The sequence below is a fragment of the Bifidobacterium callimiconis genome (assembly GCF_003952005.1).
GTDB classification, from domain to species: domain Bacteria; phylum Actinomycetota; class Actinomycetes; order Actinomycetales; family Bifidobacteriaceae; genus Galliscardovia; species Galliscardovia callimiconis.
Genome location: NZ_QXGJ01000005.1, coordinates 1 through 57,671, shown reverse-complemented (window position 1 = coordinate 57,671; position 57,671 = coordinate 1). Strand labels below are relative to the sequence as shown.

At 62.0% G+C, this 57,671-nt stretch carries 38 protein-coding genes and 2 tRNA genes (1 of these 40 running past the window's edge); 17 read left to right on the top strand and 23 right to left on the bottom strand.

Features of this window, described 5'->3' with window-relative positions; all coding sequences use genetic code 11:
- From D2E23_RS05890 to D2E23_RS05880, 3 genes are all read right to left on the bottom strand, one after another.
- Positions 1–1,041, bottom strand: the 5' portion of a protein-coding gene (locus tag D2E23_RS05890) for an MFS transporter (protein ID WP_164520709.1). It extends 378 nt beyond the left edge of the window; 1,041 of the gene's 1,419 nt are visible here — the first part of the coding sequence; the start codon lies at positions 1,039–1,041; the stop codon falls past the left edge of the window.
- Between the two features lie 137 nt (positions 1,042–1,178).
- Complete coding sequence (locus D2E23_RS05885) at positions 1,179–2,753, bottom strand: alpha/beta hydrolase domain-containing protein (RefSeq protein ID WP_126030052.1); 1,575 nt, start codon at positions 2,751–2,753, stop codon at positions 1,179–1,181.
- A 156-nt stretch (positions 2,754–2,909) separates the two neighbouring features.
- Complete coding sequence (locus D2E23_RS05880) at positions 2,910–3,878, bottom strand: helix-turn-helix transcriptional regulator (protein ID WP_126030051.1); 969 nt, start codon at positions 3,876–3,878, stop codon at positions 2,910–2,912.
- A 144-nt stretch (positions 3,879–4,022) separates the two neighbouring features.
- Here D2E23_RS05880 and D2E23_RS11695 point away from each other — a divergent pair, with 144 nt between their 5' ends.
- Positions 4,023–4,994, top strand: coding sequence for a hypothetical protein (locus D2E23_RS11695; RefSeq protein ID WP_206432008.1), 972 nt, complete (start codon positions 4,023–4,025; stop codon positions 4,992–4,994).
- A 537-nt stretch (positions 4,995–5,531) separates the two neighbouring features.
- On the opposite strand, the gene D2E23_RS11925 is transcribed toward D2E23_RS11695, so the two are convergent.
- Positions 5,532–5,657, bottom strand: a complete 126-nt coding sequence (locus D2E23_RS11925; protein WP_269843602.1) for a hypothetical protein — start codon at positions 5,655–5,657, stop codon at positions 5,532–5,534.
- A gap of 1,144 nt (positions 5,658–6,801) precedes the next feature.
- Between D2E23_RS11925 and D2E23_RS05870 the strand changes: the two genes are divergently transcribed.
- Both D2E23_RS05870 and D2E23_RS05865 read left to right on the top strand, forming a co-directional pair.
- Positions 6,802–7,956 (top strand): PfkB family carbohydrate kinase, encoded by a 1,155-nt coding sequence (locus D2E23_RS05870; protein WP_164520708.1) that lies wholly within the window; start codon positions 6,802–6,804, stop codon positions 7,954–7,956.
- Between the two features lie 209 nt (positions 7,957–8,165).
- Positions 8,166–8,254 (top strand) — tRNA-Ser (locus D2E23_RS05865).
- Between the two features lie 433 nt (positions 8,255–8,687).
- On the opposite strand, the gene D2E23_RS05860 is transcribed toward D2E23_RS05865, so the two are convergent.
- Complete coding sequence (locus tag D2E23_RS05860) at positions 8,688–10,580, bottom strand: polysaccharide deacetylase family protein (protein ID WP_126030049.1); 1,893 nt, start codon at positions 10,578–10,580, stop codon at positions 8,688–8,690.
- A gap of 901 nt (positions 10,581–11,481) precedes the next feature.
- On the opposite strand from D2E23_RS05860, the gene D2E23_RS11605 reads away from it, so the two are divergent.
- Positions 11,482–13,695 (top strand): DUF6541 family protein, encoded by a 2,214-nt coding sequence (locus tag D2E23_RS11605; RefSeq protein ID WP_164520707.1) that lies wholly within the window; start codon positions 11,482–11,484, stop codon positions 13,693–13,695.
- A gap of 378 nt (positions 13,696–14,073) precedes the next feature.
- Here D2E23_RS11605 and D2E23_RS05850 read toward each other — a convergent pair whose 3' ends face one another.
- Complete coding sequence (locus tag D2E23_RS05850) at positions 14,074–15,594, bottom strand: amino acid permease (protein ID WP_126030048.1); 1,521 nt, start codon at positions 15,592–15,594, stop codon at positions 14,074–14,076.
- Between the two features lie 285 nt (positions 15,595–15,879).
- Positions 15,880–16,581: an HD domain-containing protein gene (locus tag D2E23_RS05845; RefSeq protein ID WP_093960243.1), complete on the bottom strand. Its 702-nt coding sequence runs from the start codon at positions 16,579–16,581 to the stop codon at positions 15,880–15,882.
- A 321-nt stretch (positions 16,582–16,902) separates the two neighbouring features.
- Here D2E23_RS05845 and D2E23_RS05840 point away from each other — a divergent pair, with 321 nt between their 5' ends.
- Complete coding sequence (locus D2E23_RS05840) at positions 16,903–18,201, top strand: FtsX-like permease family protein (RefSeq protein ID WP_126030047.1); 1,299 nt, start codon at positions 16,903–16,905, stop codon at positions 18,199–18,201.
- Positions 18,198–19,271 carry an ATP-binding cassette domain-containing protein gene (locus D2E23_RS05835; RefSeq protein ID WP_126030046.1) on the top strand — a complete coding sequence of 358 codons (1,074 nt, stop codon included), beginning with the start codon at positions 18,198–18,200 and terminating at the stop codon, positions 19,269–19,271. The genes D2E23_RS05840 and D2E23_RS05835 overlap by 4 nt, the downstream gene beginning before the upstream one ends.
- A gap of 259 nt (positions 19,272–19,530) precedes the next feature.
- Here the strand turns inward: D2E23_RS05835 and D2E23_RS05830 are convergent, their stop codons facing one another.
- The 4 genes from D2E23_RS05830 to D2E23_RS05815 all read right to left on the bottom strand — a co-directional run bounded on the left by D2E23_RS05830 (position 19,531) and on the right by D2E23_RS05815 (position 25,462).
- On the bottom strand, positions 19,531–20,568 hold the full coding sequence (locus D2E23_RS05830; RefSeq protein ID WP_241227238.1) for a cation diffusion facilitator family transporter: 1,038 nt from the start codon (positions 20,566–20,568) through the stop codon (positions 19,531–19,533).
- Between the two features lie 126 nt (positions 20,569–20,694).
- Entirely contained in the window at positions 20,695–21,957 is a 1,263-nt protein-coding gene (locus D2E23_RS05825; RefSeq protein ID WP_126030045.1) for a glutamate-cysteine ligase family protein, read from the bottom strand.
- Between the two features lie 67 nt (positions 21,958–22,024).
- On the bottom strand, positions 22,025–22,879 hold the full coding sequence (locus tag D2E23_RS05820; RefSeq protein WP_126030044.1) for a class II glutamine amidotransferase: 855 nt from the start codon (positions 22,877–22,879) through the stop codon (positions 22,025–22,027).
- A gap of 102 nt (positions 22,880–22,981) precedes the next feature.
- On the bottom strand, positions 22,982–25,462 hold the full coding sequence (locus D2E23_RS05815; protein WP_241227237.1) for a KUP/HAK/KT family potassium transporter: 2,481 nt from the start codon (positions 25,460–25,462) through the stop codon (positions 22,982–22,984).
- Here D2E23_RS05815 and D2E23_RS11810 point away from each other — a divergent pair.
- Positions 25,416–26,051 carry a hypothetical protein gene (locus D2E23_RS11810; protein ID WP_241227236.1) on the top strand — a complete coding sequence of 212 codons (636 nt, stop codon included), beginning with the start codon at positions 25,416–25,418 and terminating at the stop codon, positions 26,049–26,051. The genes D2E23_RS05815 and D2E23_RS11810 overlap by 47 nt on opposite strands.
- A 217-nt stretch (positions 26,052–26,268) precedes the next feature.
- Here D2E23_RS11810 and D2E23_RS05810 read toward each other — a convergent pair whose 3' ends face one another.
- Positions 26,269–27,219, bottom strand: coding sequence for a TatD family hydrolase (locus D2E23_RS05810; protein WP_126030042.1), 951 nt, complete (start codon positions 27,217–27,219; stop codon positions 26,269–26,271).
- Between the two features lie 1,734 nt (positions 27,220–28,953).
- The gene (metG, locus tag D2E23_RS05805; RefSeq protein WP_093960250.1) at positions 28,954–30,813 is read right to left on the bottom strand and encodes a methionine--tRNA ligase; all 1,860 of its coding nucleotides are present in this window, start codon (positions 30,811–30,813) and stop codon (positions 28,954–28,956) included.
- A gap of 164 nt (positions 30,814–30,977) precedes the next feature.
- Between metG and D2E23_RS05800 the strand changes: the two genes are divergently transcribed.
- Complete coding sequence (locus tag D2E23_RS05800) at positions 30,978–31,940, top strand: hypothetical protein (RefSeq protein ID WP_126030041.1); 963 nt, start codon at positions 30,978–30,980, stop codon at positions 31,938–31,940.
- Positions 31,937–32,203, top strand: a complete 267-nt coding sequence (locus D2E23_RS05795) for a variant leucine-rich repeat-containing protein (protein ID WP_241227235.1) — start codon at positions 31,937–31,939, stop codon at positions 32,201–32,203. Before D2E23_RS05800 ends, D2E23_RS05795 begins: the two co-directional genes overlap by 4 nt.
- 103 nt (positions 32,204–32,306) lie before the next feature.
- Here the strand turns inward: D2E23_RS05795 and rsmI are convergent, their stop codons facing one another.
- Positions 32,307–33,326, bottom strand: coding sequence for a 16S rRNA (cytidine(1402)-2'-O)-methyltransferase (gene rsmI, locus D2E23_RS05790; RefSeq protein WP_240541599.1), 1,020 nt, complete (start codon positions 33,324–33,326; stop codon positions 32,307–32,309).
- Between the two features lie 478 nt (positions 33,327–33,804).
- On the opposite strand from rsmI, the gene D2E23_RS05785 reads away from it, so the two are divergent.
- The 3 genes from D2E23_RS05785 (at position 33,805) to D2E23_RS05775 (ending at position 38,079) form a co-directional block, all read left to right on the top strand.
- A complete protein-coding gene (locus D2E23_RS05785; RefSeq protein WP_126030040.1) occupies positions 33,805–36,042 on the top strand; it encodes an RNA degradosome polyphosphate kinase in 2,238 nt (745 codons plus the stop codon).
- 266 nt (positions 36,043–36,308) lie between these two features.
- A complete protein-coding gene (locus tag D2E23_RS05780) occupies positions 36,309–37,370 on the top strand; it encodes an NUDIX hydrolase (RefSeq protein ID WP_126030039.1) in 1,062 nt (353 codons plus the stop codon).
- Positions 37,360–38,079 (top strand): thymidine phosphorylase, encoded by a 720-nt coding sequence (locus D2E23_RS05775; RefSeq protein ID WP_126030038.1) that lies wholly within the window; start codon positions 37,360–37,362, stop codon positions 38,077–38,079. The genes D2E23_RS05780 and D2E23_RS05775 overlap by 11 nt, the downstream gene beginning before the upstream one ends.
- A gap of 727 nt (positions 38,080–38,806) precedes the next feature.
- On the opposite strand, the gene D2E23_RS11600 is transcribed toward D2E23_RS05775, so the two are convergent.
- From D2E23_RS11600 to D2E23_RS05760, 4 genes are all read right to left on the bottom strand, one after another.
- A complete protein-coding gene (locus D2E23_RS11600) occupies positions 38,807–38,971 on the bottom strand; it encodes a hypothetical protein (protein ID WP_164520706.1) in 165 nt (54 codons plus the stop codon).
- A 97-nt stretch (positions 38,972–39,068) separates the two neighbouring features.
- Positions 39,069–39,347: a hypothetical protein gene (locus tag D2E23_RS05770; RefSeq protein WP_126030037.1), complete on the bottom strand. Its 279-nt coding sequence runs from the start codon at positions 39,345–39,347 to the stop codon at positions 39,069–39,071.
- Positions 39,348–39,395: 48 nt separating this feature from the next.
- A complete protein-coding gene (locus D2E23_RS05765; RefSeq protein ID WP_126030036.1) occupies positions 39,396–39,875 on the bottom strand; it encodes a hypothetical protein in 480 nt (159 codons plus the stop codon).
- Positions 39,876–40,210: 335 nt separating this feature from the next.
- Positions 40,211–40,283: transfer RNA gene (locus D2E23_RS05760), tRNA-Lys, on the bottom strand.
- A 77-nt stretch (positions 40,284–40,360) separates the two neighbouring features.
- Here D2E23_RS05760 and D2E23_RS11595 point away from each other — a divergent pair.
- Together D2E23_RS11595 and D2E23_RS05745 are read left to right on the top strand one after the other, a co-directional pair.
- Positions 40,361–41,956 (top strand): THUMP-like domain-containing protein, encoded by a 1,596-nt coding sequence (locus D2E23_RS11595; RefSeq protein ID WP_241227234.1) that lies wholly within the window; start codon positions 40,361–40,363, stop codon positions 41,954–41,956.
- 193 nt (positions 41,957–42,149) lie between these two features.
- Positions 42,150–43,340 carry a pyridoxal phosphate-dependent aminotransferase gene (locus tag D2E23_RS05745; protein WP_126030035.1) on the top strand — a complete coding sequence of 397 codons (1,191 nt, stop codon included), beginning with the start codon at positions 42,150–42,152 and terminating at the stop codon, positions 43,338–43,340.
- A gap of 185 nt (positions 43,341–43,525) precedes the next feature.
- Here the strand turns inward: D2E23_RS05745 and D2E23_RS05740 are convergent, their stop codons facing one another.
- Entirely contained in the window at positions 43,526–44,329 is an 804-nt protein-coding gene (locus tag D2E23_RS05740) for a hypothetical protein (RefSeq protein ID WP_126030034.1), read from the bottom strand.
- 417 nt (positions 44,330–44,746) lie between these two features.
- On the opposite strand from D2E23_RS05740, the gene D2E23_RS05735 reads away from it, so the two are divergent.
- The 3 genes from D2E23_RS05735 to D2E23_RS05725 all read left to right on the top strand — a co-directional run bounded on the left by D2E23_RS05735 (position 44,747) and on the right by D2E23_RS05725 (position 50,524).
- On the top strand, positions 44,747–47,479 hold the full coding sequence (locus D2E23_RS05735; RefSeq protein WP_126030033.1) for a YhgE/Pip domain-containing protein: 2,733 nt from the start codon (positions 44,747–44,749) through the stop codon (positions 47,477–47,479).
- Positions 47,480–47,501: 22 nt separating this feature from the next.
- Positions 47,502–49,850, top strand: coding sequence for a YhgE/Pip domain-containing protein (locus D2E23_RS05730; RefSeq protein ID WP_126030032.1), 2,349 nt, complete (start codon positions 47,502–47,504; stop codon positions 49,848–49,850).
- Between the two features lie 107 nt (positions 49,851–49,957).
- Positions 49,958–50,524 (top strand): TetR/AcrR family transcriptional regulator, encoded by a 567-nt coding sequence (locus tag D2E23_RS05725; protein WP_126030031.1) that lies wholly within the window; start codon positions 49,958–49,960, stop codon positions 50,522–50,524.
- Between the two features lie 310 nt (positions 50,525–50,834).
- Here the strand turns inward: D2E23_RS05725 and D2E23_RS05720 are convergent, their stop codons facing one another.
- The 4 genes from D2E23_RS05720 to D2E23_RS05705 form a co-directional block, all read right to left on the bottom strand.
- Positions 50,835–52,400, bottom strand: coding sequence for a hypothetical protein (locus D2E23_RS05720; RefSeq protein ID WP_126030030.1), 1,566 nt, complete (start codon positions 52,398–52,400; stop codon positions 50,835–50,837).
- Between the two features lie 356 nt (positions 52,401–52,756).
- Positions 52,757–53,107 carry a DUF4186 domain-containing protein gene (locus tag D2E23_RS05715; RefSeq protein ID WP_164520717.1) on the bottom strand — a complete coding sequence of 117 codons (351 nt, stop codon included), beginning with the start codon at positions 53,105–53,107 and terminating at the stop codon, positions 52,757–52,759.
- Between the two features lie 217 nt (positions 53,108–53,324).
- Positions 53,325–56,708, bottom strand: coding sequence for a DUF3427 domain-containing protein (locus D2E23_RS05710; RefSeq protein ID WP_164520705.1), 3,384 nt, complete (start codon positions 56,706–56,708; stop codon positions 53,325–53,327).
- Between the two features lie 60 nt (positions 56,709–56,768).
- Entirely contained in the window at positions 56,769–57,212 is a 444-nt protein-coding gene (locus D2E23_RS05705; protein WP_126030139.1) for a (deoxy)nucleoside triphosphate pyrophosphohydrolase, read from the bottom strand.
- Positions 57,213–57,671 lie beyond the last annotated feature (459 nt).

Here is a 57,671-nt window from a genome sequence, read left to right as displayed (position 1 = left end):
GAACACCGGACGACGACCGACCTTGTCGCTCACCCATGCCCACATCAGACTGATCGGAATGACGGCAAGACCAAGAACCGAAGTGAATCCCAGGTACTTCGCCGATTCCAATCCGGCGTACTGCGTGGCATAGGTGAGTCCAAATACGCTGGACATGGATCCCATCAACGCATACAGAGAACAAACGATCACACGAAGCAGATTCTTCCAGTGGTAGCGCAGCACCTCAGCCAAAGGAGCGGAATCCTTCTTCCCCGACTTGCCCGACGAGGTACCAGCGTCAGCCTCGGAGACGGCACCGCTTTCACGCAGAGCCTTCTGCTCGGCAAAAACCTTGGGCTCCTTCACCTGAGAACGAATCCACAGCGTAAACAACATAAGCGGGCCTGCAATCAGGAACGGAATGCGCCAACCGAATCCAAGCAGAAAATCCTCACCCTGAGCGGTGATCGGCACAAACGCCACGGAGCCAAGCATCGTGCCCACAGCCACGCCGATCATGGTCCAACCGGTGAACACGCCACGCTTCTCCTTTGGGGCGTTCTCGGAGCTCAACGAATTCGAGCCCGCCTGCTCGCCGCCGGCAGACAACCCCTGTGCCAGTCGCAATACGACCAACAGGATCGGCGCGGCGATGCCTAGGGTCTGCGCGGTAGGCAGACATCCGACCAGGAAAGTCGCGGTTCCCATAAGCAGCAGCGTGACGATCAGCGTATGGGTACGGCCAATGCGATCACCCAACGTGCCGAAGATGATCGCGCCGAGCGGTCGTGCGATATAGGCGACGCCGAATGTGGCGAACGACGCAATGGTGCCGCCGACTGCACCGAATCCGGCAAAGAACACCTTATTGAAGACCAGCGCCGAAGCGGTGGCGAAACACACGAAGTCGAAGTATTCGATCGTGGATCCGAAGAATCCGGAGACTGCCGCGAGACGCGCGTTCTTGCGATCTTCGGCCGACATCGCGGCTTCGGAATCCTGTACCGGCGACACGATTGCTGATGTCGCCGTATTCTGTGACGGTGTGATTTGAGACATTGCCCTATTCCTCCTTGAATCGGCAAAAATGACTTTGGCATATACGGGCAACGCCGCTACAACGCAGCGCATCCCGTGCATCAGAGATAGAGGTGGCGAGAAGCGACGGGACATAGGTCGCCGTCCGATATCGGAACTCAGACTTCCTGAGGGGTGTACTCCAGCGGAGCGGAATCTTCCACGCAACGGCGCCAGAGTTCCGCTTCGACATTGTGGAGCAGGCGACGTCCATGCGCTTCGAGGTATCCCTCAGCTTGCAGTCGATCATCGATCTCGTCGCAGGCATGTTGATACGACTCGTAGGTCGGGTACAGTGCCTTGACCTGCGTCGCATCATGCAAGGTCATGGTGCCACTGACGCCCTGCTCAAGAGCTGCCGGATGGAAATCGGCGATAGGATGCTCCAGCATGCCGAGTCGAATACCTCCGGCACGGTTGCCGTGTGCATCGTTCACAAACCGACGACCGCCAGAAGCGAAACCGTCAGAACCGTCCCGAACATCAACACGATCATCAGACCGTGTCTGCGTATCGAAATACGCACTGTCCGGCGCGGGAATACCTTGATCAATCCATTGAACAATCGCGCTCATGGCCGCAGTGATCACAGGCTCCACCGGAAGCGTAATCAATGACCGCAGCCATTCCTCGTTACGATTGCGCGGCAGCCGGCCGGCCTTGAGAATCTCGGAATCACAAGGAATCACTCGCGAGCGCGCATCGGAATGCGGCACCCCAGCCACATGCCAGTGGCGACGCTTGGGACCGTCACCGAGCATGAATGCCTCGGCTCCACTGCCAAGCCCAGCGAACAGATGCGTGTCAGCTTCGGTCGTGATGGTGATTACCGGCGCATCTATCTGAGCCGGCGGCAGAAGCCGGGGGATGAATGTGGCCTTGACGCCGGAGTGCACCACAGTGGCTGATTCAGGATCCGAGTCGGAAAGCTGCATCTGCCGCAGCTCACGGCAAAGCACCGATCCCGCACCGGGAAGGTACCCGTCAAAGATCCGTTCTCCGTTCGGCCCCGTTAGCAGTGAGTCAAAGTACGTCAGATACGTATTGGTGTACACGGCCGACTGCGACTGCCCCATCATGACCACATGGTTTGGTGCCGGGAACGACGATCCCGATCGGACCCATGCACCGGCTTGAGCAAGTATGTCCCAAGCCAGCCCTTCCTCGCTACCGGGAATGATTTGGAATGGGTTCCACCCCGGTTCGGCATGTAATCCCGGCAGTTTCCCACCCCATGTCACCCGGGCATAGCGCCGGCCATCAAAGTTGTGCAGTGCATCCGCATTGATGGGCTTGCTGGTTACGCCAACATAGCAATCGCGCTGGGCAATGATGTAATCCCATGCGCGGCGCCAGTCATCTTCAATGTCGTATCCCTGTGATGCGTTGAGTATGCTCAGCCATGCGTTCTGCGACGTCTCTTCCACCGGTCTACGGACCAGCACACGAGTGACGTAGTGCGTGGGCCGCCCGTCCGGTATCGCGGTACCGACTTTGGACTCGGAATCATCACCTATGCGTTCCGAATACGTGTCGGCATCGCCTTCGAGAAGATACTCCTCCTCCACGTATCCGTACTCGCTGAGATCCAACGGCTCGTTCGCATGAGCCATGGTGCTGAACGGGTAGCTATCGGCACTGACCGATAACGGTCCCTGCACTTGCGGAATATGTTGTCGAATCTGTTGCATCATGCACAGCCCTTCCTGTAACGCTCATCGCCTCGCTGCGATTGGCTTCATCCTATGAGGCAATTGCAGTAGCGGAACGGGGTGAGCATGCATGATTGATGATCATGGAGTTCACGCATTTGCATGAACATGCACTAGTGTCGTGGACCATTGCTGCGGTCAGGACAGAACGCCAAGTTCACGGGCACGTGCCACTGCGGCCGTACTACTATGAACGCCCAGTTTGTTCAGCAGATTGGTCCGATGGGTACGTACCGTATTCACGCTGATATACAGGCGTTCCGCAATTTCTCTGGCAGTCATACCGGCGCCGATCAAGCGTAGAACGGACAGTTCACGTTCGGAAAATTCGGGAACTTCCACGGCAAAGTCTAAATCATTGCTCTCTGAACTGTCATCATCAACCCTTTTGACACCGTTTTTATCGCCACGATCGGCATGTCTTGTTTCGGCGTCATATGGCAGTTCTCGCATCCACCGGCGAACTGACTGACCGTCAGATTGATAGATGGTCGCATACTCGGCATCGTCAAAGGCGAGTGCCGCAATCTGCGTCAATAACCGCAGTCGTGTATGGTCATTGGCGGTGAACGGATTATGCAAAGTCCAGTTTCCCAGCCAGACAGCGCCTACGACATCGTCTTCATCGTTCTGCCGTCGTATCCGCATCGGCATTCCCAATACGCTGTTGTGACGGATTCCCATAGATTCCGTAGCGAGGAATCGTCGACCGTTGTCATCATCGTCCACGGTGAAGAGCTGCATAATCTCGTCGGGAGTCCTCAGCCAGAATTCCTGCTGAACCCGCTGTGCCATTTCACTGTCGGCGTCGATGATCATCGTGCCGGGAAAATGCGGATAACCGTATACTCCCAATACGGCATACCCGCCCACACCATGTACGCGCACGCTTATCGTCACACCATCAGCGGCCGGTATAAGCTGATGCGCGAGAATACTGACGTATCGAGCAATGTCGCGGGCATCAGCCTGATGATGCAGATACGCGCTCGCCTCCACCAGACGTTCCGCAAGAGAAGCAGGTGCAATGCCCATGGGACGAGCAGGCCGAGATGGATTCCTCTGGCTGGAGTCGGCACCGGGAACAATGTGATGATCCTTCTGCATATGACAACCAGCCTCCCATTCGACAGTTTCTGACCATTACGATAGCGCACCGACTTCGGGATTCAGGAATGGCGTATGGAGAAAGGCGCGCGAGACGAAACTACACTGGGAGCGGATTTGGCAATTGACGGAGGCTCCGGGAGAATGCGAATTCTGGAACAACGGACGCTGGGCAAGCATGAGGACGAGCGACTCAATGAAGATGGTCTGCATGTGGGCAATGGATTCGTGGCCGTGGTGGATGGGGTGACGAGCAAGAGTCGCGCCAATATATGGGAACCGACGCCAGGCGTAGTGGCGAAGAATACGCTTCTGGAAGCATTGTGCACGGCACCTGACGACACTGATATGCGCGGCATGCAGCAGCTGGTCGACGAAGCGCTTCGCGCGCAGTACCGAAAGATCACGTCCGGGCAGGATTCTACGACCGCGTATTTCTGCGATCACCCCAATGACCGTCTGCAGGCCAACGCGGTGATCTACTCGGAGGCTTTGCATGAGATCTGGCTGTTCGGGGATTGTCAGGCGATGGTCAATGGGCGTGCGGTTCCCACGACGAAACGCGTGGATATATTGCTGGGTGAACTACGGAGTTTTGCCTGGCAGGCGTTGGAATTGCAGCGCTCGCAACAGACCGAGTCGGGAAAGCGCGAGGCTGATGCGGCCAGCGCGAACAATGGCGACGCTACCACCACTGGGAGCGGGCTTAATCCCCGCAGGGAGCCCAACAACGACCTCAGCCTCAACAACAATCCCACTCGCGAGACCACTGATGGATCCACGGTTCCGGATCCCGCCCGGGAACTGATCATGCCGTTCCTGCGGCTGCAGTCGCAGTTCGCGAATCGACGGGGAGAGTACGGGTACTTTGTTTTCGATGGGTTCACCGACCCGAAGTATCCGATTCACACAATTCCCGTGCGCCCGGGCGACGAGGTGGTATTGGCGAGCGACGGGTATCCGAAACTCCGCCCCACATTAGACGAGTCGGAACGGGAGCTGGAACGGTTGCGGCGCGAGGACCCTCATCTAGTGCGCGAATTCCGCACGACCAAGGGTTTCGCTCCGGGCTCGGAGTCCTTTGACGACCGCACCTATATCCGGTTCGTGGCGTAATACTTCATATCGCCATCACCCGCCGCTGCAGGGGTTTCCCACGCGCATAGTCCGGCCCTCGCAGAGTTCACCATTGGTCGATGTTCGATTTTTCTGGTGATGTGCTCAGTAGGAGAGATGGTCTGGGGAGAGAGCGGTTCACAAATCGAAGATACCCAAAATGCACCCGCGGAATTTCAACGCTCGATATCGGGTATCTTCGTTTTGTGCGTCGCCTATTCCCGAGACCGCAAGCGCCAAAGCACAATCCCGAGCATTACGGCACAAGAACCGCTCAAAAACCGCACATGACCGCCGAGTAAAGGCCCAAGCACCGCAGCAACACCCCCGATAGCGCAGCCCAGTCAATGCTCACAACATAGGCCACCCACGAAAAAAGGCCTCCCGCGGGGTTTCCGCGAGAGGCCTTTCCAAGGGCGAATTTGCGATCTGCCTAACTGCATGCCCGGCCGTATCTTGTGGACCGGCGGCATTTCAGCGGCTGCGATCAGAAGGTCGAAACCTTACAGCTTGAGTCAGATCCTTGCGTTATCGAGCTCAACGAGCGTCGTTCTGCAGATCAGCCAGGGTGTCGGCGATAGCCTTGCCGGCGACCGGGTTGGCAGCCAGGGTGGAAGCGCCGTAGAGGGCCATGCCGCGCAGAATGCTCTTCTTGATGTTCATGATGTTCTCCTTGTTGTTGAAGTATTGATCGGTTTTGTATTCAGTTGTAAGTCTTGGGTGCCCTGCGGTCGTCGGTTATCTATCCGCGACCCGTCGGGGTCTTTGCGCTCAGCGGGATTCGCGAGCCAGATCGATGACCGTCTGGTTCAGATCCTTGTTGTAGGAGCCGGCCACCACGGAAGTTCCGTACAGAGCCAGGCCGCGCATCATGCTGTTCTTGATGTTCATGCTGTTCCCTTTTCTGTGTGTTTGTTGTCTGCCTTGTTTGGCTGACATGATTAACCATAGACCACCTGCGCAATTTGCGCAAGCGCTGGCGCAAAGAAACCTACCAAGTGGTTGGTATTCCGCCGTTTTGTCGGCGTGTCGTTTCCTGACGTCCACTTTCCTTGATATTGCAACGATTTGAAGAATCTGTGTTTGCGCTCACCTTTTCGACACCAAATATCCAGTCGCCATTTACCGGGCTCACGCAGCAGCCCAAGCACTACAGACAGAGACAGCGGTACCGCACTCCGCAGCGCTACAGCAACGCAACAATCACGCACGCAATCAGGCCACGCCGCACCGGCATGACTCGTTTCGCACTCGCAACGGGACAATCAGAACAACATCACACGGGTACGTTTCAACTCACACCAGATACGGAACGTAACCGAACCACCACCCACAAGTACGATCCGCATCACGCTCGCAACGCAACCAAGCGACACCGCACCGATACGATCCGCATCGCATTCGCAACGGAACGCAACCGAACCATACCCCACAAGTACGATCTGCTTCATATTCACAACAGAACGTAACCAAACCATGCCGCACGAGTACGATCCGCATCACGTTCGCAACGCAACGTAATCGAACCACACCACTCGGGTACGTTTCGCTCCACATCAACAACGCAACGCAATCAGGCGCACTGCACCAATACGATCGGTTCCGCATCCACAACAGAACGTAATCAAACAACGCACACGCGACCCCCTCACAACCGCCATGCCACGACGATCCCGCAAAACACGCCACAATCATCCGCAATGTTGATTGTCCACGAATACCCCCGACGATAAAATGGGAAAAGATCGGCGACGACGCCGATCACCACATGGGACATGGGCACCACGTTTTGCAAGGAGGTCCGTCAATGTCTGCCAGCAATGAAAACAATGAAAACACCGCGTCAGGAGCTTCGGGGACTCCGGCATTCACACACGACGCATCCAACGCACCCGGCAAGGTCATATCGCTGGGCGAGGTGGCGGTCAATCTGATCATGGGGGTCAACACCATTCCGCAGCCGGGCGGATTCTCCTACGCGGAGAACGCGGGCACCGGCATCGGCGGCAGTTTCTCCACGTTGCAGGCGTCCGCGCGCATGGGGGTGCGCACCGAGCACGCCGGCATCATCGGCAACGGACCATGGGCCGGTATGATCCGCAAGGCGTTCGACGACGAAGGCATCGTGCACACCGGACAGGATCGACTCGACGAGGATTCCGGCCTGCGCGTGCTGCTCAGCGACGGCGGTCCGCGCAAGACACTCATCGCCAAGTTCGGCGCGGAGGCGCACGGCACGTTCGACTCGTTCGACGAGATCAGCCCCGAAAGCAACGACGTGCTGCACATCAGCGGCAACACGCTCACCAACCGCACCGCAAGCGCCGTGTTCGCGTTCATGCGTCGCGAGGACGAGCATTGGAGCGACTACGGAGGATTCGACGAGCACGGCAATCCGCGTGGACACCGATACACGATCGTGATCAACCCGTCGGGCGCGGTGATCGGACATGTGAATGAGCAGCTCATCGAGACGCTGGTGCTCGACCGGCCGATCTGGACGTGCAACAAGCGTGAGGCGCGAGCGGTGGCGCTGCGTCTGGGCATTCCGATCACCGATCCGGAGCCGGTGATGGTCAACGGCAGCACCGAAGCGACCATGCCGGAGCTGATCGAGGGGCTGGGCGAAGTGCTCAAGGCTCCCGTAATCATCCGCACCGGCGCAGGTGGCGCGTGGCTGTGGGAGCCAGATTACGCAGGCAGTTCCGAGGGCTCGATCACGCACCTGCCCGGATATGCGACCAAGGCCACGCACACGCAGTCGGCCGGCGGCTGCCACACCGGCGTGCTGTGCGCGATGCTGGCCCGCGGCGCCGACCTTGAGGAGGCGGTGGAGGTGGCCAACGCGGCGTCGTCGATTGCGGTGTCGAGGTCCGACACCGTCACCGGCGAGCCGAGCTGCCCCACGCTGTCGGAGGCGAAGCTGCTGATCGCGCAGCAAATGGAGCTGGCACGGGAGTAGCGTGCGAGCGCCTGCGTGGCACAGGCATGACGCAGGTGTGAAAGTGAGGCGCGGTCGCGGCAGCGGCACAAACACCCCATGTACGACACGCCGAAAAGACGTTGAAATCGCAACGAATCCACCCCGCGTTTTTGCGTTCTCCGGAAAGCATGTTATTCTTTTCAAGTTGCCTGACTGAGCAAATCTCACGAGTTCAGGATGGTAACGCTGGAGAATTCGCCTAGTGGTCTATGGCGCACGCTTGGAAAGCGTGTTGGGTGAATAGCCCTCACGAGTTCGAATCTCGTATTCTCCGCCATCAGGGATTCCGGTTCGCCGGAATCCCTTTTTTCGTTTCCCCGCGCCGCACCCATGACCGCGCTTTACGCCATCACCGCCGCACCCGCACCCCACACAGTCACCAATGACCGCATTCTGGAATCATGCGCCATATTGGGTTCACTATGCGGAAACATCTGCTCTTTGGGGCGTCAACATCCCGTTTTTGAGCCGATTTTCGGGCATTCGACGCCCCAAAGAGCGGAATTCGGGAATTTCGCGCCCCAAACAGCGGTCCGGGAACAGCACTGCCAAGAAGGTAAGGAACCAGCCAGAACAGCACCGCCGTCGCATTCTGCCGTTCCACCGTCATTATGCGATCATCCGTCACGCTATACAGCCGGCCGCTCCTTATGGACGGATCGCTCTGCAGCTGCGGGCCGCCCTGTAGCCGACCGCTATCCTGTGAGCCACTACCACTGCACGCGCATGGCGCGGGAGTACACCACCTCGCCGGGAGCGGGATACCCGTCGAGCAGCTGCGGCACGGTCACGAGCGTGAAGCCCAATCGACGCAGATCGTGAATCACGTCGGGCAGCGCGTCCGCCGTGCTCTGATGGATGTCGTGCATGAGCACGATCGACCCCGGACGCACCTGCGCCAGAATCTTCTCCCGCGTCTTCAGCGCGTTCAGGCTCTTCCAGTCGTATGAGTCCACGTCGTAGTCGACCAGGCCGAGATTCATCGCCACGGCCGTGCGCCGCGACGCCTCGTCGAACGCGCCGTGCGGCGGGCGCAACAGCCGCACCGGCTGACCGGTGACCGACTGCACGGCACGGTTCGTGTCAACGAGCTGCTGCGCGCGATCGGCGGAACTCATCGACGGCAGATCCGTGTGATTCCACGTGTGGTCACCGATCACGCTGCCCGTTGCCAATGCCTTGGCCATTGTGGAAGACATCGTGGAAGACATCGCAGAGTCGTCGGCGCTGCTATCGGAGCCGCTATCGGACCCCGCGCCCACCGTCTGACCGACGGCAAAGAACGTGGCCTGCACACCCTCGTTCTGCAGCGTCTGCACCACCTGCGGACTCACCTCGTTCGGACCGTCGTCGAACGTGAGCGCCACGCACTTCTGCACGCTGCAGTCGATGCCGAGCTTGCGGTTCTGCGACTTGACTACCGCGTTCACCGCCTTGTTCAGCGCCTTCACGTGACCGGCGCGGGCTCGCACGGCACTGATTTCGGTTTGCAGAGGCAGGGAGCCGGAGGCGGTGTCGGCGGACTTAGCGATGGCCGTAGAGTCGAGCGCGGGATTCGCGGTGTCGGCCGCGGCATCCCGAGTGGCCAGATCGGTGCCGGTGGAAAGCTGCGTCCCCTGCACCGCGCCCGTGTCGGCGAGCGCGGATTCGATGGCGCGTTGGAGTTTGATGCGCGTGGACGAGTCGGCCACCGTGTCCTTGGAAGTATCGAGCATCCACTGGGCGTGGGCGATCGCGTTCGCGAAGGCCGTGGTACTGCCGGAGAGATTGAGATCCATGGGAAGGAGACTCGTGTCAGTGGCGGATGAGGTCGTACCGGCGGTTGTGTTCGCGGAGTCTGATGCCGCCTGCTTGCGCAGTTTTGTGATTTCGGTTTCCACCTGCTGCCATGCCGTCTTGAACTTGTGTGCGCGGCCGGCGAGCGTGGTGGGCAGCTGCTTCGCGTTGCAGGACGAGTCGTCGTAGATGCCGGATGGCTCGCTGACCGTGATGTCGCCCGCGTTGTCGATTTCGGCGGCCACGGCCTCAAGGTGCGCGCGGCTCTGCTGGTACGCGTACTGGTAGTGCATGCAGTCGGAGATGGCGAGGCGATAGTACCGGTAGCCGGCGAGCGCGCCGCCCGTGATGAGCACCAGGGCAAGGATCACTGCGATGGCAACGATGGCGACGAATCGCTTGCCGTGGCGACGCGTTGCGGCGGTGGCATGAGGGCGGCGAGGCGGGGTCGCGGGCGTGTGACGGGAACGGGATCCTCGCGTTCGGGGGTGGGAGTTCGTGTGGGGATTTGGATCCTGGAAGGAGTCGGTGTGGACCCCCTCAGTCCGCTGCGCGGACAGCTCCCCCTGGGAGGGGGAGCCTGAACCGTCAGAACCATCGGGTGATTCCGATCCTGACTTCCTGCCCGAGCCGGAGCCGGGAACCGAATTGAGATCGATGAATTCGGCGGCGAGGTCGATGACCTCGGTCTCCGCTTCCATCAGAGGTTCCGCCGCTGCATCGGTTGCGCCCAGGGATTCATCGGCCGGAACGGAGGTCTGTCTGTCCCATGCGAACATCGGACCGGTGTATTCGGTTTCCTTGCGCGTTCTGAAACCCCGTGCCATCACGATCTCCTATGTCTCCGCTCGGCGTTTCCACCACCAGCCCTCAATTGAACAGCACAAGCATACCGACAGGTCTGGCGCAGCGATGCCGGGATGATCTCGGCGTCGCATCCGCGCCATTAGGTTCGAAAGAATCGCAGACCGCCGTTTACCGATCCGGGCCATCACGCGCACAGCCAAGGCACTCCCAACTTGGAAGCACAAACGGAAACGCACTTCTGGCGGGGAGCCCCTACCGGTCGCAGAAACGCGACGAGGGTGTTTAGACGTTTATGCGTTGAATTCGACCTTAAGCCCCCTCCCCACCAAAACCCGGTATCCCTTGTTCCCTAGGTTCCTAGTCATCGCTGCAGACGTCTATCCGCGCTTCCCTAGGTTGTCGCCGATATAGCTGGAATCATGAAAAGCTAGCTTTACGGGCAAATATGCCCCGTATCTCCCATGACAGAGCAGAAACGTGATCGAATACGGCGAAGGCTACTTAGGCAGGAACCTAGCGAAGCGTGGTTATGTCGGCGCCGCCGTGCAATTCCACCTAGGGAAGGCCCGATAGCCGGCCGCTCTCCCGCCGCGCACCTCCCCCAACCGACCTATCCCCCGGTTTGGAGGTCCTTCGCGCCCATTGCATGGAGCTAACCCTCGATTGGGAGGTTCTCACCTAAGTAGCTCCGATCCCCGGAATCGGCGCTCACACCAGAATCCCCCGCATAAAGCTCTCAAAAACAGAGTTATCGAACCATTCCGATCATAATGAGCAACACCCGCCCACGTCTCTTCCCAGCGAAGGACCTCCAAATCGGAGGTTAGCGCCATGCAAAGCCTCCCAAAGACCTCCAAACCGGCGGTTAGGCCCGCGACAACGCCCAAGCCCCCGATTCGGCGGGCACGATAGGGTGGGCGTATGACTTCGACGCAGGCTTCCGAAACCCCAGACACCCCGAACGAGGCATCCCCGGCGAATTTCCCTGCCACGGATCCCGGCCAGGCTCCCTCCACAGGGGAAGGCACCGACATCACCTCCCAGACGGCCAACAGCCTCCGGATAGCCAACAACCCTGCGCCCGCGGCTCGCACCCGCAACGATAACAACCCCGGTGAAACGCCGATCGCCGCGCCCACGTCCGATATAGCCGCCGCAACCCCGACAACCGCAACCCCGGTTGCAGTTCCCACAACGTCCGCACCGGCAACCACACCCCAAACAACCAAGCCGGCAACCGCCACGACAAAACTCACCCTAGCCGCCCGCATCTCGGGAGTCATCGGCATCGCGCTTGCATTCGTCATCGTGCTGGCATGGTTCCCCCGTGGCATCTGGAACAGCCCGATCCAAGGCATCGACGCCCCGGCCCACTACTACTTCATCCGCGAACTGCTGGAACAGGGCCCGGCCAAGGCCCTCTCGCTCCTGCCGAACGGCGGCTACTATCCCCCGCTGTTCCATCTGCTCGCCGCCGGCACCGTCAAGCTGACCGCCCTCTTCGGCGTGCATCTCAGCGTGTTCACCGCGCTGGACGTGGTGTGGCTCGTCTCGTCCGGCATCCTCTGGCCGGCCGGCATGTTGCTGCTCTGCTCGTATTTCCTGCGCAGCGCCACCCCGATCACGCGCATCTTCACCAACCTGATGATCCCGCTGCTCGCGGTCGCCTCGGCCTCGCACCCCTTCCACATGCTGTATTCGGGGCCGCTGATCGCATTCGGTCTGGCCAGCACGCTGCTGCCGTTCCTGCTACATCGCTCGCTGCATCTCCTCGACGCGCTCGTCGCTCTGATCCACGCTCAACGAGGCCACCGCGCCGAGCACGTCCGCACCCTGCTGCTGGAGGCCTTGGCCACGGCGGCGATCGGCATCCTATGCGTGGCGGCCCATCCCCGCGTGGTCTTCACCTACGCGCTGCTTCTCCTGCCGTTCGTCCTCACGCGCCTGCCGTGGAAGTTCATCCTCGCCGTATTCGTGGCGATGATCGCCGGCGCGGGCGCGTTCCTCGTGTTCATGATCAGCTTCTACCCGTCGAACCGCTACGCCGATCCGGGAGCGTGGTTCCACACGTTCGTGCCGACCAAAACAGTGCCTGAAGCATTGTGGACCGCGTTCAGCGACCACCTGTCGTCGCTTTCCAACGGCGTGATCGGCGGCAATCCCGTGGCCGGCGCGTTCGCATTCCTAGCGCTGATCGCGGCAACGATCGCCGCGCTCGGTTTCGCCGGCAGCCGTCTGCGCGACGGCATCGCCCTAGTGATGGCCTACGTGTTCGTGATCGTGGTGTATGTGTGCAGCGCCTCGCTCACCGGCGCGATCCCAAACATCCTCGCCGCACCCTGGTACCGTTCGGACGCCCGCACGGTGACGATGTTCCCGTTCGTGCTGCTGCCGCTGCTCGCGTTCGGATTGTCGTGCGTGGAACGCGCCGTGACCGAGGCGGCCGTACTGCCCGGCCCGGACGGCACGAAGTGGAACCTCCGTATCGGCGACGTCGACGCATCCGTCAACCGACATGCCGATGGCCACACGCGCAACGCCATCGCCTTCGCCACGGCGATCGTGCTGGCCGTGTCGATGACCGCGACGATGGCGCTCGCGCAGACGTACAATCCCATCCGCTCCACGATGAGCGAGGAGATCACGCGCAACGCCGGCTACAACAAGAGCGACCCGTACGAGCAACTCACCGCCGACAAGGTGGACGTGATGCGACGCATGATCGAGAAGACCGGCACCCATGCCGCGATCATCTCCGACCCGATGAACGGTTCGATGTACGCGAGCACGATGTTCGACGCGAACATGCTCTACCCGGTGTACAACCCGCAGCACACCAAGAACGGCGCGATCTTCGGCGCGGTGGAGGACGCGTTCGCGTCGGGCGACGGCCAGCGCGTACTGGATACGGTCTGCCCGGCCGGCGGCAGCGACGGCGCGTACTTCCTGGCGATGGGCCCGCAGGCGGCCAGTCTGCAGATGTTCACGTTCAAGCAGCAGTACGATCCGTTCCACGATCAGCGGCTGATCGACCAGTACGTACAGACCGGCACGATGACCATAGTTCAGGATTACAGCGCCTACGGCGAGCACGCACAAGGCTGGGCGCTGTACCGCTTCGCGTGCAGACGATGATCGGATACCAAGCCAAGGCTCCCCTCAGTCTGCTACGCAGACAGCTCCCCTCAGAGAGGGGAGCCAGAGGACATGGGCGCTCAGTGGAAGAGCACACGCAAAACGCCGCCCACAAGAAGCCGAAGTATTGCCCCCTACGCAGGCTCCCCTCAACCTTTCCCATTCCACCAGCCAATGGCAATATTGGACCTCTTACGCCGGCTCCCCTCTTTGAGGGGAGCTGTCAGCCGCAGGCTGACTGAGGGGAGAACACCACCACCAGCCCCTGACGCTAGGTTCCCTCCCTCAGTCCGGCTTCGCCGGACAGCTCCCTCCCAGGGAGGGAGCACGATAGCGGCCCGTTCGCTAGCCGACAACCAGCCGACCGCTAGCCGACCGTTAGTCCTTGGCGACCCAGGGCTTGTCGTCGGGAACATCGACGACGTCGACCTTGCGGTTTCGTTCAAGACGCTGACGCAGGAAGTAGATGCCATAGCAGGCGGCCAGGAAGATCAACTCCGCGATCAGCGCGAACCGCTGCTCCACGTCGAAGAACACGAGGAAGAACGAGACCGTGCACAGAATGAACGCCGCCCACGACGTCCACGGATAACCGGGCGTACGGTACTTGAGCTCGCTCACCGTATGCCCCTCGGCGATCCAACGCCTGCGGAACACGATCTGGCAGTAGGCGATGGCGATCCACACCACCACGGCCGACAGGCCGGAGATGCCCACCAGCACCAGATACACCGTGCTCGCCGCCACCACGGAAGACAGCAGCGCAAGCAGACCGCCGGCCATGGAGGCGCACAGGGCCAGCATCGGCACGCCGCGACGGTTCGTCTTGGCGAACCACACGGGGATCATGCGCTCGTGGCCCAGCGACCACACCATGCGCGTGGTGGCGTACAGGCCCGAATTCGCCGCGGACAGCACGGCCGTGAGCACCACGAAGTTCATGATGTCGCCGGCGAACGGCAGACCGATGCTGTTGAACACGAGCACGAACGGGCTTTCGTCCACGCCCGCGTCCTGCCACGGGATCAGCGCCGACATGACCACGATCGAACCGATGAAGAACAGCACCAGGCGCCACAGCGTGGTGTGGATCGCCTTGGGCACCGCCACCTCGGGATTGCGGGTCTCGCCCGCGGTCACGCCGATCAGCTCGGTACCGGAGAACGCGAAGTTCACGGTGAGGATCGTAGCGAACACCGGCATGAATCCGTTCGGGAACGCACCGTCCTTCACCAGATTGTGGAACAGCGGCGCGGAATCATAGCCGTGCACGGGCAGCACGCCGAAGATCGCCAGACCACCGATCAGGATGAACGCGCAGATGGCCACCACCTTGATCGACGCGAACCAGAACTCCGTCTCCGCGAAGAACCGCACCGACAGCGCGTTGGACGTGAAGATCAGAATGATGCATGCCGCGCTCCATATCCATGTGGGCGTGCCGGGGAACCAGCGCTGCATGAGCAGACCGGCCGCGGTGAACTCCGAACCGAGCGCCACCGTCCAGGTCAGCCAGTATTGGATCGCGACCACAAAACCCGTGGCCGGTCCGATGAACTTGTCCGCGTAGACATGGAACGATCCGGTGACCGGCATGGCCACCGACAGTTCGCCCAGCGTAAGCATGACCAGATAGACGATCACCGCGCCGATCGCGTACGCGAGGATCGTGCCGATCGGGCCGGCCTGGTGGATCGTATAGCCGGAGCTGAGGAACAGACCCGTACCGATCACGCCGCCGAGCGAGATCATCTGCAGGTGACGGGCCTCCATGCCGCGCTTGAGGCTGGTGTGGATGGCGTGGGTATGCGGTCCCTTGGGGGTTGTACCGGAGGCATCGGCGTTGGCCGCTCCCCCGGATTCGGTTATGGTTTCTTCGCCGGATTCACTGGTCGTCATTGTGTTCTCTCTTCGTTGTACAGATGCATGGGGTCTCTTCCCCGGCCGCGCTTGACCGTGTCCTCATAAAGGAGGACATGACCGCAGAATCAGACGTTCTCCCCCTGGGAGGCCGATCCAGTCAAGAGCGCCCTTTGTTCTCCCTCCGAGGGAGGGAGATGTCATGACGAAGGTCATGACAGAGGGAGGGATTGACTACCTTTGCGGGCGCGCATTCCCTCCCTCAGTCACGCTATGCGTGCCAGCTCCCTCCCTTGGAGGGAGCACGCAGATGCGGAAAGACGTCTACTTGGCGTCGATGAGCACCATGTGGTACTGCTCGGCCATCTCCTTGAGGTTCTTCGGTTCGCCGTAGATGCCCACCAGCTCGCGCATGCGCTGCTCGTTGGCCTCGCCGAACTTGGCGCAGCGCTGGATCGCCTTGGCGGCGGTCACGAAGCGCGGCGGCTCGGACTTGCTGTTGAAGTTGTCGGCGTACATCACGATCTCCTGCTCGGTGGTGCGCGGCACGTAATCGGCCACGGGCAGCGGCAGATGCTGCTGCTCCACCATCTCCTTGGTGATGCCCACGCCCGTATGGTTGCGGCAGAACTGGGCGATCTCCTCGTCCACGCCCTCCGCCTTCAGCAGGTCGTAGCCGGCCAGACCGTGCAGAATATAGCGGTCGCGGTTGAACGAGACGGGTTCACCGTTGGAGCCGTCGTTGTCGATGACCTCGTACGTGCCGATGTCGTGCAGCAGCGCACCCACCACAGCCTTGTCGGTGTCGAGCAGACGGGTGGGTGCCTTGGTCGTGTACTGCTGGATCATGTCCTTGCCCAGCACGTCGGCCTGTACGAACAGACGGTTGCGGAAGACGCAGATCTCACGCACCATCTTCGCCACGATCATGCAGTGGCGGTACACCAGCTCGTAGGCCTCCTGCGAGGGCGCATACTTGCGGTGCAGATCATCGATATCGTCATAGCTTGGAATCATATCGCCCATATTAGAACCACCCATACGCGCGCGGGCCCTCGCGCATCCTTAGTGTGATCACACTAACAAACCGGCACACAAGGGTCTGAACACCCCAATCCACCCCTCCCCTCAGAAATCTCCCAGTTTTTCCACAGGAGTAGCCTAGAAAGGGAACAGTGAACGCACACATACTGTGCCCATAGTGAACAGGGGCCGTATTTTGCCTTGACATCGTCCGGGCATTCGCCGTACCGCCGCGCGTCGCACGTCGTACGCCGACGAGCGCGGCATGCACGCGAGCGCGACCGTCGAACCGGCCCGACACTGTAAACGGAACTGGAGAAGTACATGTTCGTCCTGAAGAACACCTGGGCCGCGATGGGGCGCCACAAGGCGCAGACCATACTGCTGGCCCTGACCGCCGTGGCCGTATCGTTCGGCTCGGTCGTGGGCCTGTCCATCCTCGACGCCGCGAACACGGCGACCACGACCACCTACAACGCGCTTACGCCGTCGGTCATGTTCCGCGTCGACCGTACGCGCGTCATCGCCAAGGAGGGCGGAGACGCAAGCAAGGTGGATTGGACGAAGTACAACCTGTCGTGGGAGAACTATTCGACGTACGTGGAGAAGGCCACGAACGCCGGCGTGCAGCTGGCGAACGCGCATTCCGCCGAGACCGCGAAGGTGAACGTCGACGGCGTGAGCGCCACCAAGGACGGCGTGCAGCTGGCGATCACCGGATTCTCCGACGCCGACGCCGTGGCCGACAGTCTCAACGGCTCGTACACCGTGGTGAAGGGCAAGGATCTCAGCTACGACACCAACAACGACGAGAACGCGGCGAGCACCGTGCTCGTGCCGCAGGCGCTGGCCACCAAGAACAATCTCAAGGTGGGCGATACGATCAAGCTCGTCAATCCGAGCGATTCCAGCCAGACGCTGGAGGTGAAGATCTCGGGCATCTACAAGACCAAGTCCAAGAGTTCCGAGGCGCAGACCGGCATCGATCAGGACAACACGATTCTGGCGTCCACGGCCGTGACGATGTCGGCCGGTCTGACCGGCACGGACACCGCCAGCACCGCGAATCTGCTCGACATCGCGATGGTGCTGCAGAGCCCGTCCGACTACACGAAGTTCGAGAAGGCCGTGCGCAAGGCCGGTCTGAGCAAGGACTACACGATCACGTCGCCGACGATCGACAAGTACAACGACAAGATCGAGCCGTTGAAGAACGGTGCCGCCAAGGTGCGCGTGGGCGTGATCGCCATGTACGTGGCGGGCGGCGTGATCGCGCTGCTGCTGCTCGTGTGGGGCATCGGCCGCGCGCGTACCGGCGAGGTGAGCTTCCTGACCATGGTCGGCGTGACGCGCGGCCGTATCGGCTGGCAGTTCTCGCTGGAGAATCTGCTGCCGATTCTCGTCGGATGGCTTGCGGGCGCGGCCGGCGGATTCTTCGCCGCCAAGCCGCTGTCGAACGCGCTGGCCGCCGGTACGAACGCCACGGTGGCCGCCGGAACCGTGTGGACGGTCGTGTGGATCGGTCTGGGCACGCTTGTGGCGACGATGGTGATCTGCCTGGTGCGTGCGAACCTGACCACTGCGACGACGATGCTGGGATCGCGAATGGAGGAGACCCGATGAGCGACGACAAGAAGACGACCAAGCCGGACAAGGATCTCGAGAAGACCGAGTCGACCGAAACGGTCGACGAGACGACGACGGTCGGCGCGGATGCGGATGACGTGATCACCAAGTTCGACATCGTGTTCGACGACGACAGTGTGGACGATACGGACAACGCGGCCGACGATACGGCTGACACGGACGGCACGACTGGCGCAGCCGACGCAGCCGGCACGACCGACGACGACAACGCCGACGAAGCCGATAAGACCTCCGACGAGTCTGCGGATGCGGCAAACGCCCAGTCCGAGGCCAAGACCACCGCTGCCGCCAAGCCGGCTGCCAAACCTGCGACCGTGAAGCCCGTCGAGGTGGTGGAGGCCGAGTCCACGGCCAAGCACATCGACCGCGAGATCCGTCACAAGAACGATTTCAAGTTCAAGACGTATCCGACGCTGGCGCTCAAGCATGCGTCGTACGCGTCGGACCGCAAGGGCGGCGACGTGCTGCACGACGTGAGCATGGAGTTCTATGCGCGCAAGACGCACGCGGTGCTGGTGGACGCCGAGAACGAGCGCGCGGCCGTGATGGGTCTGCTGTCCGGTCTCATGCGCCCGACCGACGGCAAGGTGATGTTCAAGAGCCAGGAGCTGCTCGAGCTCATGCCGCAGGAGTACCGCGGGCACTTCGTCGGCATGATTCCGCAGCGGTACGCGCTGCTGCCGTATCTGAGCGCGGTGCAGAACATCGTGATGACGATGGAGGCGTCGGGACGCAACTTCCTCAAGGCCAAGCCGATTCTGGCGGCGGAGCTGCTTGAGAACGTGGATTTCCCGGATGAGAAGAACGACGTTCCGGTGAGCGAACTGCTGGAGATCGATCGACGCAAGGCGGCCATCGCGCGTGCGCTGGCCTGCGAGCCGGCGGTGATTCTTGCCGACGAGCCGACCGGTCAGCTGGGTGACGACGGCCGTGACGAGGTGATGAAGCTGCTGCGCTCCTTCACCCGCAAGGACGATCACTGCGTGGTGATCGTGACCGAGGATCGCGATCTCGCCAAGTCCTGCGACTACACCTACACGCTGTAGGACGTCGGGATCAGGGCATTGTGGCTTCCCTCGTTGAGGGGAGCTGTCGGCGCAGCCGACGCACAGCCGACACACATAGCGTGTGCTCCCTCCATGGGAGGGAGCTGTCCGGCGCAGCCGGGCTGAGGGAGGGATTGAATCCGCACAAGAGTCGTATCCCTCCCTCTGTCACGACGTTCGTCGTGACATCTCCCTCCCTTGGAGGGAGAACTGAGCGAACTCAGTTCCCTCGGGGGAGAGAGAACATGAGGAGCCTTTCCTAGTCGTGGAATACGCCGTCGCGGATGTTGGTGTATCCCTCGGGCTCGATCTGGAAGGTGGAATGCTCCACCGAAACGGGGAAGTGGTCGCGTACGCAACGCTGCAGCGACTTGAGAATCGCCTCGTAGTCGCCGATCGTATCGGCGTCCACCACCACGTGCGCGCTCAGCGTGGGCATGCCCGTGGCCACGGTGTTCGCGTGCAGGTCGTGCACGTTCACCACGTGCTCCACGTTGCTCAGATGCGTGCGCACCTCCTCGAGATCCAGTCCCTCCGGAGTCTCCTCGAGCAGTACCTTCATGCTGGAGTGCAATAGCTTGCCGGCGCGCGGAATCATGAGCAGCGCGATGATCGCGCCGGCGATCGAATCGAAATTGCCCCAGCCGGTCGTCATGACCAGCACGGCGGAGACGACGACCGCCACCGAACCAAGCGCGTCGTTGGCCACTTCCAGGAACGCGGCCTTCATGTTCATGTTGGCCTTGCGGTCGCTCATCAGAATGAACAACGATCCCAGATTCGCGGCCAAGCCGATGATGCCGAAGATAAGCAGCAGGATCGGATCCTGCACCTCCTCGCCGTTGCCGAACAGTCGCATGGCCGCTTCGATCAGCGCGTACAGGCCCACGGCGAGCAGGGCGAGCGCGCCGCCGGCCGCGGTGATCACCTCGAGTCGCGCCCAGCCCCAGGTGCGTTCGGAGTTGGGCTTGCGCCGCATCAGAATGGCGGTGACGGTGGATGCGGCGAGCACCGAGATGTCGGTGAGCATGTGGCCGGCGTCGACCATCAGGGCGAGGCTGCCCGTGATGATCGCACCGACCACCTCGGCGAGGAATACCGTGCCGGTGAGGCAGAGCGTGGCGATGAGCCGGCGCGCGTGACCCGGATCGGAGACGTCGCCGCCGCCGTGCGAGTGCACGTGCGAGTGCGAGCCGCTTTGTCCCGAGCTGCCCTGACTTGGACTCCCCTGTCCCGGATTGCCCGGGATCGGAGTCATTCCGCCGGTCTTCGTGTTCGTATCCTGCGTCGTTTCCATACCCCACACTGTAGTCGCGGCGGTTCCGGCGGTATTTCGGCCGCCCTCACCTCATCCGTCAGCCTTCGGCTGCCACCTTCCCCTCAAGGGGAAGGCCGCATTCCCCGGATGTAGGCGCAATGGCAATCAGCTCTGGAAGACGTCGGGGCGTTCGGGGTCGCCGGGCTCGGTGTCGAGCGTGCCCTCGGCGTGCAGGAACTCGCGCCAGAAGTCGAGACTCTGGCCGTACGGGTGCGCGTCGGCGCCGTGCGCCTGCAGATCGGCCTTGGCGGCACGCACGTCGAGCGCGGTCAGTCCGTCGAAGTACGTCAGCAGACCGGAGAACATCTCCTGCGAGTAGAACAGTCCCGACACGATCTCGGTAAGCCGCTGCGCACGTTCGACGGGCAACGAATCCCAGTGACGCAGCTCCACGAAGTTCTTCAGACGAACGTCGTTGAAATGCGTGGAAATCAGATGGTTGATCTCCGCCTGGTTGAGCTCACGGTCCGGGTAGATCGCGGCCGCATCATCGTACGGCGCGGCGAACACCGGACGGTCGCCCGTGTACTCGGGCGTATGCGACAGATCGGCGATGAACACAGGCGTGGTGAGCACGTCGGTGGCGTAATGCTCCCAGTCGTAGTTGTCGTCATACAGGCCCCACAGCTGGTTGGTGCGCTGCGGGTCGATCCAATCCCACATCTCCTGACGCAGCAGCGGGAACGGGTTCGGCTCCTTCTCGAAGAACGGGGTGTTGCGGAAGAACCAGGCGAGGATCGGGCCGACGGCCGTGCCGATGCGCAGCTTGTCGATCGAATCCTTCTCGCTGAAGTAGTCGATGCTCACCTGCGTGGACGCGGACGCGCGCATCATGCAGTAGCCGTAGCGGGCGATGCGGGCGAAGTACTTCTGCATCGCGTGGTAGCGATGCTTGGGGATGATCTCGATCTCCTTGTAGGAGGTGTCGGGCTGGTAGCCGTAGTTGATCAGACGGATGTCGAATCGGTCGAGGATCGGGTCGAGGTCGCGACGGAACTCGGCGTACAACGCGTCGAGATCGTCGGCGTGACGCAGCACGCCCAGCGAGCATTCGATCTGACCGCCCGGTTCGAGCGAAACGGAGATGCCGGGCTTGCCCAGACCCAGCAGATGACCGTCCTCGTAGTATTCACGCGTGGGATCATAGTGCGAGGCGAGCGCCTGCAGCACATTGCGGATGCCGTGCGGTTCGGCGTAGGTGACCGCCTTGCCGGTGGACTTGCGGATGGGAAGATGCTCGATCTCCACACCGAAGCCGTAGTTGTCGGGCTTTTTGATGCCGGACTCGAAGAACTTCAGCAGACTCTGCACATGCTTGGGGTTCGGCTTGGTGCCCTGGTGGGCAAAATCGAAGGCTCGTATCGTCATGTCTCGAGCGTACTGCAACCTGCTCCCCCGACATGTGACGGCGGGTATACGAATAATCGATAGGGCGTCACAGCTCTTCGATCGCGTATTCGCCGGTCTTGTTGGACGCGATGATCATGTGATTGTTCGGCAGGGTCTTCCAACCGTCGCGCTCGCGCTGTTCGAAACCGGAACTGGCCGCCACCACGCCGCCGTTCTTCAGTTCACGATAGCGGATGCGACGATAGTCGGCCGCGTGCTCCACCTGACCGTAGCGCGCGTACAGCTCCTCGATCTCCTTCTCCGGCTTGAGGCTGCCGACCGCGTGCACGCAGATGTACGTGTCGCCGGTCTGGATCATGCAGTTGTACGACGAACGCGGGTACTGCGCACGCAGATCGCGAATCGCCTCGCGTACGGCGTCGTGCAGCGCCAGACCCTTGTGATGGTAGGCCAGTACGAGCGCGAAGTACACGGCGGAGTCGCTCTTGCCGCCCGTACGCAGCATGTCGAGTTCGGAGACGGGCTTCTTGGGGGCGCGCACGATGTTGCGCTGATTGAGATCACTGATATCGCCATTGTGGATGAACGAGACGCCGTCGGCGAAGAACGGCTGCTGGTTTTCCATGATCAGCGGCAGACCGGACGATGCGAGACGTAGATGATACAGCGCGCCGCGCGCGCCCTGGCATTCGATGGAACGGAACACGGGATCGGCGTACGCGGACGACGTGGACTTGTAGACGCTCACGTTCGCCGACGGCGACGGCGCGCCGCCGTCCTTGGTGCCGGCGGGTTCGTACGGGTCGGTGACGAGCGCGGCTCCCCAGCCGTCGTTGTGAATGATCGCCATCTGCTGGAACGTTTCCAGCTGCGAAGACGTTAGCACGTCGTCAAGGCTCTGATTATCACCCGAGGTAGCGTATCCCAACAGTCTGCACATAGTTCTCCACCATACCGGGTACGGTCGGCGACTTGCCCACGGTGTTATAGAACGTGGCTATAACGCTGCCGAGCGCCGCCGCACCCGAGTCCGCGCGAACGGTCACATACTCGAGGCCGGACGCAGGTCGAAGTTCGGCCGTGACCGGTGCCGCCGCATCGCGTCGACGCCGTCATCCCGCCCGGCCGGGCGCAGTCCCACCGCGTCGGGATTGCCGTCGACGGTGCCATCCATGTGCACACTATCGCGGTGCACGCCGTCACGCACGTCGTCGGATGACGGCACGAGCACGCCGGCGAACTGTCGCGTATCGTCGGCGGCCATCTGCGCGGCGCGGGCGTTCTCCGCCTCCTCGCGCTGCTCGGCCTGGATCTGCTGCAACGTGATCGGCCGCTTCGACTTGCGCAGCGCCACGCGCTTGAGCGCCGGCACCTTGTGCGTGGACAGGAACAGCGGCTGCACCTCCACCACCGGGTTATAGGCGGACAGGCCGAACCACTGCGCCGGGCTGCCGGCAACGTGACGGATCGCGTACTTCACGCGCAGCAGCGTGGAACCGCGTTCGGTGATCTTCGATTCGGGCATGAGCGCCTTGTGCACGAGCACGTACTGGATCGTGCCGATCTGCGGGTCCTCGTCCAGCTTCGGGTAGATGCTCGACTGCTTGGGCAGCGTGCCGTCGTTGATCAGATCGTGCATGATCTGATGCAGGTACGTGGCCACGTTCTGCGACACCTTGAACCCGAGGCGGATGCGCACGCGGAACATGAAGCTCGTGCCGAAGTTCTCCACCGAATACTCGCGCGTGAACGGATCGTCGGTCACCTGCACGGAGACCGCCCACCATGCGCGGGCGCGCTTGGGATGGTTGCCGAAGATCGAGTAGAAGATGTCGGTGTCGAGTCGACGAAGCTCGGGGTCGGACGTCAGGTAGACCAGGTTGTCGGCGTAGTACGGCAGCTTGAAGTCGCGGTGCAGTGCGTCGAGCGCGGGCAGGAACTCCTTGGGCCACATGTGCCGGCGCTGCGAGCGCTCCACCCTGGTGCCCTGATCCCACACGACCATGATGCCGAGGATCGCGAGCGTGAGCAGCATGGTGAACCAGCCGCCGTGCAGGAACTTCGACATGGACGCGAGGAAGAACAGCGTCTGGATGGCCAGGAACATGATCGCGAACACGATGGCGAACGCCCGGCGTTTCCATCCGTTCCAGATGTAGGCGGCGAGCAGGATCGTGGTGGTGATCATGGTGATGGTGAGCGCCAGACCGTAGGCGGCGGTGATGTGCTCGGAGTCGCGGAACATGGCGAGCACGCTCAGCGTGGCCACGCACAGCACCAGGTTGATCGACGGAATGTACAGCTGACCGCGGGTGCGCGCCGGGTAGCGCACCTGCAGATGCGGCATCCAGTTGAGGCCGGTGGCCTCGGAAACCATGGTGAACGCGCCGGTGATCAGCGCCTGCGAGGCGATCACGCCGGCCGCGACCGACAGCACCACGGCCACCGAGCGCAGACTGGGCGTCATCATCTGGAAGAACGGGTTGAGGCTCTTGATGTGGTACAGGTCCTCGTTGTTCTGGTTGCGCAGGATCCACGCGCCCTGTCCGAAGTAGTTGAGGATGAGCGCGATCTTGATGAACGGCCAGGTGGCGTAGATGTTGCCGCGGCCCACGTGGCCCATATCGGAGTAGAGCGCCTCGGCGCCGGTGGTGGCGAGGAACACGGTGCCCATGATGGCGAGGCCCGCCTTGTTGTTCGGGTCGAACAGCAGGAAGTTGATGCCGATGGCCGGGTTGAGCGCCTCGAACACACTCCAGTCGGAGCCGATGGAGAACACGCCCACCACGGCGAGGAACGAGAACCAGATCATCACGATCACGCCGAACACCTTGCCGATGCGTTCGGTGCCGCGCGACTGGATGCTGAACAGGGCGATGATGATCACCACGGTGATCATGAGCGTGAGGTTCTGGTTGGCGTCGAACACCGGATTGAGCTGCGGGATGGTCTGCAGACCTTCGACTGCGGACGAGATCGACACGGCCGGCGTGAGCACGGAGTCGGCGAGGAACGCGGCGCCGCCGAGCATGGCCGGCCAGGCGAGCCACTTGCCGTAGCGCCGGACCATGCTGTACAGCGCGAAGATACCGCCTTCGCCCTTGTTGTCGATGCGCATGGCGATGAACACGTATTTGACGGTGGTGATCAGCGTGATCGACCAGAACAGCAGCGACAGCATGCCAAGCACGGATCCGCGGTCGGCGTTCTGGAGGCCGCCCTGACCGGAGAGGAACGACTGCGCCATGTACAGCGGCGAGGTGCCGATATCGCCGTAGACCACGCCGAGCGCCACGATGCACATGGCGAAGCTCACGCGGTCGGGGCTGGACTGCACGCGACGCCACCAGTGCCCGATGCGGGTGCGCGGTTCGCGGGATGTCTTGCGTGCCGCCTTGGCTGCGGCCTTCTTCGCGCGTTCGGCCTCCGCCTTTTCCTCGGGAGGCACGATGCGGCGGGATGTCTTGGGAGCCTTGGTGATGCTGACCGGCGGGATGAGCGAGCCGCTGTCCTCGGCGGTCATGGGGTCCTTTGCGGACTTGGGCGCGCTCGTGTCGCCGGCGTCCTCGGAATTCTTTGCGGACCGGGCGCCCGCGGTCTTCGTCGCGGATGATTTCGCCGTTGCGGTCTTCGCTACTAATTTTGCGGTGGATTTCGCGGTCGTGGATTTCCTTGATTTCCTGGTTCTGGACTGGACCGCGGCCGCTGATTGCCCTGATGGTTGTTCTGTCTGTTGTTCGGACTGTGCGGATCGATCGGTCCGCTCCGCGACCTGTTTATGCCGTTCGGATTCGTTGTCCGCGGACTCCGTGGAATCCGACGAACCGATCGAATCCGCAACGTCCGAGGACGCGGACGACGTCGATGAAGACGATGTCGAACCGGTTTCATCAGATGACATCGTAGAGGCCGACGTCACGGCCATGGACTGCGACCGCTCGGATCGGCGATCGGCCGGAACGGATTTCTCGGATATGTCAGAGGCTCGCCTTCGCGATTTCCCCTGTTTTCTCCCCCTGTTTTCCACCGACGTTTCGTCGGTGTCCCTGAGCTCTTCCGCCACTTGGAACCTCCAACAATTCCGCACGCACGAGGCGTGCAAAACCTTGTGAATATCTTGTGACCTTCAAGTCAAGATACACACAGTACCACCGCGAAAAGCATTTGGTAAATCAGTTGGGATGAATGTGAGGGAGGATACAGGAAGTGTTCATTTAACAGGTTTTCGGCGGAAAACCGCGGTTTTCCGCCTATCAGACGTCATATCAATCGGTAGGCATGACGATCGGACTCCGCGACCGGTCACGCCCGTGCCCCACCGATCGGCGATCAGATGCCGTAGACGCGGCGCGCGTTCTCACGGGTCAGCGCCGCCGTCTCGTCGATCGTCAGATCGAGCACGTCGGCCATCGCGGCGAGCGTGTACGGGATCATGTACGGCGCGTTCGTACGGCCGCGGTACGGCATCGACGTAAGATACGGCGCGTCGGTCTCCACAAGAATATGGTCGCGCGGAATCAAAGCAAGCGATTCGCGAATGCCGTCGTTGCCCTTGTAGCTCACCGTTCCGGAGAAGCTCAGATACCAGCCGTTGTCGCGCGCGATGCGGCCCATCTCGGCGTCGCCGGAATAGGAGTGGAACACCGTACGATCGGGTGCGCCGTCCTTGAGCAGGATGTCGATGCAGTCGGCGTGGGCGTCGCGATCGTGGATCTGCATGGGCAGGTTGAGTTCCTTGGCGAGCGCGATGTGCGCGCGGAACGCCTCACGCTGGTGTTCGCGCGCGGCGTCGCCGGTGCGGAAGAAGTCAAGACCGGTCTCGCCGATCGCCACCACGATGTCCGGATGCGCGACGGCCAGACGATGCACTTCGGCGATCGCATCGTCAAAACTGATGTCGTGCCACGGCTTGTACTTGATTTCGAGACCGTCGGGCCCCGGCGCTCCACGATGACCGTGCAGTACGGCTTCGTTGGGGTGAATGGCCAGGGCGGCGTGCACGCGGTCGGGGAATTCCTCGGCCAGACTGACGGCACGGGAAAGATTCGGATATTCGCAGCCGACGTCGACGATCTGACGGACGCCCACCGCGGCGGCCATGTCGAGCAGTTCGCCTTCGGAGTACACGGGCACGTACGGCTGGCCTTTGACCTCCGCCTCGTGGCTCATGGCCTTGGAGAACGGGACCACGGACCTGACGTGCGTGTGGTTGTCGATCGTCCATTCGTTGAGCGGTTTGGGTGCGGGTGCCCAGCTTCTGTCGCGATGATGTTTGGCCATACGCTCCAGTATGCACGCCCGCCTGACCTGGCGGTTCGAGCGGAGGTGGTTCGAGTGTGGTCGGCACAAGCGGGACGGCACGAGCGGGACGGGGCGGCGCAGGCAGTTCGGACGGGACGGATCGGTTTTGGGAGACGGAATGGGAGTACGTACAAACTTGGTAGTCGAAACGAGACGTCGCGAGCGCGAACACCCCTCTTGCGGCGTCGCGCATTGACTACCAAACAGAAGGATGTTGCGTTTCGACTACCACAATGTCGCGTATTGACTACCAAGTTTTCGGCCTGTACCGCCGATGCGCGCCCTGCGATCGGAGTCGGCGGGCGATCGGGAACATCGTGCGCAGAAAAAGAGAAACCCGGCGGGGACTGGCCGCCGGGTAATCAGAGAAAGGAAGAGAGAAGAAGGGTTCAGTTATCCGATTCGCTTACCGAGTGACTCGACGTTGCCGGACCATCCGAGGAACCGTACCAGCGGTGTCATCCGCTGACATTTCTTATATAACCACCGCTTTCTGGGCACAACGATGCAATAACCTTGGAATTACCTAAAAATGCGAACGCCTAGGTAAATCCCCGTTGAACTCGCCTACAACTGGCTCATCCAGGTGCATGGCCATTCAAATTTGGGGCGCCGAATACCCGGATTCCGCTCTTTGGGGCGCCAAATGGACGAAAAACGTCGATAAAACGGGCATTTGACGCCCCAAAGAGCAGATGTTCTCGCATAGTAAGACAGATTCGACAATCAGTCCCGCATTATGAGCATGGGCACGTCGACGGCACGACATGTCAGGACTCAATAGTGCGATCACACAACGAGAACCGACCCGCAATCCAGTGAGGTGGCATTCACCCCGAGTTCCCGGATAAGGACAGGGCGCTCAGGGACGGCGATTCCTTGATTCCGATGCCGTCGCCTATTGACCACGGACGGATTGGAACCGCCCCGCCCCCAAAGTGGAAAGGAGCCTCCATTTCAGCCGGCGTGATTGTCGCTTTGGCGTGATTGTTATCACAGTGTTGTCACAGGACCGTTCGCAGCTTTTGCGAGTGTGCGATACCGTTGACATTCCAACGATTTTGACCGCAGAAAAGAAGAAACCCGGTGGGAGAGAAGACCACCGGGCTAGAGAGAGAAGAGAGAAGAAGGGTTCAGTTATCAGATTCGAATGGAATCTCACCAGCGGGTTCAACCGCTGACATGTTTTATATAAGCAGTCGTTCCTTGGAAAGATGATGCGGGAACCTGAATCTTTCCTGAGAATGTGTGAGAGATTTGTGACGGCTCACATAGGCCGAACATGGCGGGTCCGACGAGATGGGATCCGTTGGATGGAGAGACCCGGGATCCCTCCCTCAGTCACGCTTCGCGCGACAGCTCCCGGCAAGAACGGACGGCCTACGGCCGGCAGCCTTATACTCGCCTGTCGGCTCAACCGCACCCTAAAAACGCCTCCGGCATTTTTCAACGGGCGCAGCCCGCGGAGGGAGCACAGCAATCGACCAGCAAGACCAAAAAGAACGTTCTCCCTCCACGGGAAGGAGATGTCATGACGACAGTCATGACAGAGGGAGGGATCGGAAACCTTCACGGATCCGATCCCTCCCTCAGTCCGACTACGTCGGCCAGCTCCCTCCCTCGGAGGGAGCACATAGATGCCTAGTCATTCCGGCGTCGAAGCCTCTCCCCTAGAGGGAGCACGATGGCACCGAGACCGACGAACGGCCGAAATCAGGCGAGCTTGGCCTTTTCGGCGGCGAGACGCTCGGCCTCCTTGGCGCGGCGGGCGTCGAGCTCGGCCTGGAAGCGCTCGAGCTCCTCGGCCACGGCCTCCTTCGGGATCTTGGCGAAGATCGGCTTCGGCTTGGGCACCACGGCGCCCACGGTGATCGGCTCGCTCTTCCACGGGTGCACGTTCACGCCCAGCTTGTAGTCGCCGGTGATGATCGGATAGCTGAAGCCGGGCTTGTCGAGATCCTCGACCTCCTCGATGTGCGGCAGCGGCGAGAACACGCCCTCGCCGCCCAGGGCCTCCCACACCTTCTGCGCGGAGTGCGGCAGGAACGGTGCGAGCAGGTGGTTGGCGTCGGACACGGCCTGCGCGGCCACATGCAGCACGGTGCCCAGACGGGCCTCGTCATCCTTGATCTTCCACGGCTCAACGGCGGAGATGTACTTGTTGATCTCGCCGACGATGCGCATCGCCTCGGCCAGGGCGGCCTTCTGGTGGTGCTTCTCGAGGAAGTTACCCACGGTGTCGAACGCGGCGTTGGTCTGCTCGAGCAGCGCACGCTCCTGATCGGTCATCTTGGACTCGTCGATGGCCGGGATCGCACCGAAGTTCTTGGCGATCAGGTTGGCCACACGGTTGACGAGGTTGCCCCACGCAGCGGCCAGCTCCTCGTTGTTGTGGCGCACGAATTCGGCCCACGTGAAGTCGGAGTCGGAGCTTTCCGGACCTGCCACGGAGATGTAGTAGCGCACGGCGTCCACGGGGTAGCGGGCGAGGATGTCCTTCACGTAGATCACGATGCCACGCGAGGAGGAGAACTTCTTGCCTTCCATGGTCATGAACTCGCTGGCCACCACCTGCTCGGGCATGTTCAGCGGACCGAGTTCGCCGGTCTCGCCGCCCTTGGAGCCCTGGCCATTGTAGGCGAGCATCTCAGAGGGCCAGATCTGCGAGTGGAAGGTGATGTTGTCCTTGCCCATGAAGTAGTAGGCGGGGGTGGACGGGTCGTTCCACCAGGCGCGCCACGCCTCCGGGTCACCCTTGCGGCGAGCCCATTCGATGGATGCCGACAGGTAGCCGATCACGGCGTCGAACCACACGTAGAGCTTCTTGTTCGGGTTGTCGATCCAGCCGTCCACCGGCACGGGGATGCCCCAGTCGATGTCGCGGGTGATGGCGCGCGGCTTGACTTCCTTGAACAGGCCGATGGAGAAGTTGATGACGTTGGTGCGCCAGCCTTCGCGGGTCTTGAGCCATGCGAGGTTCGCTTCGGCGAGCGCGGGCAGGTCGAGGAAGTAGTGTTCGGTCTCCTCGAAGCGCGGGGTTTCGCCGTTGATCTTGGAGACGGGGTTGATCAGATCGATCGGGTCGAGTTCGTTGCCGCAGGCGTCGCACTGGTCGCCACGCGCGCCGTCGGTGTGGCAGATCGGGCATTCGCCTTCAATGTAGCGGTCGGGCAGGGTGCGGCCGGTGGACGGGCTGATGGCCACCTGCTGGGTGCCCTTGTAGATGTAGCCGTTCTTGAGGCACTGCTTGAACAGTTCCTGCACCACGTGCTCGTGGTTGCCGGTGGTGGTGCGGGTGAACAGATCGTAGCTCAGGCCGAGGTCGCACAGGTCCTTGGCGATCACGCGGTTGTAGCGGTTGGCGAGCTCCTGGGCGGTCAGGCCCTCCTTTTCAGCCTCGACCAGGATCGGGGTGCCGTGCTCGTCGGTGCCGGACACCATGAGCACGTCGTTGCCCTTCATGCGCTCGTAGCGCGCGTAGACATCCGAGGGGACGCCGAAACCGGCCACGTGGCCGATATGGCGGGGGCCGTTCGCATACGGCCAGGCGACGTTAACAAGAATATGACTCATAAATCCCGATTATCCGTACGGGCATTGACGTTTCACGCTTTGGATTGTGGACAATCCGCGGAGTTGTCCACATGGGTGTCGTTTTAAGCGTGAGTTATCCACTTTTCCACATTTTCCGTCGTCGTCCGAACGGGATCGCGCGCCACCGCCTAACGTCGGGAGGCATGAACGACATTGCATACGATACGGTCGTTCGTCAGAGTCGACGGGCGAGAAGAGAACAGATCATTCAGAACGACTCGCGTCTCATGCCAGACAAGGGACCGTCGCTGATCCACAGCGCGGACGTGACCGGTCATATGGCGTTGCATCGATTGGTCGCCATGGGTGTGCTGACCCGTCTGGATGACACGTGTGGCTATCGCAATGATTATGCGGACACGCTGGTCGGCCGCGCGCTGATCGTGGAATCGATGATCCCGTACGGTGCGACGGCGGCAGGCAAGCTGGCGCTGTGGGTGTGGGTCGGCGGACGGTTTCCGACGTGCGTTGATCTGATATCGACGTCGCATTATCGGGCGCGCGTGCACGACCGCGACGTGCATGTGCACAATCGTCGCATGCTAACAAATCATGTGGTGCGATTGGCCGGTCTGCGGATCACGTCGCCCATACGCACGGCATGCGATCTGGCGTGCATGGCTCCCGTGGAACGGCAGGGGTGCGATGTGAACCAGCTGCTGGCCGCGCTGATGGTGAAGTATGCGATCAGTCCCGATGACTGTCTTGACATGCTGTGGTGCAACCAACGGTGGCCGCGGCACAGTCTGGGCATCACCACGTTTATTGCGTTGAAGAGACGGAGGAAGTCATGGGAGGATTCGGACGGCGACCGGGACGGGCGCGGCGCGCAGATCGCGGCGGACAGGGATGGCGTGACGGCCGAAGCGGGCGCGGGGGCCGGAGTGGACGGGACGGTTTCGACCATGGTCGAAGCCGCGGGACGATCGCACGGTCCGGGCGCGACGAAGCCGGTTCCGGCGGCACACCCGTCACGCGTCGGGCCCGGCATGGCGGTGGCGCAGGACGTGCGAAAAAACGTCCGTCCGAGAGGCGGCCGTCCGGTCGCGCGGCATGGTTTCGCAAGGCCGATCGACGCCTTCACACACTGCGTCGGCTCGGCGTGAAACGTGCGGCCGCACCGCACGAGCGCGGACCGAAGCCTCCCGAGCCGCCGATGCGTCTGACCGCGCAGGTGGCGTGTGATCCGAACACCGCCGAGGACGTGCTGTGGACGATCGCCGAACGTGCGCCGGAACTGCGCATGTGGCTGATCGCGAACCCGTCGGCGAGCGCGGAACTGCTCGAGTATGTGGCGCAGCGCGGCGGACCGGGTGTGGCGCGCGGGTTCGAGGTGCTGTTCGGCGCGATGGACGACCGGATCCCGTGATCCGCGACCGCGCACCGCCTTAGTGTGATCACACTAGGGATGCCGCCCTGCATTAGTGGGTGCCACCCTGCGTTAGTGTGATCACACTAACGGCGTGGCCATCTCACTGCTTGATCTTGAGGACGGCGTTGTAGACCTGCTTGCGGTTGGCGAGCGAGCCGTCGGGCAGTGGATGTTCCTCGATCACTTCGGCGATCGCGTCCTTGATGCGCAGACCGTCTTCGAGCGCACGGTCGATGGCGAGCACGGCCAGTTCGTCGACGCTCAGCACGGACGACGATGCCTCGAGTGCCTCGTTCTCGGACGCGCCGCCGATCACGAGCACGATCTCGCCGCGCGGCGGATCGTCGATCACGCTCTGACGGATCTCGCCGATGCCGCCGCGGCGGATCTCCTCGAAGTCCTTGGTCAGTTCACGGGCCAGCGCCATCGGGCGGTCGGGGCCGAACGCGGAGAGCAGGTCGTCCATCGAATCGGCGATGCGGTGCGGGGTCTCGTAGAACACGATCGTACGGCGCTCGGACTGGAGTGCACGCAGACGCTGCACGCGTTCGGCGTGCTTGCGCGGCAGGAATCCTTCGTAGCAGAAGCGGTCGGTGGGCAGTCCGGACAGGGCGAGTGCGTCGAGTACGGCGGAGGGGCCGGGCGCGCACGTGACGGGCAGACCGCGTTCGATGGCGCGGCGCACGATCGACAGACCGGGGTCGTTGATCGTGGGCATGCCGGCGTCGGAGACGACGAGCACGCAGGCGCCGGTCTCCACTTCGTCGAGCAGACCGTCGGACTTGGAACGTTCGTTGTGATCGTGGAACGCCACCACACGACCGTTGACATGCACGCCGAGACGGCGGGCAAGATCGTAGAGACGCCGAGTGTCTTCCGCGGCCACGATATCGGCCTGTTCCATGAGCGCCACGAGTCGGGCGGACGCGTCGAACGTGTTGCCGATGGGCGTGGCGGCGAGCACCACCGTGCCGCGCGGAATCGTCAGTGTGCGCTGGGGGCCGGCGGGCGCGGCGGCTGCGGACGGCGCATCCGATGCAGTCCGGGCGGCCAGCGCGGACTGGGCCTCACCGTTGATCTGATCGTCGGGATTCATGGTTTCCGAGGTTTCCGATTGCATGCCTTCAGTATTGCCTACGGCGGTTACATCGGCCGCGCGGGGCAGGCAGACCCCGACCTTCCCCTCATCCGTCAGCGGCACCTCATCAGTCACGCTGCGCGCGACAGCGTCCCCTCAAGGGGAAGCCGGCATCACCGGATACGAGCGACAAGCGCCACGCTGCCTTCCCCTCGAGGGGAAGGTGGCCGACGAAGTCGGACGGATGAAGTGACGCGTCGGCGTATAGCCCTCCCTCAGTCGCGCTGCGCGCGCCAGCTCCCTCCCACGGAGGGAGCACATGGAGAGAAGGATCCGACATCATCACCTCATCAGTCACGCTGCGCGCTGCGACTTCCCCTCAAGGGAAGCCGAGAAAAAGGCCGGTGAGCGATCACAATTCAGACGGGGTTCACCGGGACGACAGAAAGAATATGAATTGCCGTTGAATTCTGTCGTTTCGGAGCCCCAAACCGGCCACAACGATAATAAAGTGGTACGTATGGCCCAGATATTCAATGAACCCTCAAAGGCGATCCTGAAAAGCCAGATCGCCGAGCATATCGCGGAGACCCCCAAGGACAACCGCGAAGACCCCAACGCCTCCCTCTACGAGCCGTTGCCGAAGGACCGGTTCTTCGATCGTGAACTCAGCTGGCTGAAGTTCAACAAGCGAGTGCTGGAACTGGCCGAGGACGACTCCCTTCCCGTCATCGAACGCGCCAACTTCGCCGCAATCTTCGCGTCGAACCTCGACGAGTTCTTCATGGTCCGCGTGGCCGGCCTCAAGCGTCGTATCGACACCGGCCTGGCCGTCACGTCGGCGAGCGGCCTGAGCCCGCGCCAGACGCTGCGCGCCATCTCCGATCAGGCCCACCGCCTGCAGGACGAGCACGCCCACTACGTCGTGGAGCACATCCTGCCCGACCTGGCCAAGGAGAACATCGTTCTGCTCAAGTGGAGCCAGCTGACCATCGCCGAGCAGGAGCGCCTGAGCAAGTTCTTCCGCATGCAGGTGTTCCCCGTGCTCACCCCGCTGGCCGTGGACCCCGCCCACCCGTTCCCCTACATCTCCGGCAACTCGCTGAACCTCGCCGTGATCGTGGAGAACCCGACGTCCGGCAAGTCGCACTTCGCCCGTGTGAAGATTCCGGACAACCTGTCCCGCCTCGTGCCGGTCGACGACATGACCGAGGACGAGCACGGCGACGTGCGCTACGGCTTCATCACCATGGAGAACCTGATCATCGCGCACCTCGAATCCCTGTTCCCGGGCATGATCATCAAGGAGGCGCGTTCGTTCCGCGTCACCCGTAACGAGGACATCGACGTCGAAGAGGACGATGCCGAGAACCTGCTCAACGCGATGGAGAAGGAGCTGCTGCGCCGCCGCTTCGGACCGCCGATCCGCCTCGAGCTCTCCGACACCACCTCCCCGTTCCTCTCGCACCTGCTGGCTGACCAGCTGGGCGTGAACGACGAGGAAGTGTACCGTCTGCCCGCTCCGCTCGACTTCACCGTGCTGTTCGAGCTCGGCGGCGTGGATCGTCCGGATCTCAAGTTCCACAAGTTCATCCCCACGACCAACCGTCAGATCGCCGAGGTCGAGTCGAGCCGTGCGCAGGACATCTTCGCCGCCATCCGTGAGCGCGACATCCTGCTGCACCACCCCTACGACTCCTTCTCCACTTCCGTGCAGGCGTTCCTTGCACAGGCCGCCGCCGACCCGAAGGTGCTGGCCATCAAGCAGACCCTGTACCGTACGTCCAGCAACTCGCCGATCATCGACGCGCTGGTCGACGCCGCCCAGGCCGGCAAGCAGGTGCTCGCCCTGGTGGAGATCAAGGCCCGCTTCGACGAGGACGCGAACATCGCGTGGGCCCGCAAGCTCGAACGCGCCGGCGTGCACGTGGTGTACGGCATCGTCGGTCTGAAGACGCACTGCAAGCTCTCGCTCGTGGTCCGTCAGGAGGCCGATGGCCTTCGCCGCTACTGCCACGTGGGCACGGGTAACTACAACCCGAAGACCGCTCGAATCTACACCGATCTCGGTCTGCTCACCTGCGATCCGGTGGTCGGACAGGATCTCACCCGCCTGTTCAACCAGCTGTCCGGCTACGCGCCCAAGTCCACGTTCCACCGTCTGCTGGTGGCGCCGCGCGGCATCCGCTCCGGTCTGATCGAGCGCATCCGCCGCGAGGAGGACGCCGCCCGCGCCGGCAAGGAGGCCTGGATCAAGATCAAGGTCAACTCGATCGTGGACGAGAAGACGATCGACGCGCTGTACCGCGCCTCGCAGGCCGGCGTGAAGATCGATATCGTGGAGCGCGGCATCTGCTCGCTCAAGCCCGGCGTGCCCGGCATGAGCGAGAACATCCGCGTGCGTTCCATCCTCGGCCGCTTCCTGGAGCACAGCCGCATCTACGCCTTCGCGAACTCGCAGGGCCCGCAGATCGGCGAAGGCCCCTCCTCCGGCCCAGAGGTCTGGATCGGTTCGGCCGATCTGATGCACCGCAACCTCGACCGTCGAGTCGAGGCGCTGATCCGCATCACCGCGCCCGAGCAGATCGTGGAGCTCATCAAGTACGTCGACCTGCAGATGGCCGACACCACCAGCTCCTGGCACATGCAGCCGGACGGCACCTACGTGCGTCACTCCCGTGACGCCGAAGGCAAGCCGCTCGTCGACTGCCAGGAGGCGCTGATCAAGAAGCATACGCGTCGTCCGCGCAACAGCTGATCGGATTCATCTGATCGATTCGACCGATCTGATCGAATCATCGACGCGTGCATGACGGTGCCGAGGGAGCGTCATCAACTCCCGACTGCACCCACACAGCCGGAACGGGCATCCTCAACGGGATGCCCGTTTCGTTATATCTGATATGTAAGTGTCCAAAGACGGGCACCCAGCCATGGGCAATTTATGTCATCGTTAACGTCTTCCTATCACACTGAGCAATAATGGAGCCGTAAATGCACAACTCCAAACACAAAGGAACCACTATGAACACAGTCGTCGAGGCAGCCGGCGGCATCGTGTACCGTTGGTGCGACGGAGTCGAACTACTGGGCGACGCCCAAAACGATCCCGATCTGATACTGGAGAACATCGAGGTCTGCGTGATCCACAGGCCCAAATACAACGACTGGAGCTGGCCAAAGGGCAAACTCGAAATCAACGAATCGCACCGTCACGCGGCCGTACGCGAAATCGGCGAGGAAACCGGACTGGCGGTTGCGCTCGGCGCCTACATCGGCGACGTGGAATACCCCCTCGATGACGAGGGCAAGCGAGGCAAGCGCCGCACCGATCCACGCAAACCCAGCAAACACGTGTGCTACTGGATCGCCTCGATCATCGACGACGAAACCGCCATGAAACGCCGGTACGCATTCGGTCCGATCAACGCCGACAAGCACGAGGTCGACAACGTGCTGTGGATGTCGCCCGCCGACGCACGACACAAGCTCACCCACGTGCTCGACCGCGACGTCCTCGACGAATTCGTCCGCAAGGTCAAGGCCGGCATCCTGAAATCCAAGATGTTCCTGCTCATCCGCCACGGCAAGGCCGAAGGACGCAAATTCTGGGGCGGCACCGACGCCGACCGTCCGATCACGCCGCTCGGCTCCGCGGCCGCATACGCACTCACCCGCGAAATCGCCTGCTTCGGCGTGAACCGACTCGTCACCTCACCCTGGCGACGCTGCGTCGGCACCATCCAGACATTCGCATGGCAGACCGGACTGCCCGTGAACATGGCCGACGATCTGACCGAAGACGCCTACGCGTCGCAGCCCGACTCCGCATGGGAATGCCTGCGGCACGAAATGGAGATCACGCTGCGCACCGGACAGATCACCGCCGTATGCATGCACCGGCCCGTGATCGGCGGCGTGTTCGAACACATGCGAGCACTGTGCGAACGCAAGTCGCTGGCCAAGCAGCTGCCCGCGAAAACGCCGTACATGGCCACCGGACATGCGGTAGCCTTTAATATCGTCAACACGGACAACGGTCCGGCAATCATCGATATTCAGAAGGTAAGCCCCATTGTCTACTAGCTCCTCCTCTTACGGTTCCTCCTCCATTCGTGCGGCGGGCTCGGGATTCGCGGCATCCGGACGATTCACGCGGCCGGCACAGCTCGACCCCGCGCTCATGGAACACCTCTCCGGCGGCGTGGACCCGCAGCAGCTCAGCGAGATCAGCCACACCACGGCCGCCTCGTTGCTCGACCGCGTGCACCACACGCAGGACCCGCAGACGGTGGAGCGCGTGCTCACGCTCGTGGAACACGAAGGCGTGGACCTGGTGGCGGAACTGTGGAGCGGCGGCGACCCCGACTCGCTGCCCGGCGTGCTGTGGCGACTGTACATGCTGCGCACGTGGATGCGCCGCAACCGCGAATCCATCTCACGACTGTGGCGCATCGGCGAACCGGTGGCGGGAGCGTCGTCGGCGATCGCGGGCGTGGATCAGGCGCCGACCGCGGAGGACATCGCGCGCACGGCGGACTCGATCCTCTCCGGCGCGTTCGTGGGCGACTTCGCCGTGGCCATGGAGCGGGCAAGCGCGTTCTGCGCGGTGATCTCGGCGGGGCTCGTGGCCGAAGCGCGGCGCCGTCAGGAGCGTGACGCCGAGCTGCGCGGCTCCGGCGCGATCTCCAGCTCGGGCGCGGCGCATCTGATGAAAACCGCGCGCTCGCTGCACTCCACGTCCAAGGATTTCAAGGCCGGCGCGCGTCTGTGGCGCGAGGGTCGGCTGGAGTAGCTGCGGCTGCTCCGGCGGGGGGCTGCGGACGGCAGGGCGTCTGCCTAGCAGCTGGCCGATGTTCCAAGTCCGGCGTTTTCGCTGCGGGTTTATCACGTAGACAATACGGACCCGCGGCTAACATGATCGTTCACTGCGGGTTCGTCACGTGGATCATATGAACCCGCAGTCAGCGTACTCACTCACTGCGGGTTTGTCGCGATCGCGTATCCAATCCGCAGTTCACACAGTCGCCCGCTGCGGGTTCGTCGTATCTGGATGACAAACCCGCAGCGGGGACGTGTCAGACGCTTGCGATAAATGGGCACCGTGGGATTCTCTTCGCGGTGTGTTTGACGCACACGTACGGCGAACACACCGCGGATGAGAACCGACCGCAATAGTCAACCGACGCACCCGACCCCGAACCCGACTCCGTCCGCGAACACACCGGAATCGATCGGTTTGGCGGACCGGGGAAAATGCCGTACAGTAGTAGCCGCGTCGGGCCGTGCATTGCCCCGGGCTCCATTTTTTGCCGCCGCGAGCGGCCCTTGCGCCGACAGGCGCATTCACGGTCCGGCGTTCTTCATTTCCTCTATCCCGTGTGATTCACGTCGTTATCAATACCGCGCCATCGTCCTTGACACTGTGTCCGTACAATAAACGCGTGCTGCACTGCGACGTGGATGCTCCCCGCCACCGAGGACGGGGAACGGGAATCATGCACACGATGCGCGGCGGAGCGTCACCACCCCTTCACGATCTTGTAGGTGTTGCCGTCGCCGAAGAATCCCGAATTGTCGTCGATGAACCGCTTGGCCTCGTCGAGATCGACGTTCTCCAGCACGGTCTCCTCGAATCCGAACAGGCCTACCTTGACCACCTTGTAGTCTCCACCGAAGAGTCCCATGATTATTCCTTTCCTTATGGGGTTTACTGTGTTGTGTTGGTATGTGTTTGAAGATGTTCGTATGTATGTCGTTGATTGATGTGCTGGCCGTCGTCCGTCAGTGACCCATCTGAACGACGATGGCGAGCGTGGCGAACACGATGACGTAGTTGACCACCACCCACAGGGCGGTAAGGCCCTTGCCCAGGCTGAAGCCAACGCTGCCCGGCGCGGGATCGGGGAGTTTCCGCCCCCATGAGTCGCCGGTGAGGACCTTGTTCATGATCAGGAGTAGTCCGAGTCCACCTAGAAGGGCCCCGCCCGTGCCCAGCCCGAACGACATCACGAGAAACACGACGATGAGGATGGCGTTACCGATCAGTTGCTTGATATACATTGTTGTTCCTTCCAGAGTCCTTCTTTTTCCCGCTTGCGCAGCGGATGATCACAGCTGCCTGTTGAACGCGAACGGCTGACCCTGAAGGGCCATGGAGAACAGCTTCTCCGCGTCCTGCCTGCTGTTCGAAACGATCGTTGCGATAAATTCGGCGAGTTCCTGCGGAGTGACGGCGCTCCGGTTGAGATAGCAGTCGCCGTTCTTGGCGATAACGGCGCTGTTCAGCTTGTTGATCCAATCGAACTGGCAGTGGCGGATGAGCACGATCGTGTGGAATTCCGTCCATTCCTTGACCGTGTGACTGAAGAATCCACCGCTTTCCTCACGCTCCACGGGGAAGGGAATGACGGAGGCGGAGTCGATTCCCGGGGTCTTGCCGACCGTGAGCGTTTCAAGCGGCAGTCCCACCTTTTGTGCGGCGTCGTTGAATTCGGCGATGGCCTGCAGACAGAAGTCGATGCACTCCTGACGCTGCTTGCTCTCGTTCTCCTGCTTGTTGATGATGGCGTCTGTGTCAAGCACTCCCATTGTTTTCTCCTTGATTGCCGGTGTCGTCCGCCGTTTGTGCGGAACTGCCCGAAATATGTCGCAGATCGCCACGAATCGGATACGAAAATTCCCATCACGCTGATTGAATGCCAGACATATCGAGTCGCGATATTCGTCGGTGAAAAAGGAAAGGTGGAGAGAGCGGCAACAGTGAGACCCGGACGGGGTCGTGCAGTGTCCAAGGGCGTGTTTTGCAACTGAATGCACGGAGTAAATACGGGATCGCGTCCTTGTAACCGCTCGGACGTGGCTTGTGCTGAAAATGAGAAAGCCTCGAAACCGTTGGGATTGTTGGTTTCGAGACTTGTTCGCGGTGCCCCCCGTGGGATTCGAACCCACAACCCACGACTTAAAAGGACGCTGCTCTAACCGTTGAGCTAGAGGGGCAACATTTCTAAGATACACGGCATCGGTGGACAACGCAAACGGCGACCCGGTTCTCCCTTGATTCGTACAATGAACGAATGGAGATCAGCGCGCAGACTTGGGAATTCATTCGGAAGCATCGGAACGGAGACGTGCGGGATCTGGCGTTGCATGCGCATCGTGATGACGCGGTCGATCTGACGTTCGCACTCGATCAGATCGACGGATGGCAGCGGGCACGCACCAAACTGCCGGAGTGGGCGGCGCATGACGGGGTGATCTATCCACCGCATATCTCCATGGAACAGTGTTCGTCGCAGTCGACCGCGCGGTACAAGGCGGGCGTGGCGGCACGGCTCGTGGGAACAAGCGCCGGGTCGGAATCTGTCTCCGCCTCGATGAGTCACGACGGAAATGCGTCGACGATTGCGGAACCGGCCACGCCACCGACCGCGAACGCCACCAGCACGACTCAGACCGTCGACGGAGAAGCCGCTACCCCGCGCGGCACGCTTGTGGACCTGACCGGCGGGTTTGGCGTGGACTTTTCGTACATGGCGCGCGGATTCCGGCGCGGGGTCTATGTGGAACGACAGCCGCATCTGTGCGAGATCGCCGAGCACAACATGCACGCGCTGGGTCTGGATCATGTCACCGTCGTGAACGGAAATGCCGAGGAGTATCTGACGGAACTGCCCGATCGCGTGACGGGAGATACGGAGAACGGCCCGGCGGGCAATACGATGGGCAAGGCGGCAGATGGTCCGACGGGCGACATGGCAGATGGTTCGGTCAACGGTTCAACAAATGGTACCGTCAACGCCCCGTCCGGGCCCACGCTGATCTTCCTGGATCCGGCGCGACGCGACACGCATGGGGCGCGCACGTATGCGATCGCCAACTGCACGCCGGACGTTCTCGCGCTTAAGGACATGCTGCTCGCCAAGGCGGATTGGGTGATGGTCAAGCTCTCCCCCATGCTCGACTGGCGCAAGACCGTGGCCGATCTGGGCGACTGCGTACGCGAGGTGCACATCGTGTCCACCGGCAACGAATGCAAGGAACTGCTGGTCGTGATGAGCACGCGAACGTTGCGGGAGAGCGATGATAACGCCGACAACACGACCGCCGAACCGCATGACAATACGAGTAGCGACGGCAGTATTCGCATGGTTTGTGTGAACGATGACGACGTGCTTGACTATCGAATCGGCACCGACGGGAAGGTTCTCGAATCGACTGATACGACAGCCGACGGAGACACCGACGATGCCGAGAACACGATCAGCGACGCCGGGAACAACGCCGACGGGAACGCCGAGCCGGCGTATCTGTACGAACCGAACGCGTCGATCATGAAGGCGGGATGCTTCGATCTGCTCGAGCGACGATACGCACGGTATGGGCTACGGCAGATCGGGCCGAACAGTCATCTGTTCGTCTCTGGTTCGATGATCGAACGATTCCCCGGACGGGCGTTCGAGATCGACGCCGTCACCGGCATGGGCAAGAAGGAACTCAGGGCCGCGCTGGACGGGATCACGCAGGCGAACATCGCAGTGCGCAACTTCCCGATGCCGGTGGCGGCGCTGCGGAAGAAGCTCAAACTCAAGGACGGCGGCGACGCGTACATCTTCGCCACCACCACGGCGAAGGGACGGCACGTGCTGATGGTGACGCGGAAGACGCGGTAGGCGGCTCGCTGGGGCGGCGGAAGCAAGCACACGCCCTCCCTCAGTCACGCTTCGCGTGCCAGCTCCCTCCCTCGGAGGGAGCACATTGGCGTTGCAGGCGAGGTAGGCGTCTCACCGTTGCGGCGCGGGGGTGCGGGACCTCTCCGCGTCATGGTAAAACGGCAATCATCAAGCGAAAAGGAGCGAAAGAACAATGATCAACGAGGATTACAAGGCGATGCTGGGCGGCAAGTCCGTGATTCGCGAGCTGAGCGAATACGCGACCTCCCGCGGCGCCGAAATCGGCTACGAAAACGTGTTCGACTACAGTCTCGGCAACCCGAGCGTGCCCGCGCCGAAGAGCTTCACCAACGCGATGGTCGACCTGTACGAGCACGGCGACCCGGTGGCGATCCACGGCTACTCCCCCTCGCTGGGCATCCCCTCGGTGAAGGACGCGATCGCCGACTCGCTCAACCGTCGCTTCGGCATGAACTACACCGGCAACCACATCTTCCCCACCACGGGTGCGGCCGGCGCGCTCGCCCACGCCATGCGTGCGGTGACCAAGCCCGGTGACGAGATCATCACGTTCGCCCCGTACTTCCCCGAATACCAGCCGTACGTGAAGGGCACGGGCGCCAAGCTCACCATCGTGCCGGCCGACACGGAGAACTTCCAGATCAACTTCGAGGCGTTCGAGGCGGCGCTCAACCCGAACGTGCAGGCCGTGCTCATCAACACGCCGAACAACCCGTCTGGCGCCGTGTACTCGGCTGAGACGCTGCAGAAGCTGGCCACGATCCTCACCGCCAAGCAGACGGAATACGGCCACGACATCTTCCTGATCAGCGACGAGCCGTACCGTGAGATCGTGTTCGACGGCGGCACCCAGCCCTACCCGGCCAAGTTCTACGCGAACACACTCACCTGCTACTCGTGGTCCAAGTCGCTGAGCCTGCCGGGCGAGCGCATCGGCTACGTGGCGGTGAACCCGGCCGCCACCGACGCCGATTTGCTCGTGCCGATGATGGGTCAGATCTCGCGTGGCACCGGCCACAACTGCCCGCCGAGCTCGATCCAGCTGGGCGTGGCGAAGGTGCTCGACGAGACGAGCGACCTTGGTGTGTACGAGACGAACATGAACCTGCTGTACGACGCGCTGACCGGCATCGGCTTCGACGTGGTGCGCCCCGGCGGCACGTTCTACATCTTCCCGAAGGCGCTGGAGGACGACGCGACCGCGTTCTGTCTCAAGGCCAAGGAGTACGACCTGATTCTGGTGCCGTCGGAGAGCTTCGGCGTGCCCGGATACTTCCGTATGGCGTACTGCATCGACACGGAGAAGGTGAAGCGCTCGATCCCAGTGCTGGAGAAGTTCGCACACGAGGTGTACGGCCTGTAAGGCGTAGGCGTAACCGTGCGGCTCCCCTCGCTGAGGGGAGCTGTCGGCAGAGCCGACTGAGGGGAGCCGCCCGTCAAGGAACATGCCCATTATCGGGCTGCCGGGTCGTTCGCTGGGTGTGGGAGCCCTCCCTCTGTCACGACGTCGTCGTGACATCCCCCTCCCTGGGAGGGGGAACACTGCAACTAGTTGATGTTGCTGATGGTGCCGCCCCAGGTCTTCTGCAGGTTCTCGATGCCGGAGCGTTCGCCCACGAGAATCCACTGCTGGCCGGTGAGCATGGCGTACTGCGCGCTGCCGGCCTGATCCTGATATTGGGCCAGAATCTCGCTTGCCTTGGAAGCGATCGGCGCCTTGTAGATGCCCACCGACGAAGAATTGTCGAACACCGCATACACCACACGCGTGTCGGTGCACATCTGAATCGACGTGACACCCGGATACGAGCTGGCGTCCATGCCCTGCCATCCGCTCGTGCACGTGCCGAACGCGTTGTCCACGTCCTTCTGCATGGCAGTCGGCGTCGACGTGGGCGCGGCGTCGGCGACCTTCTCCTCCACCACACCTTCCGGGAACAGCGTGTTCGCGGCCCATCCGCAACCGGCGAGCATGAGGGCCAGCACCAGGGCAATGATGCCCCACGTGCTGGCGAGTCCGTGTCCCACGCCGGCCCGACGGGCGCGCAGTCGCGCCACGATCACCAGAATCAATGTGACCACGGCGAGCGCCACCGTAAGAATGATCAATGTGTTGACGGGAATGTTGGCGAGCGCTTCGGGCATGCGCGCGGGGGCGATGGCACGGGCCGCGGTGGCGCAGCCGGCAAGCACGGCGAGTATGCCTGCGAGGGCGCACAGCGGATTCCACGGTCCCAGCGAAACGTGCCCGTTGCGGTCGAGTCCGTTACGGTTGTTGCGTCCGCCGTTGCCGCCGCGATGACCTCCACGACGCGAATGCTTGCGATAGTCCCCTGCGTGGTACACCGTCATGTTCAGCCCCCTTCAATGCGGATCGGGTCGGCCGCCCGCGCTCGCGACCGCCGGCCGATACTTGTTCCCAGTGTAGTGCGGAGAGCAAACGCATGGGATAGTTCGGGGGAATGAGGTGTTCGCTTTATGGGGGACATGATGGGCGTACTACGGGGCTTGTGACTGTTCTTCCCTCCCTCAGTCCGGCTGCGCCGGCCAGCTCCCTCCCATGGAGGGAGCACGAAGATGTTGAGCGTGTACTCCCTCCGTGGGAGGGAGCTGGCCGACCTCGTGTCGGACTGAGGGAGGGGTCATACGCCAATCAAGACCCCACACTCAACAACGACCGCATAGCGCTACGGATGTCGTAGTGCTACGGTAAACGTAGTGGTTTGGAATTTGACGGGATGACCGACCGAACATGACGAGGGGTTGTTTATGAGGAATGTTCTCCGGCTGGTGAAACGCGATCTGCTGCGCCTGGCCAAAGTGCCGGCGGCGTGGGTGATCTGCGTGGGCCTGATCGTCATCCCATCACTGTACGCATGGGTCAACATCTACGGCTTCTGGGATCCATACGGCAACACCAGCAAGATTCAGGTGGCCGTCGCGAACGAGGACAAGGGCACGACGAACGATCTGCTCGGCAAACTCAATCTGGGCGATCAGATCGTCCAGGCCATGAAAAGCAACACCCAGCTCGGTTGGCATTACGTGAGCCGTGAACAGGCGCTGGACGAGGTGCGTTCGGGCAAGAGCTACGCGGCGTTCGTGATTCCCAAGGACTTCAGCAAGGATCTGGCCACGCTGCTGTCCGGCGATTTCCAGCAGCCGAAACTGCAGTACTACGTCAACGAGAAGGCGAACGCGGTGGCGCCCAAGATCACCGACGTCGGCTCCACCACGCTGGACACGACGATCAACAACACGTTCGTCTCAACGGCGAGTCAGGTGATCGTCTCGCAGCTCAACGGCAAACTCGACGACGCCTCCCAGAAGATCACGCAGGCGCAGACCGACGCGTCCGGCTCGCTCGACGGCACGGTGGACAAGCTCGACGCCGCACGCAATTCGATCAAGGATCTCCACGACACGGTGGACAAGGCGAAGGCCAAGGCGCAGAACGCCAAGTCCACGCTCGCCGACGTGAAGACGCAGACCGGACTGCTCACCGACGGGCTCAAGCAGACGTCGTCGCTGCTCACCAGCACCGGCGACTCGATCAACTCGTTCGCGGCGAACGCGTCGGGCACGCTCGACAAGGGGTCGTCGCTGATCTCGACCACGTCGTCGAAGGCGAACGTGTCGGTGGGCAAGGTGGCGGGAACCATCACCACGGCCAGCGGCACGGTGGCGGGCGCCATCGAAACCGGCAAGTCGATCACTGACCAGAACGCGCAGACGATCAGCTCGCTCGAATCGGTCATCAACACGCTGCCCGCCGACTCGCAGCTGCGTACACGGCTCAACGAGATCGTCAACGGCAAGACCGGCAATGCCGGACTCAAGCAGCGCAACCAGTCGCTCGCCCAGACGCTGAACAATCTGGACACGATCAACACCGACACCGTGAACACGGCCAACACCGTGGCCGGTGCGACCGACACGCTCGACACGACCGCGCAGAACACGCTGAACAACGTGAACGACTATCGCGGCACGCTGACCGGCACCACGATCCCGCAGATCAACTCCGGACTCACGCAGCTGGCCGGCGTGACCGGCAACCTCGCGGGAGGCATCACCAGCCAGTCGAATCTGCTCGACCAGACCAATACGATCCTCGACCAGCTGTCGTCCACGCTCGACGCCACCGGCAAGGCGCTCGACCAGACCGACGCCGGCATCAAGACGCTGCGCGACGACGTGGACACCGTGCGCACCGACGTGAACGCGCTCGTCGACTCCGACGCGTGGAGCAAGATCACGTCCGGCGGCAAACTCGACGCGGAGAAGATCTCCGACTTCATGTTCTCCCCCACCACGCTGAAGACCACCACGCTTTACCCGATCAACTCGTACGGTTCGGGCATGGCACCGCTGTTCACCGACCTGTCGCTGTGGGTGGGCGCGTTCGTGCTCATGGTGATCGTCAAGCTCGAAGTGGACGACGAGGGCATTCCCGGACTCACCGTACGCCAGGCGTACATGGGCCGCTGGCTGCTGCTGGCGATCCTGGCCGTATTGCAGGCGATCGTGTGCTGCGTGGGAGATCTGATCATCGGCGTGCAGGCGGCGAACGTGCCGGCGTTCATCGGCACCGGCGTGATCACGTCGCTCACGTATCTGAGCATCACGTATGCGCTGTCGGTCACGTTCCAGCACGTGGGCAAGGCGTTGTGCGTGGTGCTGGTGATCGTGCAGATCCCAGGCGCGTCCGGCCTGTACCCGATCGAGATGATGCCCGGATTCTTCCGTAGGCTCTACCCGTTCTTCCCGTTCACGTACAGCATCGACGCGATCCGCGAGACGATCGGCGGTTTCTACGACGGCCTGTACGCGAACGCGGTGGGTCATCTGATGCTGTTCGTGGCGGCGAGCTTCATCCTGGGCCTGGTGCTGCGCCCGTATCTGACGAACCTCAACAGACTGTTCGCCAAGGAGATCGAGGAAAGCGACATCATCATCGGCGAGCAGGCCGAAGTGCCGTTCCGCACGTACCGCTTCTCGCAGGCCATGCGCGCCATGGCCGATCACGCCGGTTATCGTACCGGCGTGCACCGTCGTGCGATGCGGTTCGCACACCATTATCCGCGTCTCAAGCTCGGCGGACTGATCGCCGGATTCGTGGTGCCGCTCGCGCTCACGCTGCTGTTCTCGCTCAACCCCGCGTTCGAGGACACCAGTCGCAAGGCCGTGATGCTGGGCGCATGGGTGGCGTGGGTGCTGATCATCATCGGTTTCCTGATCGCCATCGAATACATTCGCGACAACATCGAACGGCAGATGCGGCTCGGTGCGATGAGCGACGACGAGATCCGCGACCTGTTCTCCATGCGCAAGTATCTGAAGACGATCCCGCTGCCGTCGTTCGGTCTGCCGGTTCGTCCGGTGCGCACGGCGGCAGGCGGTGGCAGGCACGGCAGTGGTGCGACGTCCGGCACGGCATCCGGTACGGCGGCGGGCGATGGCACATCCGGCAACGGCACCCACACGAATTCGACGAACTAGGAATCAGGAGAAGGAGGCAATCATGAGGCAGATCTGGCAGCTGTTCATCGGCGACGTCAAGCGCATCACCAGCAACGTGGTGTCGATCATCATCGTGATCGGCCTGGTGGCGATCCCCTCACTGTTCACCTGGTTCAACGTGGTGGCCAGCTGGGATCCGTTCAGCAACACGAAGAACCTCAAGTTCGCCGTGGCCAGCGTGGACGACGGATACAAGAGCGATCTGGTGCCGCTGAAGGTCAACGTTGGCGATCAGGTGCTCAACGCGCTGCGCGCCAACGACCAGCTCGACTGGACGATCACCACCAAGGACGACGCCGTGGACGGCGTGAAGTCCGGCAAGTACTACGCGTCCGTGGTAATCCCCAAGTCGTTCAGCAAGGACATGATGACGTTCTTCGACTCCGACGTGAAGCACGCGAAGCTCACGTACTACACGAACGAGAAGAAGAACGCGCTCGCCCCGAAGGTGACCGGTCAGGGCGCCGACCAGGTGGCCGCGCAGATCAACAACATGTTCGCCAGCACGCTCAGCGACGTGGCGCTCAACATCGTCTCGTCGCTATCGGATTATCTTGACGACGCGGACGTGCAGAGCCGACTCGGCAACGTGAACGACCACATCGGCAAGCTCTCCGATCAGATGGCCGACGCGTCGACCATGCTCACCACATACTCGTCGCTCACCGATTCCGCGCAGTCGCTGATCAACAACTCGTCGACGCTGCTCACGCAGGCGTCAGGCGCGGCAAACGACGCCGAAGACGCGGTGGGAAGTACCAAGGCGGCCGGCGGCACGATCACCGACGCGCTGAAGGACTCCGCGTCGTCGCTGTCGAAGGCGCTGAAGAGCTCGGCGAACAGCTACGGGGCCGTGGCCGGCGGCGTGGATACCGTGTTCGATTCGGTGAATACGCAGGCCGCCGACAGCGCCAAATCATTGCGCGATGAGGCCACGAGCATAGACAAGCAGATCGCCGAATACCAGCTGATCGTCAAGGATCTGGGCCAGTTCCGCAGCGACATCGCCGCCACGCAGCCGAGCACGCAGATCGGGCAGGGCGTGATCGACACCGTCACCCGTCAGACCGACGCCGTGATCGGCCAGCTCAACAGTGCGATCACACTGCAGCAGGGGCTGCGCGACAAGCTCAACGACGCGGCCGGCAAGATCGAGTCCGGCAACAGCTCGGCGCAGCAGGAGCGCGACGAGATCAAGGCGCTCGCCACGCAGGCGAAGAACGACGTCGCTTCGCTGAAGACCGACTACGACACCAATCTCAAGCCGCAGATCGACTCGATCGCCGGCACCGTGGCCAACGCCGCGCAGACGTTGAGCGGCGGCGCGACCCAGCTGGAAAGCGCGGTGAAGGATCTGTCGGGGGCAAGCGGATCGGCGTCCAAGCAGCTGGGCAACATGCGCACCATGCTCACCGACGTGGCCAAGGATCTCACCGACGCATCGGACAAGCTGCGCACCGTGCACGACTCGCTCGGCAGCGCACTGTCCAGCGGCGACACCGAGATGATCAAGCAGGCGCTGGGAACCGACGCCGAACAGCTGGCCGACTACATCGCCGCGCCCGTGGGCGTCACGCGTCACGCGGTGTTCAAGGCGGAGAACTTCGGTTCGGCGCTCAGCCCGTTCTACACCACGCTGCCGCTGTGGGTGGGATCGCTGCTCATGGCGGTCACGCTGAAGACGGCGGTGTCGCGGCGGATCCGCGCAGGGCTGGCCCGCGGCGGAGTACGCGGCGGGGTCGTGCGGACCGGCAAGAATCCGGAATCCACAGGCCGGACGGACTCCGCGGCGGCCGCGAAAACCGGCAAGGGGAAGAAACCCAACCGGAAGGCCAAGACCGGCGAGGTGAAGCCGTACCAGATGTATCTGGGACGATTCGGCATCTTCGCGTTGATCTCGCTCATGCAGACCACCTGCCTGTTCCTCGGCAATCTGCTGTTCCTGCGCGTGCAGTGCGAGCATCCGTTCCTGTACATGCTCACCGGATGGCTGAGCGGACTCGTGTTCATCTTCATGATCTACACGCTCGTCGTGTCGTTCGGCAACGTGGGCAAGGCGATCGGCGTGCTGTTCCTGGTGTTGCAGATCTCCGGCTCGGGCGGCGCGTATCCGCTGGTCGTGATGCCGGATATCTTCACCACGATCAGCCCGTTCCTGCCCGCCACGCATACGATCAACGCCATCCGCGCGTCCATGTTCGGCATCTACGACAACGACTACTGGAGGGCGATCGGCGCGCTGCTGCTGTTCATCGTGCCGACGCTGCTGCTCGGACTGGTGCTGCGCAAGCCGCTCGTGAAGTTCAACACGTGGTACGTGGCGCAGGTGGAGAGCACCAAGCTGCTATAGGCGACGTCAGGTCGTTGGCGGCGCCAGGCCGTCGGCGGCGCCAGGTTGATAGTTCATCGAACGAATAAACGGAATCGGGAGTTGCGAGTGTGGATAAGGAGGACACGATGACATCGCAACGCGGAGAGAAGACGCGGAAGGAAACCGATCGCAAGATCATGCAGGCGACGCTCGAGATCGCCATGACCAAGGGCATCGGAGGCATCTCGATCGAGGAGATCGCGCGACGCAGCGGCGTGGCCAAGACCACGATCTACCGCCGTTACGAGAACACCTCCGACCTGCTCAGCAAGATGAGCACGCTGGAGGTGTCGTCGTCGCCCGAACTGGCCGATCTGGAGCCCACGCGCGACAATCTGGAACTCATGATGCGCAAGATGGTGGAGCGGTTCGTCAGCGGCATCGGCGTGAAGGCCGTGGGCATCATCCTCTCGTCGGAGGAGGCGTTCTTCCAGCCGCTCGTGAAGCAGGCGATCGCACCGGAGGAGCAGACGCTCGAATCGTTCTTCGACCGGGGCGTGCAGGCCGGACTGTTCCGGTCGGGCATTGACGCGAAGTTCCTGTTCGGCACGATTCTTGGGTCGATGATCGCATGCGAGGCGCTCGCCGGTGCGATCGATGACGGATGGCCGGCGCGTATGACGAATCTGCTCTGGCCCACGATCGTGGCGTAGGAGCGGGCGCGCGGGCGATCGGGGCTGCCACTCAGGCGATTCGGGGCACCAAATACCCGAATTCCGCTTTTTACAGCGCCAAATGGACGAAAATCGGCGTCAAAACGTCCATTTGACGCTGTAAAGAGCGGATGATCTCGCACTGTGAGACGGATTCAGCGTCCAATCTCACGATTCGTACGCGCTCGATGGTGATGCGCTATACAAGGGGGCGCCCAAGCAGGTCCTCCGAAGCCGCACCCCTTCGTGCTCCCTCCGAGGGAGGGAGCTGGCCGACGCAGTCGGACTGAGGGAGGGACCACACCCAGCCCTACGCGTTCAATACGCCGTCCATTCGCTCATACGCGGACCGGATCGACGCCTGAATGTTGTCATCCGGCGTAGAACCATTGTCGTCGTAGCCGTATGGGCTGTCGCCGGAATCGAAGCCGTGCGAGCCGTCCAGCATGGAATCGATCGAACCGAATATCGAGCCGATGAAGAACAGGACCGCCGCGATCAACGCAACCACGGCGACCACGATCACGGCGATGATGACGCCGGTGTGGCTCTTGGGCTGCTGCTGGGGATAGGGATTCGCGTACGGTGTTGGAGCCTGAACCGGAGGCTGGGCCGGGAACGGAGCCGGCGTGTACGGGTTACGGTTCTGCGGCGCGGTGTACGGCTGGGAGCCATACGGCTGCGGTGTGGCATACGGCTGACGGGGAGGCTGCTGCGGGGACTGCGGCGTATATGCATAGGGCGCGGCATTCGGCAACGGCGAGTAGGGAGAACGCGGAGATTGCGGCTGGGCGGACTGCTGCGCCGGTACATCGGGCTGGGCAGGAGCGGAAGTTTGGACGGGCTGAGGCTGAGCGGGCGCAGGCTGAGCCGCCGATGCCGGCTGGGTGGACGTCGACGAATACGGGTTGGCGGACTGCACAGACTGCGTGTAACCGGACTGGAACGGCTGCAACTGCTGACCCGCCTGGGGTTGGCCCGCGGGATTTGACAGGTTCTGCGTCGAGGCAGCCGGGGTATAGAACGAGCTTCCATAGGTCGTCTGCGGGTTCAGGGCAGACGGGGCCTGAGCCGGCGGTTGGACGGCCGGCGCGGCAGAGGCGACCGGCACACCAGAAACGGCCGAAGGAGTCGGAGAATACATGGGAACGGCGGAAGCCGGATTGTCGGGCATGATCAGATTGCCCTTGCGATCGTAGAATCCGGCCTGCTGTACGTCGTTCGGAGAGGATGGAGAGGGCGTGGGAGTCGGCTGAAACGCCGGGGACGGCGGCGTGGCCGGCTGTGCGGCCGGCTGAGCAGAGGGCTGAGCGGTGGGAGCATATCCCGGATAGGCACGCGAGTCCGAGCGCTGTAACGGTTCCGAAGCCGATGCCCCCTGCTGCGGATCGGAGGAATACGCCGGGAAATCCGCCACGGGAACGGCCGATGACGGAGAATCAGACTGAAGAGGCAACCCCTGAGTCGGCTGCGTCGAATGATCCGGCTGGTCCGACTGAACCGCCATGCCTGGGGCGGAGGAGGGCGACTCACCTGCACCATACCCATTTGCGCCGTATCCGCCCGTACCGGCCGCGTTGCCGGCATTGTTCGCATTGCTGAAATCCGCGCCATCGCCGGCGCTCGCGGACGCCGTGCCGTTCCCCCACTCCGCGCGCGGTGACGACAGTGCGTGATCGAACCAGTCCTCCTGGGCGAAGCGTTCATGCTCGCCCGACTCCGACGGGTCGCCACCGTTCACAGAGACATTCTCGTTCACGGCTGGCTGCGCGTCATTGCTCGCAGTACCGTCGCTCATAGCATCGGGCCGCGTTCCTACATCGTTCGGCTGTTCCCCCACGCCGGCGATCTGCGGCTCGTTCTCAGAATTCGTCATGATCCCAGCCTAGTCCCCGGCGGTGTCAATGGCGCCTTCCGCCAAGAAAGCACGTCCCATGATGTGCTTCTGTGCGTTTGTGATGGGTTGCGAGCGCTTTTGTTACCACGGATATCGAGGTGTTTGCTCGCGCCGGTGCACAAATCGAAGATACCCTAGGCCACAACCATGAAGAACGTTGCAATTCCAACGATTCTTCAGACACCGGATTTGGGTATCTTCGAGTTGTGAACCGTCATCCCGCAAGACCTCGCCAGAGCCTCAAATTCCACATCACATTCCCTCACAAGAGCGATCACAATCCGCACAACGGTTTCTTCCGTCGCCACGAATCATCGAAACCCCGTATCCGACCCCTACCGAACCGGATGGTTCACCAGATCGCGCTCGATCCACGCCATGACCAGCGCGGCGAGACGATCCACTTCCTCGTCGGTGAGTTCACGCCCCTGCGGAATGTGGTGCCATTTCTCGATGCACCCGCGGCAGCAGGTGGCGGTGGCATGCTGCGCGGTGAACACCGGATGACCCCGCCACGGCGTCTGCCTCCCGTCCTTGTAGGGATGCGCCGGGCCTACGCGCTTGGCCAGCATCTCATGCGCATGCCGGTCGATCACGGCCTTCCCCTTCGCCCGCGCATAGGCCCTATCCTTGTCGCTCAACACGAACTTCGCCCGGAACTTCGACGTGCCAAGCCGCGCCAACATATCCGCCGTCCACGCGGAATAGTTCGCGCGTTTGCGGCCGGCATTAGTCTCTTCCTCAGGCCGGAGTTCAGGCTGCTCGGAACCGCCGGCAGTATCCGCCGCACCACTCATATCCGTCATCACACCGCCTCCGCCTACAACAGTAGCCTTCACATGAGGCGGAGGCATGGGTGACGGTCACGCGCGGCAACGACAGTCTTCAGCTCCGTGCGGTGGATCACTCCTCCCCCGGACGGGCACCGGTGATGTGACGATACAGCTCGGGATCAATCGGCCGGTTCAGACGCAGTATGGACCGCACGACGTTGGTCTTCTCACCGTTCGTATCAAGCTTCTCCATGGTCCGGGCATTCTCCACCGCGGAGACGTGTCCCACGTAGTAGTACTTGCGGAACGGCTTCGTGCGGATATCGTCGGCCTCTTCGCGGCGCATGATGAACAGCGGAACGAAGTGGGAACGATCCCAATCATCGCCGTCATGGCCATCACTCCGTTCCGCATTCGGCACAGCGCCCCGCCCGGAAAGCAGCCACCTGAACTCCGGAGAGTCCAGCGAGCGCCGGTTCTTGCTATACCACAGCATCTCCTGCGGATTGCGGAATTCATCCTCGTACTGGCTGGCCGCATACTTCACGAAGATGGGCATGGTGTTGGTCTGCGCATCAAGCAGATATCCACCGACCATCTGTCCGTTGCGCTCCCGCTGCCAGCCGAGCATGCGCATGATCTCCGCAAGCGAGTATTTCTCCTGATACAGGAAGCCATGATCCGATCGCCGTCCGATTTCATGGGCGCGCGTATACCGATCCGCACAGTTCCACAGCCCCACCTGCAACGTGTCCGCGAAGAACATGCGGAACGTACGGTTTTCGCGCAGCATGCGCGCAAAGGCATCCGACAGACGGTACCGGTCGTTTCCGTCGCGCTCGATCAGCGGAGTGGCACCGAATCGTTTGGCGCTCGCGTCGAAGTAGGAGAGGTCAAGCACGTGAAGCGCCGACTCCGTTTGCTCCGGAGCCATATAGGCGTCGGAGAATCGCGCGGCGATCAGCCGTTCGAGTTCGTCACGCGTCATGCCATCCGCAGGAGCCCACGACGAGGAGGCCGGTTCGTCGCCGATGCGCTCATCCGTGAATCGGCACAGCGCATCGAGGATCACCAGTTCGTGCGGCCTCGCTCCGGGGAGCAGCACGGCCGTCGCCATCTTCAGAATGCCGTTTTCGACATCGGATACCGGATCAAGACGCTCATAGAAGTCAAGCTTCTCGGAATCCCTGTGCCCGATGTGGCGGCGCCGCTCCAGCGCGCTCACGAAGGATAGGTAGTGGCGCTCCTTGCTGACGAGTGCGATCACCGGCGGCAGCGACGGATCATGCGCATACATGTCCGCAAGCATCGGGATACGCCCGAGCGCATACCGTACCTGCAGATACTGGTCCGCCATCTTCTTCATTTCGGTCCAGTTGGCCGTATCCAGGGACTTGAGTATGCGTTCTTCGGAAATGCGGTCGAAGCTGATCGTCGACAGGCCGATCGATGTGCGCTGCAGATTCCTGCGTGCGGTGTCGCGATCGCCCGTGTTGCCGTACAGCGCCACCGGAATCAGATAGTTGTTCGCGTAGTTGCCGATGAAGTCGATGATGACCACGGAATCCTTGTGCGGGAACTTGCGCAGGCCACGGCCCAGCTGCTGGGTGAACACGATGCTGGATTCGGTGTTGCGCAGCATGATAATCTGGTTCAGCGCGGGAATATCGACACCCTCGTTGAAGATGTCGACGGTGAACAGGTAGTCCAGTTCGCCGTTTTCCAACTGCTTGATCAGCGGCTCGCGGTCCTTCGGATTCGGATACCTGCTGCTAGTCACGGCCGCCGTGCGATATGGCCGTTCCATCTGCTGGTTAATTTGCTGATTGAACATATCGGACAGCCGCTCGGCCTCCTCGTTGCGGCTGCAGAACACCAAGCCCGTGACCGGCTGATCGTACCGACCGTATTTCTCGATCATGTCGATGATGTAGCGCACGCGATCCGCGGAGGTCAGCTGCCGGATTCTCGCGGCGTCCGGGTTCTCCTGATCATCATCACCATCGTCATCGCCATTATCATCGTGGTCAAAGGCGAGATTCTTGATCTCGTAGGACAGCTGGCCGGCATCGTCGCCCGTCTTGCCGCCATGCGCGACGTCGATGGAGGTGCCGTCCTCGCCGAGATATTCGGCCACACCGTAATATTCGAACGGGCAGAGCATGTCCTCATCCAGCGCGCGCTGCAGACGAATGTCGCCGGCGACCTGATAGTTGAACATTTCGAAGATGTTGATGCCGTCCATGCGTTCCGGGGTGGCGGTCATGCCAAGGATGAATTTGGCACCCGAGAAGTGGTCCATGACCCGCTGATACGTGGCCGCGCCGGCGTGGTGCACCTCGTCCATCAGAATGTAGTCGAATTCGTCGGGCGCAAACTGGGCGAGCACATCGGGTTGGCTCAGCGTCTGGATGGTGGAGAACACGTACTTGCGGTCCTGCTGCTTGGTGTTGCCCGTGAACAGGCCGAGCTCCTCGTCCGGGCATCCCAACACCCGCTGGAACGATTCCCGGGACTTGACAAGAATCTGCTGCTGTTGGGCGATGTACAGCATGCGCTTCGGTTTGAACCGGCGGACGTCGAACGCGGCCAGATAGGTCTTGCCCGTACCAGTGGCGGAGATGACGATCGCGCGAGGCTCCCCCTTGGCGCGGATCTCCTGCAGTCTCTCCAGAACCTCGGATTGCATGGCGTTCGGTTGGATGTCCTGCGATGCCACCTGCTTGAGGATCTCCCTGCGCTTCGGCGAGTACTTGTTGAAATCCTCTTCGTATTGTTTGAGCCACTCGTCGGTCAACGGCTCGGACTCGCTGACCTGTAGGGCGATCTCCTCGCGGACCTGACGGACGAGATCGCCCTTCGGCAGCGAGGAGACCTTGAGATTCCACTCTCGTTGCGCTCCGGAAAGCGCGTCGCCGGTGAGATTCGAGCTGCCGATATACAGGTTCACATACGCCGCATCGTCTTTAGTTTGATGAGTGAATATATATCCTTTGGGATGGAATTTCGCTCCCTTCCCTGTGATTTCATTGGAGTCCAACCAGACCCGAACATCCACGCCGGTAAGCTCCTGAACATGTTGAAGCTCCTTAAAAGCGCCCGGATCGTTGAAATAACCCTTCGTCGAGGTGATGATATGGCCCGAAACCGGAGCATGCGAATCACGCCGGAGTAGACTTTCCCTCAAGAAATTCCGAACCGACTCCGGGGTCACGAACGCGACCGACATGTCGAAATCCGTGCAATGCTCAAGTTCCCCACCGAGCTCGTTCCTCATGGTCGTCCCCGCACGGTTGACGATCAGCTTCGGCGCGTACGTTCCCGGCACGTCATCGTCCGACTCGATCAGGCCCGAGTCCACATCCGTCCTGACCAGCGCGGCCAACGTCGCGTCGGCCGCGGACTCCGTTCTACGACGCTCGGCCTCATCGCTGGAATCACGATCATCAATGATCGTCTGCGTCGCATCGTTCTGCGTCTCGTCATTCTGTTGCGCATTGTCAGCGTGCTGCATGCCACTCCTTCGTCACACGTATCCGAACAATCGTCAACCGACGTAACCAGGCTAACGCTATTACCGCCGTTCGAAGCACATCGCGGAGATCATCGACACGGCTTTGTGATCCGCGGGCGCCCAGTCGAGCGTGGGCATGTCGGCGGGGTCAAGCCAGCGGAACTCCTGATGTTCGGTGCGGCGCGGCTCGCCGGACAGCAGATGGCAGATGAACACGGTGAGCGTGACGGTGCCGAAGTCGTAGTCGTAGGAGTCGGTGCACACCTCGTCGCCGATCTCCACCTCGCACAGCAGCTCCTCCTCGATCTCGCGGTGCAGGGCCTCGCGCGGGGTCTCGTGCGGTTCGATCTTGCCGCCGGGGAACTCCCACTTGCCGCTCAGCTGCTTGCCGCCGCCGCGCTGTGCGCACATCACCTTGCCGTCGCGCACGATCGCCGCTCCCACCACACGGATCTGCTTGCGCGGCTTGGGCTCGGCGGACGTCTCCTTCCGGTTCTCCCCCATCGATTCGGTTACCGGCTGAACGCTGTTTTCGCTCATGAGCTCCTCGGTCCATCGTCCTTGTGTCAACACGTCCAGGATACCGGCTCCCGGCGCGGCCATGCAGGATGTTGGATCTCCAACGCAATGGCACGGCACGAAGACGTCGCCGACACGGTTCACATCTTCAAACTCGTCGAGTGTGCCGGCATCAGAGCTCCAAGACGACACGAATCAGCGTCAGATGTTCGGTTTTCGGGATCGTGGGAAACGGTAAGAAGCCCGGAGGGAAAATCAAAATCGCACAACTGCAAAGTAGCGGAAATCGACCGTTGAAATTCCAAGGGCCTTAATCGGCTACTTTGCAGTTGTGCGATTCCAGTCGCAGTGAATCGCGAGCCGACCACGCCATTACGCACAAATACCGTCAGAACCAAACAGGAACGCTCCAATAGTGCACAAGGTCTGTGGAGAACGCTCATG

Coding starts and splice junctions, on each gene's coding strand:
- D2E23_RS05885 (WP_126030052.1), bottom strand. CDS start 2,753: ATGATGCAACAGATTCGACAACATATTCCGCAAGTGCAGGGACCGTTA.
- D2E23_RS05880 (WP_126030051.1), bottom strand. CDS start 3,878: ATGCAGAAGGATCATCACATTGTTCCCGGTGCCGACTCCAGCCAGAGG.
- D2E23_RS11695 (WP_206432008.1), top strand. CDS start 4,023: ATGCGAATTCTGGAACAACGGACGCTGGGCAAGCATGAGGACGAGCGA.
- D2E23_RS11925 (WP_269843602.1), bottom strand. CDS start 5,657: ATGAACATCAAGAAGAGCATTCTGCGCGGCATGGCCCTCTACGGCGCT.
- D2E23_RS05870 (WP_164520708.1), top strand. CDS start 6,802: ATGTCTGCCAGCAATGAAAACAATGAAAACACCGCGTCAGGAGCTTCG.
- D2E23_RS05860 (WP_126030049.1), bottom strand. CDS start 10,580: ATGGCACGGGGTTTCAGAACGCGCAAGGAAACCGAATACACCGGTCCG.
- D2E23_RS11605 (WP_164520707.1), top strand. CDS start 11,482: ATGACTTCGACGCAGGCTTCCGAAACCCCAGACACCCCGAACGAGGCA.
- D2E23_RS05850 (WP_126030048.1), bottom strand. CDS start 15,594: ATGACGACCAGTGAATCCGGCGAAGAAACCATAACCGAATCCGGGGGA.
- D2E23_RS05845 (WP_093960243.1), bottom strand. CDS start 16,581: ATGGGCGATATGATTCCAAGCTATGACGATATCGATGATCTGCACCGC.
- D2E23_RS05840 (WP_126030047.1), top strand. CDS start 16,903: ATGTTCGTCCTGAAGAACACCTGGGCCGCGATGGGGCGCCACAAGGCG.
- D2E23_RS05835 (WP_126030046.1), top strand. CDS start 18,198: ATGAGCGACGACAAGAAGACGACCAAGCCGGACAAGGATCTCGAGAAG.
- D2E23_RS05830 (WP_241227238.1), bottom strand. CDS start 20,568: ATGGAAACGACGCAGGATACGAACACGAAGACCGGCGGAATGACTCCG.
- D2E23_RS05825 (WP_126030045.1), bottom strand. CDS start 21,957: ATGACGATACGAGCCTTCGATTTTGCCCACCAGGGCACCAAGCCGAAC.
- D2E23_RS05820 (WP_126030044.1), bottom strand. CDS start 22,879: ATGTGCAGACTGTTGGGATACGCTACCTCGGGTGATAATCAGAGCCTT.
- D2E23_RS05815 (WP_241227237.1), bottom strand. CDS start 25,462: ATGACCGCCGAGGACAGCGGCTCGCTCATCCCGCCGGTCAGCATCACC.
- D2E23_RS05810 (WP_126030042.1), bottom strand. CDS start 27,219: ATGGCCAAACATCATCGCGACAGAAGCTGGGCACCCGCACCCAAACCG.
- metG (WP_093960250.1), bottom strand. CDS start 30,813: ATGAGTCATATTCTTGTTAACGTCGCCTGGCCGTATGCGAACGGCCCC.
- D2E23_RS05800 (WP_126030041.1), top strand. CDS start 30,978: ATGAACGACATTGCATACGATACGGTCGTTCGTCAGAGTCGACGGGCG.
- rsmI (WP_240541599.1), bottom strand. CDS start 33,326: ATGCAATCGGAAACCTCGGAAACCATGAATCCCGACGATCAGATCAAC.
- D2E23_RS05785 (WP_126030040.1), top strand. CDS start 33,805: ATGGCCCAGATATTCAATGAACCCTCAAAGGCGATCCTGAAAAGCCAG.
- D2E23_RS05780 (WP_126030039.1), top strand. CDS start 36,309: ATGAACACAGTCGTCGAGGCAGCCGGCGGCATCGTGTACCGTTGGTGC.
- D2E23_RS11600 (WP_164520706.1), bottom strand. CDS start 38,971: ATGGGACTCTTCGGTGGAGACTACAAGGTGGTCAAGGTAGGCCTGTTC.
- D2E23_RS05770 (WP_126030037.1), bottom strand. CDS start 39,347: ATGTATATCAAGCAACTGATCGGTAACGCCATCCTCATCGTCGTGTTT.
- D2E23_RS05765 (WP_126030036.1), bottom strand. CDS start 39,875: ATGGGAGTGCTTGACACAGACGCCATCATCAACAAGCAGGAGAACGAG.
- D2E23_RS11595 (WP_241227234.1), top strand. CDS start 40,361: ATGGAGATCAGCGCGCAGACTTGGGAATTCATTCGGAAGCATCGGAAC.
- D2E23_RS05745 (WP_126030035.1), top strand. CDS start 42,150: ATGATCAACGAGGATTACAAGGCGATGCTGGGCGGCAAGTCCGTGATT.
- D2E23_RS05740 (WP_126030034.1), bottom strand. CDS start 44,329: ATGACGGTGTACCACGCAGGGGACTATCGCAAGCATTCGCGTCGTGGA.
- D2E23_RS05735 (WP_126030033.1), top strand. CDS start 44,747: ATGAGGAATGTTCTCCGGCTGGTGAAACGCGATCTGCTGCGCCTGGCC.
- D2E23_RS05730 (WP_126030032.1), top strand. CDS start 47,502: ATGAGGCAGATCTGGCAGCTGTTCATCGGCGACGTCAAGCGCATCACC.
- D2E23_RS05725 (WP_126030031.1), top strand. CDS start 49,958: ATGACATCGCAACGCGGAGAGAAGACGCGGAAGGAAACCGATCGCAAG.
- D2E23_RS05720 (WP_126030030.1), bottom strand. CDS start 52,400: ATGACGAATTCTGAGAACGAGCCGCAGATCGCCGGCGTGGGGGAACAG.
- D2E23_RS05715 (WP_164520717.1), bottom strand. CDS start 53,107: ATGTTGGCGCGGCTTGGCACGTCGAAGTTCCGGGCGAAGTTCGTGTTG.
- D2E23_RS05710 (WP_164520705.1), bottom strand. CDS start 56,708: ATGCAGCACGCTGACAATGCGCAACAGAATGACGAGACGCAGAACGAT.
- D2E23_RS05705 (WP_126030139.1), bottom strand. CDS start 57,212: ATGGGGGAGAACCGGAAGGAGACGTCCGCCGAGCCCAAGCCGCGCAAG.